This window comes from Photobacterium galatheae (genome assembly GCF_000695255.1).
Classification (GTDB): Bacteria; Pseudomonadota; Gammaproteobacteria; order Enterobacterales; family Vibrionaceae; genus Photobacterium; species Photobacterium galatheae.
This window is the reverse complement of record NZ_JMIB01000018.1, coordinates 1-57,671: the sequence shown is the minus strand read 5'-3', so window position 1 is coordinate 57,671 and position 57,671 is coordinate 1. Positions and strand designations below refer to the sequence as shown.

Below are 57,671 nucleotides of genomic sequence, written 5' to 3'. Positions count from 1 at the left end.
CAGAATCGCCTGACCTGTACCAATCGCTTCACCGGTCGACAACGCACCGGACTCCGCTTGCAGCCAGCCATCTGTGCCCCGGTTCACCTCAATGCTCAATTCAAGGTAATTCCGGTAATCCAGCAACTCTTCACCCAGTGTCTGCGGCGAGCGCTGACCCAGCTCAATATGCGGGTTCAGACGCTGGAACAGCTTGGCAATGGCTTCAGAGAACGTGAGACGATTATTCCCGAACAGATCCTGATGCTGATCCTGTTGCTCAGACAGACCCGCCAGCAAGGCTTCGTGGGTCTCACGAACATTCACATTCAGACGCACGCCTTTCACCTGACCAAAGCTGATATTCTGCAGACCCTGGTTCAGCATTTTGATCCGGTTCTGCTCACGCATGATGGTCTTGCGGATAATGTTCGCCACACTGTCTGAACTGATCGCCAGACGTTTTTCACGGGCGGTCAGCTCTTCCGTCAGACGGGCCAGTTCCACTTCCATCTCTTCGATGGCTTCCACCGGATCATCGGTGCGGATAATATCGTGACGGATCCGCTCACGCAGATGCTGGTACACTGCAATATAGAAGAGGACTTTGCGTTCCGGACGGGAAACATCTTCCGACTGACGCAGTGCATCGCGCAGGGTTTCATTGTCCGAAACCGCCAGACGCAGTGCACCCAGCGCTTTATCCGACAGCGAACGCAGCTCATCTGCGCTCATGTATGCCATTTCACGGCGGTGCAGACGACGTTCAACATCGCTCTCACGCGCCAGACGCAGCACCGCACACCAGCCCGCTTTGGTATTCACCACCAGCTTACGCAGGTCGGCATAGTCTTTCTCGACTTTACGCAGACGTTTCACCAGTCCGCGCATTTCCAGTTCCAGCGAAGTTGTCGCTTTCTCCAGCTCGCTGCGACGGTTGCGTGAACTGTGCAGGCGTTCGTGCAATTCGTCACGGCGCAGACGGGCGCGCTCTTCCGCTTCCACATCCGCACGGACACCCAATTCCTGCAATTCACGTTCAAATTCCTGAACCGTCTCCAGCTTCGCCTGATGCGAACTCTTCAGCGAGGCCAGCAACTGGTTGTACTGGTTATTCTGTGTCTGCGACTGTTTCAGGTTTTCACGCTGGCGGGTCCGCTCACGTTCCGCCGCTTCCAGTTTCGATTTCAGCTGTTCATTCAGCTCAGAACTCTTACTCAGCAGCTCAACCGCATCGGCATAGCCGAAGTGATGACGGCGCTCAGCCAGATCCGACAAGGCAAAAATCTGACTCTTCAGCGTTTGCAGCGCCTGATCCGCATCCTGATATTCACTCTGCATCGCATCGAAACGTTCCGGGTCAGCATCCAGTGCAGACACCAGCCCTTCCAGCTCGTCCAGCGATTTGCCGTGGCGATCCAGGTAACTGCGCGCTTCGTCGATTTGAGACAACTGCTGCTCAACTTCTTCCAACCGTGCTGCCAGGGTGTCATCTTCCAGCATGCCTACAACAGGTTGCATTTTCGCCAGCAGGGACAGACCTTCACGGGCCGCGGTCAGCTGACTGCGTTGCTGCTGTTCAGTCGCTTCGGTATCACTGAGCTGACGCTGAATCTGATTACGCTGCTCGCGGGCCACACGAATGGCTTCTTCCGGATCTGCTTCGAAAGCAACCGACAGATGGCTGGCAACAAAGGCATTAAAGCTCTGATACAAACGTTGCAGTTTCTGCGCATCAAAAGATGCCTTGGCATGATCTTCAACAATCTGATCCCGTTCTTCACGCAGCGTTTCCAGACGTTGTTCACGGGCCGCACGGCCAAACAGCGGGACTTTCGGGAATCGTGAATAACGCAGTTGCTGCTCATTGAGCTGAACACAGACCGCGCCTTCCAGTTCATCCACCACAAAGCTGCTGTCGTCGAATGAGTCAGCATCCCCTTCGATGATATACAGGTCGTCCGGGCAGTCATCCAGTTCAGACAGCTTCTCACGAACGGCCTGAAGATCCTGAACCACAATCGCGTGACGGGCCGGGCCATACATGGCGCTGAAATACGGCGCATCATCAATGGTGATGTCATCATAAATTTCAGACAGCAGGGTGCCGCCCAAAACATCGGCAATCACACGCAGACGTGAGTCATCACTGCCGCCGGGCAGGGCCAGACGTTCAATTTCCTGTTCAACGTCCTGCTTACGGATCGCCAGTTTGTCGCGGGTATGAATCGCTTCACGTTCGGATTCCAGCGTCTGATGCATCGCGGTCATCACCGCCTGACTGTCATACAGATCCTGACCCGACTGTTCGGCCAGTTTCTCCAGTGCATCACTGGCTGCAATCCAGGCGGGTGCCTTGCCTTCCAGCGCTTTCATTTGCTGCGACAGTTGCTGTTCCTGACGGCGCAGTTCACTGCGTTTTTCCACCAGTTCAGCCTGATTCTGTTCCAGGCTTTCCAGCGTTGCTTCGTGTCGGGCCTGTTCTTCAGCCAGTGCAAGTTCACTGTCAATCCCGACCGCAAAGCGCTTCGTATACGTGTCTGCCAGTTCCTGTGCCTGACGCTGGTGGCGCATATTACGTTCCAGATCGCGGTACTGCGCACTCAGTTGTTCGCTGCGCTGGGCAATCATGCGCATCTCACGGCCGGTTGCCAGCAATTCGCGGGCTTTCTGACCGGCTGAAGCCCGATCCACAGCACCGGCAATGGTGATCACCAGTTGCAGACCTTTCTCAAACTGCTGTGCTGCCGCTGCGGACATATCCAGCTTGTGTTTCAGGGCCAGCAACGCCGTGGTTTTGCTGTCTTGCTGCTGCTTCAGATCGCTTAGCAGCTCGTTGGCATTGTCTTTATCCAGCTCAGTATCGCCGGTGATCGCGCGGGCTTTCTCCAGTGCCTGAACCGCCTGCTGATATTGAAGTGCACGAGTTTGCTGGGTGTCCAGCGCCTGCTGGTAGTCGGCCAGCTGAGACTTCAGGCTGTCCACTTCTTCTTCACTCAGCATGGCCTGTTCTTCGGCCATCGCCAGTTGCTCTGCCGCTTCCTCGACAATCATCACCTGCTCTTCCAGGCGTTCTGTCAGCTCGAGCAGATCGTCACGATAACGCTCAATTTTTTCCTGCTGACGAACTGCCGTCTGAACCAGTTGCAGGTGGTCAGAAGCAGCCTGATGATCCTGCTCCAGCGCACTTTCGTTATCTTTCAGCTCGTCCAGTTCCTGCGACATATTGCTGAACACTTGCTGCTGATCAATCAGGGTATTGCGGGAACCCAGCAGTTCGCCACGCAGATTCAGCGTCTGCTCCAGCTTGACACGACGCTCATTGGCATGGCGCATATAATCCGCAGCCACATAGTTGGTCGCTTCAGTGATCAGGTGTTTGAAGAGATCACGGTCATTCTGAGTAACTTTGATCGCTTCCAGCGTCATGCGGTTTTCCCGCAATGCTGCTTCCATATCCTGGAAGGCTTTTTTCACGCCGGAATTATGCGGCAGCAGGTAGTCGCGCAGAGAACGGGTAATCGCACTGGAAATACCACCGTACAGAGAGGCTTCAATCAGACGATAGAATTTCGAACGATCCGTGCTGTTGCGCAGCTTCTTCGGCAGCACACCAAACTCAAACATTTGCGTGTGATAGTCGGTGACTGAGCTGAAGGTTTTGAACTGCACACCTTCGTACTGAGATACCGCATCTTTGACTTCATTCAGCTGGCGAATCCGCGCCTGATTCTCAGAGAGGGTTTCCATCAGCACATCGGTGGGTTTCACCGCTGCTGGCAGTCCCTGAATCAGGAAAGGTTTAATGTCGACTTTTTTGTCACGGCCCGCGACCTGCTGCAGTTTCACGGCAAAAATCACGCGCTGATTTTTCGAGTTCACCACGTCCAGCGCCGAATAACAGGCGCCCGGCTTCAGCTTACCGTGTAACCCTTTGTCGCGAGAGGCAGTTGAGCTGCCCGCTTCTGTGGTATTCCGGAAATGCAGCAAGCTCTGATCCGGGATCAGAGACGTGATAAACGCGGCCATAGTGGTGGATTTACCTGCACCATTACCGCCGGAAAGTGTAGTAACCAGTTGGTCAATATCAAAAGTCCGGGCAAAGAAGCCGTTCCAGTTGACCATGGTCAGAGACTGATACTTACCGCGTTCCATCAGGCTTGCTCCTCCTGCGCCGATTGTTCTTCACTGGCTGAATCACCGGCCTGCATCTCATCAATCAGGCTGGATTGTGTCGGTGGCTGCTGATGCACCACGGCTTCGCCGTCACGGATCAGGCGCAGCTGCGCCTCACGAATGTCGTCGCTGGTCCGGACATCTGCACCAAAGCGGAACACGGCTTCGCTGATCCGGAATTTCCCGGAATCACCCAGCAGGATCACCATGCCCAAACGACGCATCCGACGCAGAGAGGTTTTGACTTTGTCGAACAGCTTTTCGCGATCCAGGTCTGAACCCGTGGCCCGGTTGGTCACCAGCTTCATCAGCTTCTTTTCATCCGCCAGTGACAGGAGTTCATCAAACAGTTCCTGATTGGTGAAAATCCCTTCATGTGCCAGACGTTCCGGGCTCAGATAAAGGAAACACAAAACCTTACCCACCAGCATATCCAACTCAGACATCACAGAACGGCTGATCAGGGACGTCGACCGCGGACGCAGGTAAAAGAAGCCTTCCGGTGCACGCACCAGTTCCGCATGATAGCGTTTGTAAAACAGCATCAGTTCCTGCTCGAATTCCAGCAGAAACGCATGATTATCCAGATCTTCGCTAGATACATGGCGACCAGAGCGCAGCGCATTATCCAATGCCGGAAACAATGGGTTGGCAATGGCCTTTGCCAGATTCTCTGGCATAAATTCTTCAATATTTGTCAATGACATTGGCTTGTACCTTGGCTCCGTAGTCGTTGATCAGTTCCCAGTCAGGCTGAATGGCGGTGAAATCAGACTCTGAATAGCCTAACCTCACGGCCTGATCGACAATAATACGAGCTAAATCAAAATGTTGTGCATGCGGATACTGGTGCAGATATTCCCGGATCACCGACCCGAGATTGATTGCAGTTCCCTGTGATTTATGGGCATCCAGCATGGCGGCAATTTGTTCTGAGAGCTGATCATTCACCTGGCTCAGCTCTTCAAATTCCACCGATTCAGGAACGATCCCGGTCACTTCATCATCACGCAGGACCAGTTCTTCATCTCGCATGTCCAGCAGGCGTTCGGCATCTGCATAAGTCAGCTGCCAGGGCGCATCAAAAAATTCTGCAACAGACTGGCGCAGACGCTGACTGAAGGCCCGGTTTTTATCCATATCAATAGCGGTACGGATGAACTTATGCACGTGGCGGTCATAGCCGATCCATAAGTCAATCGCCTGCTGACCCCAGTTGATAATGCGGTCCAGTTTGGCCTGTTGGGCGTACACCATGCCATCAATATATTCCAACTCCAGCTCAGGTGCAGAAACGACTGCATCCTGAATCGCTAAAAGCTGAGTTTGCAACTGGTCACCCGCGGCTTGCAGGGTATCCTGCAGCTCTCGCAGCGTACTGGAGGTTTCATTCAGCAGACTTTCACAGTTGGTGATCGCGGCACGCCAGTCCTGATTCAGCAGCTCTGCAATGTCTTGCTTCACTTGCTGCTGTTGCTCATCCATCGTGCGCTGGTTGAGATCAATCCGATCAAAAATCTCAGCCACGGAATACTTCAGCACCGCGTAAACGTTCAGTTTCCAGTGCTTATCATCGCCGCCTTCATGGGCCGCGACCGCCGCTTTATTCAATTCATCAGCCACCATCGCGAGCTGAATCGACAGCTTCATCGATGAGAACTCACGATGGCGTGAGTAATAATCGGCAATGCCCAGTGCCAGCGGACTGAGCCGGTAAATATTGGCACCTTCGGTCATTTCGCTGGTAAAACGGGACATCAAACGCTGACGCACCAGCTCATTAATCGCATTGTTGGCTCGAAAAACCAGGGTATCTTTTGACTGATCGAACATATCGCTCACAATTTTGAACGCATCAACCAGTTCACCCTCCCCCAGCTCTTCATCCAGACGCTCGCCGCTCAATACAGCAACCGCCAGTAAAAATGCCAGCCTTTCCGTGGGCAGGTTCAGGGCGAATTCATGCTGTTTCACCCAGGTCACCAGCTCAGGAACGGTCTGGGATTGGTCACTCATCCGTTGTCCTTATTTGTTAGATTTATTGCATGCAACCGACAATCGTGTCGTTTGCTTACTGCAACGGCTTTTGGGCGTAAACGTGAATATAGCGCCCCAATGATAAATACGGTTCCTGACGGCAGATACTCTGCTCCATCGCCAGTAATTGCTCCAGACTGAATTCACCGACCCGGGTAGTCCGCATATAGTCGTGAAATGTCCGCACACCGGTTTTACCTAAAATGTTAAAACCGCCTTCCGTGAGCCAGGCATACACCTCTTCCGGCTTCTGTGCCGATTGTGGCTGAAGCTTAAATCGTTTGCGGTGTGGCATGCCCTGCTCAACATGGGTCAGGTTGCCGCAGACCAGATTCTTAAACAGCAGGCCATTATAGTTGTAAAACATCACTGAAATGATTCCGCCAGGTTTCACCTGACGCATCAGGGTTTCCAGCGCGGCCCGCGGGTCTGTCAGCCACTCCATCACGGCATGAAACAGAATCAGGTCAACGGGTTCATCCAGATACTCATCGACCTGCTGTACCGGACAATGAACCAGTCGATATTGCTCAAGCAAGCCGTTTTTAGCAATTTCCTCGCGGGCGAGTTTCAGCATTTCTCCAGAAAGATCACATAAAGTCACCTGATGACCCAGTTTTGCAATCAGTTGCGATAACTGCCCTAAGCCACCCCCGGCATCCAATACGTGCAATGATGCGCCCTGACTGGCCGAAGCCGCGTCAAGGGTATGTAAAATTTGCTCCAAATCTTGCCAGACGACAGTCTGACGGATCAGTCCTTTGGCTGTACCGTAGATGTTTTCTGAGAACTTTTGGGCTAAATCATCAAAATTTCGGTCTCTGATCACGTCAGTTTTCGTTATGATAGCGTTCTTGTCAGACGCTATTGTGTCACAAGCTTTAGAGGAATAAAGGCTTGGAGCGTGTTTTCAAGCTCAATCGCTGAAATTTCGGACGACCTGATATGTTTGAACTGAAAAAAATCTTGTCGGCTTTTCTGATGCCTCTGCCACTGTTACTGATTATCGGTGTCACCGGTCTAATGGTACTTTGGTTTACACGCCGACAGAAACTGGCCTCCGTGCTGCTGGCCTGCTCGCTGCTGGGTATTTTCCTGGTGGCATTCCAGCCTTTATCAACCCGCCTTCTCAGCCCGCTGGAACGCGAATATAAGGGCTACATTCCATCGGGACAACCCGTCGATTACATCATGGTGCTGGGCAACAGCCATGTGGTCGATAAAGAACTGCCAATGACCTCGGAGCTGTCGCGTGCTTCTCTGATGCGCCTGGCAGAGGCAATTCGCATTCACAACCTGTCCCCGGGTTCTAAAATTATTCTCTCTGGGTATGATGGCGGAACTGAGATCAGTCAGGCGCGGATGATGGCAAAAGTCGCAACCGCACTGGGCGTGAACAAACTGGATGTCCTGCTGCTGGAAACTGCAAAAGACACCTGGGAAGAAGCCTTTCAGGCTGCCTCTGTGGTTGGCAAACGGAATCTGGTACTGGTGACTTCAGCCAGCCACATGCCCCGTGCCATTGCAGAATTTAAACTGGCGGGACTGGATCCGATTCCTGCCCCGACGAACTTTCTGGCCAGCAACAAAATTCACCAACCCTGGCTGAAGTACGCGCCAAAAGCACAGTACCTTGAGCAAACGGAACGCTTCTGGCATGAAACCCTGGGCCAATGGTGGCAAAAACTACGTGACATGGCCGACAGCGCCGCTCCCGTCAACGTAGTTCAACCCGTCACCAAAGATACAACCGCCTAGTCACACTGAGACGATTCTACTCACAGCCAGGTCCTTCCTGGCTGTTTCTGTCTTTACTCCCAGCCATCAACGCGATTTTTTACTCAATGTGAACAGGAATACATCCATATTCCGTTTAGTTTTATCATGTTCCATTTTTGAATAGTCAAAGTGATAAGCAGTCGTTTCTTCTGCGCCACTTAATCCCTATGATGCAGGACAATTTTATACAGTTCTGCGCACTGTCCTGTGCGATATTCCATACAGACTGAACACCTTTTAAGTAGAGAAAAATATGTATCTGGTTATCAATCTGGCGATTTTTGCACTGCTGATCGTCTTGCTGGTTCAACAACAGAAACGTGAGCAAACACTATCCAAACGAGTTTTCACCGGCCTGGGTCTCGGTGTTATGTTTGGTGCTGCACTGCAGTTTTTCTATGGTGAAGGGAATGACACCATCGCCACAACCCTGAAGTATGTCGGTATTGTCGGTTCTGGCTATGTCAGCCTGCTGAAAATGATTGTGATGCCGCTGATCATGGTCTCGATTATTGCAGCCATCGTGAAAGTGAAAAACGCTGGCTCACTGGGAAAAATTGCCGGTCTGAGTATTGGAATCCTGCTGGCAACAACGGCCGCTTCCGCGCTGATTGGTATTCTGGTCAGTAACCTGTTCGGCCTGAGTGCTGAAGGCATTGTTCAGGGAGCCCGTGAAATTGCCCGGGGCGAAGCATTGCAAACCCGCCTGACCTCTGTTGAGAGTCTTTCACTGGCCGACATGATTATTTCTTTCTTCCCGGCCAACCCGTTCGCGGATCTTGCAGGCAGCCGTCCGACATCAACTATCGCTGTGGTGATTTTCTCCGCCTTTATTGGTGTTGCCAGCCTGACCGTAATTCGCACGCAGCCAGAACTGGGCAAGAGCCTGGAAACGTTCGTCAATGTGGCGCAGGAAGTGGTTCGGACGCTGGTTCGTATGGTACTGGCCCTCACCCCTTATGGCGTGCTGGCACTGATGACCAAAGTGGTTGCCGGTTCAAACTACAGCGACATCCTGAACCTGCTGAACTTCGTAGTTGCCTCTTATGTTGGTCTGGGTCTGATTCTGGTGATGCACCTGCTGCTGGTCTCTGGCATCGGTATCAACCCGATCCGTTTCCTGAAGAAGATTCTGCCTGTACTGACTTTCGCGTTCACGTCCCGTTCCAGCGCAGGCACCCTGCCCCTGAACATTGAAACGCAGGTGAAAAAACTGGGGAACGGCGAAGCAGTTTCAAACTTCTCGGCTTCATTTGGTGCCACCATGGGCCAGAATGGCTGTGCCGGTCTTTATCCGGCCATGCTGGCGGTGATGATTGCCCCAACCATTGGTATCAACCCGATGGATCCAGGCTTCATCCTGACACTCATCGCCATCGTCACCATCAGCTCATTCGGCATCGCCGGTGTGGGCGGCGGCGCGACCTTTGCCGCGATTATTGTGCTGTCTGCACTGGATATGCCAGTTGCACTGGCGGGCCTGCTGATTTCAATCGAACCCCTGATTGACATGGGTCGTACCGCAGTCAACGTCAGCGGTTCAATCACCGCCGGAACCATCACCTCCCGGGTACTGGGGCAGGCAGACCACAACGTCTTCAACCAGGATGAAGAAATCAGTGGCGAGCGCGTGAACGCTTAACACTCAGAGAATCATGCTCTGACGCCTTTCCTGAAAACAGACAGCCCGGTCAATTGACCGGGCTGTTTCTTGATCACATCTTTGAGGTCAAAAAACCTGGGAAAGTGGGTAACTGCTTCCCGCTCCCTTCTGTCATCCCCGCGCAGGCGGGGATCCAGTGACTTTAGAGGAATAACTACACGGAAAATGAGGGACAAAATGATTCTGGCAGATTGCTCTCATCTCGTGCACATTGGATTCCCGCCTGTGCGGGAATGACGGTAATTAGTTGATTCTGAATGAGAATATATCGATTTTTTCATCGAGTTATTTGTTTAGGAAAAACAGCTCATTGAACCGGGCTGTGTCTATCTGCCAGCAAGATCTTGTCTCACAAAAATAAACAGGCTGCATCACAACAAACTGAGCAGCAAAAAGGCCGCGATTGCGGCCTTTAATCGGTTAATTCGTCACATCATCTTGATGTTTATGCAATATGGATAGCGAAGGGAAGTACACTGCAAAATAAAGCAATATCATCACAAGTACTTCCATACCAGACATAAGCTCATAGTCTGTCCACAGAGAATCAACAAAGCTGAATACACCAACCGCAGCCGTATTCAAGAACACGAACTTCAAAACCACCCGGCTTTTAAAAACGACTTTGTGATAGGCATACGCGTACAGGCACAAGAACATCAGTACGCCACTCGCCAAACCCCAGGCATCAACGAAGGAGTTTGATTCCTCAAGCAGCAATTGTGTGTTATCAAACATGACCAGATTCATGCCAATACTCAGCACCGTCAGTACCAGTAGAGCCCAGAAAAACACTTTAGCTTTCGTTCGCTGCATCTTTACCACCAATAACCATCCATAATTTTACGCGGGTCATCTGGTAAACGTAGAATTGAGTCACGATCTACCAGATATTTTCTTTTAAAATTAAGGCGTTGAATACCATATGCAGGCAATTCCTCCAATAGTTCTGGTGTCAAATATCTGCCCGTAACCCGGTTGCTGACCGGGCTGTTTATTTCCTACCGTCTCTTTTCCGGCACGTCCTACACCTGAATACCCAGCTTACGTAAACGCCGATACAGGGTATTTCTGCTGATCCCCAGTATTTTAGCGGTACGGGAAATATTGCCCTGATTGGCCTGATAGGTTTCCAGCAGCGTCCCGGAAATGGTCGCTTCAAGTTTCTTTAAATCTTTACTGGGCTGGCCCGCATGGGTTGCCGCCGGTAACTGAGCCGCAAAATGCTGCGGTAAATGTGCCAGCGTCAGTACGGTGTCACCTTCTGCCAGCACTGCGGCCACTTTCAGCATATTGTCCAGTTCGCGAATATTCCCGGGCCAGTGATATCCGGCCAGCCGGTCTGATAACTCAGGGCAAATCTGTAAGGGCGCATCACAGTATTGCAGCAAAATTGCCTCAATCAGTTCGGCTTTGTCCTGCCGCTCCCGCAACGGCGGTAAGCTGAGGATCAGGCCATTGAGCCGGTAGTACAAATCTTCCCTGAACTGACCTTCAGCAACCGCTTTGGTCAGGTCTTTATGCGTCGCGGCGATGATCCGAATGTCTACTTTCACAGGCTGAGTGGCACCCACAGGAATCACTTCTTTATCCTGCAGGACATGCAGCAGGCGGGTTTGCGCGGATAATGGCATATCGGCAATTTCATCCAGAAACAAAATGCCCTGATCTGCCTGCCGGATCCGCCCCGGTTGCCCCTGTCGGCTGGCACCGGTAAACGCCCCCGGTACATAGCCAAACAACTCAGACTCAATCAGATTCTGCGGCAGCGCACCACAGTTGATGGAAACCAATGGTGCATGACGTCTGGCACTGTGCCGGTGAAGCTGCTTGACGAACGCCCCTTTCCCGACGCCGGTTTCTCCCAGCACCAGCAGGCTGATGTCTTTATCCACCAGCTTGCAGGCTTGCTGCCAGGCCAGCTCTACCCGGTCATCACCAAAGTGCAACGGACAGGACGGTGACAACAAAGAATGACCGGCAACCCTGGTTTGACGCCGGGCTGGCTGTAAGACCTGCTTGTGGAAGACCAGAGACGGCGGATTACGCGTACCACGCCGGGATTCTGCCACCAGCTCATCGACTTGACGCCCCGAAACACGCTGGCCCAGCAAACGCTCAGCGATACGATTATGGGCCAGCACCTGCCCCTGTTCATTGGCAACCAGAATGCCCTGCCAGCCGGTTTGCAACAGGCTTTGATCACATGCCAGATCAATCCGCAGACTGGCTTCCGGTAAGTGACACAGCAACGTATTTTCCACTAACTGCACCATATGCTGCACAAAAAGCCGGGTTTGTTCCGAATGAACCTGTTGCTCGCTGGTAATATCCAGTACACCAATCAGCTCACCAGACGAGCTGAAAACCGGTCCTGCCGAACAACTGATGAAGCGGTGCTGGCGAATAAAATGCTGATCACCAACCACCGTAATAAACTGTTTTTCAGTGAGCGCATTCCCGATGGCGTTCGTCCCTTTCAGACCTTCTTGCCAGCACACACCGGACTCAAGCGCAATGCCGGTTAAACGCTGCTCAAATCGTGACTGTCCCCAAGACTGAATGATGATGCCTTCGGTGTCACCCAGCAGTAACCGGCTGTTGGTTCCCGCAAAGACCTGATTAAACAAAGGCAGCGCCATGTGCTCGACTGCGGCAATCAAATCCGCAGCATTCGAACGACGCTCATCCAACTGTGTATTTTCCAATCGAATATTATCAGGCCGCTGGCTTTCTCTCAGCCCGGCCATCTGGCATCGATTCCAGGATTCGCTCAGCCAGTCGGTCTCAATTCGGCTTGCAAGTGTCGGCATGATCAAGTGTTCCATTTTAGGACAGTGTTCCACCGTTCTCTGACAAAGAATGGAACACTGGCAGCGGACAACAGTTCAGTGCCAAAAGCAGCACCGTTTGAATAATATTTGATTCATCATAGCTTTACATTTATTTAACAACAAGCCCGCCACGTTGGCCCGCAACTTGCGATGTTCACCGGGAAAATAAACATCACTCTTCTGCTATCACATTGAAAAGACGGGTGATTCATCAAGGTTTGAAACCACAGGAAAAGGATATTGCTATGATCTACGCTCAACCGGGTTCTGCTGACGCACGCGTCCAATTCAAATCCCATTACGACAATTACATTGGCGGCGCATGGGTCAAACCTGTCTCCGGGCAGTACTTCGACAATGTATCGCCGGTCAATGGCAAGGCCTATTGTCAGGTGGCCCGCTCGGATGCGGCAGACATTGAACTGGCGCTGGATGCAGCCCATGAAGCCCGTGCCAAATGGGCCGGTACCAGTGTGACCGAGCGTTCCAATATCCTGCTGAAAATTGCCGATCGCATCGAAGCCAATCTTGAAATGCTGGCGATTGCGGAATGCTGGGAAAACGGGAAACCGGTCCGTGAAACACTGGCAGCGGATCTGCCGCTGGTCGTGGATCATTTCCGTTACTTCGCCGGTTGTATCCGGGCGCAGGAGGGCACCGCCGCTGAGTTAGATGCCAACACCGCCAGCTACCATTTCCCGGAACCTGTGGGTGTCGTCGGCCAGATCATTCCCTGGAACTTCCCGATGCTGATGGCCGCGTGGAAACTGGCACCAGCCATGGCCGCCGGGTGCTGTGTGGTGCTGAAGCCCGCCGAACAGACCCCAACCTCCATTCTGGTGTTGCTGGAAACCATCGGTGATTTGATCCCGGCCGGTGTGGTGAACATCGTTAACGGTTACGGCAGCGAAGCCGGTCAGGCGCTGGCAACCAGCACACGCATCGCCAAACTGGCCTTTACCGGTTCGACGGATGTAGGTCATCACATTCTGAAATGCGCCGCAGAAAACCTGATCCCCTCCACCGTGGAGCTGGGCGGGAAATCCCCGAATGTTTACTTTGAAGACATTTTCGATCACGAAGATGCCTATCTGGATAAATGTGTCGAAGGTTTGCTGCTGGCCTTCTTCAATCAGGGTGAAGTCTGCACTTGTCCGAGCCGGGTGCTGGTGCAGGAATCGGTCTACGACAAGTTCATCGCCAAAGTCATTGAACGAGCCAGCACCATTAAACAGGGGAACCCGCTGGATACCGACACTCAGGTCGGCGCGCAGGCATCTCAGGAGCAGTTCGACAAAATCCTGAGCTATCTCGAAATCGGCCGTCAGGAAGGTGCTGAAGTCTTACTGGGCGGTGATGTGGCAGTGCAGTCCGGAGAGATTGCATCCGGCTATTACATCGCACCGACCATGCTGAAAGGTCACAATAAAATGCGGGTGTTTCAGGAAGAAATCTTCGGCCCTGTGATTGCAATAACCACTTTCAAAGATGAAGCCGAGGCACTGGCGATTGCCAATGACACCGAATACGGCTTAGGGGCCGGGGTGTGGACCCGGGATGCCAACCGCGCTTACCGGATGGGCCGACAAATTGAAGCCGGTCGTATCTGGGTGAACTGTTATCACGCCTATCCGGCGCATGCAGCCTTTGGTGGCTATAAGAAATCCGGGATTGGCCGTGAAACCCACAAGATGATGCTGGATCACTATCAGAACACCAAAAACCTGCTGGTGAGCTATGATGTGAATCCGCTGGGATTCTTCTGATTCCGCCCGCCTGAAACCCCTACCACGATCCATGCCGTGGTGCACGGGGCATCAAATAACCGGAGGAAAGCCTGAGCCTCCTCCGGTTGTCAGAGCCTGATGTCAATGCAGCAATAAAACACATCAATAAGAAGCATCCAGCCGGGCCAGATACCGCTCACAATAGTGCTGATCAAGGGCTGGAAAATGCACCCCGGCCTCTATCATCAACCGCTCAGTTTTCGCCTGACTGAACGCAAACACAGGCAAATTTTCAGATGGTTGCTGCCCGCTGTCGCTTGCTTCAGCCGCACGTTGCATTGCAAGCCAGTAAGGCGAAAATGGCAGCGGATGATCACTCTGGCTGTGTTGCCCGACAATCGCCAGCCACTCAGGGAACGGCACCCGTTTCAGTGACCATGGGCTGTATTGTAAAATCTGATTCCAGCCGAGCTGATCGCGCCCAATCAAATGAAAATCCTGCGGCTGACGGGCCTGTCTCAGACTCAGAGCCACCATCGCTTTCACAGCCGTATCCACCGGGATCATTTTTTCCGTCTTTTCATCTTCGGGATACTGGCCTAACTGCCGGCATGTTTGCAGGTAACGCGCCAGAATATCCTGGGCAGCACATTGTCCGGTCTGACTGTGCGCAGCAACCCGCCCTAATCGAAAGATATGACATGGGATCCCCTGCTGACGGGCCTGAAGCACCATCCCTTCGGCAACCCACTTACTCGCCGCATAACCACTCTCTGCAAGATGCCGCTGTTCATGAAGCGGTGTCTCTTCAGAAAGCCATACCTGCTCCGTCAGGCGCCGTGCTTCACCCTGCGGATTGAGTGTGCCAATCGCAGACACAAAACTGAACAGCTTCAGGCGCTGCTCACCGGCCAGACGCAGCAACGCGGTTGTGCCATCCACATTGGCGGGTTTCAGCGCGCTGTAAGGCAGCAAGTGATTCACATGTGCCCCGTTATGAATGATCCACTGGACGGTTGCGGCCAGACTCTCCCATGCCTGCTGAGTCATGCCTGCATTCGGCTGACTGAGATCCGCCGGAATGACCTGCAACCGGGCAGTATAATCCGGATGCCATAAACCGTATCGGGTCAGATTCGCCATGATACGCTGCTGACCGGTTTGTTCATTGTCGGCACGGACAAGACAACAGACTCGCGCGGAAGGCAGGGTCTCCAGCACTTCATGCAACAGAAATGCACCGATGAACCCTGTACTGCCGGTCAGCAGCACCTGGTGGATTTCGGTGGCATCAACCGCAAGGGAAACGCGGGCTTCAGCCGGAATACCACTGATTTTCACATCCCCCTGCGCAGCCATTTCGACGGCCAGATCAATCCATTCCGGTTGTGTCTGCTGGTTGTTGTCAATACTGGCGGCCAGTTCCCGGATCGTTGAGCGCTCAAACAAATCCCGGATGCTGAGTTCAACGGCCATCTGATCTTTAATCCGGGCAATAAGCTTCACCCCGAACAACGAGTGCCCGCCCAGTTCGAAGAAACCGGCATCCATACTGATGCGTTCCCGTTGAAACAAGTCACACCAAATCACATGCAAGGTGGCTTCCGTTGGTGTCGTTGCCGCCAGATGTCCTTGATCCGTTTCCTCGTCAAACTCAGGGACCGGGAGCCCGTTTCGATCCAGCTTGCCATGAACCGTCAGCGGAATCCGGTCAATGGCGATCAACCTTGCCGGGCGCATGTATTCCGGTAACTCTGCCCGTATCAGCCGCCACAGGTCATCATCAGACCGGATAGCCTGCGTGTTCCCATCCTGACAGACCACATAGGCCAGCAGCAGTTTTCCGCGTAACGGATCGTCATGAACAATCACTCTGGTCTGATGTACAGAAGCATGCTGGCTGATGACACTTTCAATCTCGGCCAGTTCAATGCGGTATCCCCGCAACTTAATCTGATCATCCTGTCGGCCAAGATATTCAATTTCTCCGTCCGGACGAAGACGCACCCGGTCACCGGTGCAATAACAACGCTTGTTCAGCCCGGGCAGAATCGCCTGTTCAATGAAAGCCTTTTCCGTCTCAGCCGGATCCAGGTATCCCTGAGCCACAGACGGACCGGCAATACAGAGTTCTCCCGTCACACCATCCGGCACCACCCGCCCTGATTCGTCCAGCACATAACACCGGTGACTGGCGAGCGGACGTCCAATCGGGACGGTGTGGCCTTCATCCCAGTGAGCGGTGTCAAAAATCGTCGCCACAATCGTCGTTTCCGTCGGACCATAAGTATTGAGCAACTGAATACTTTCGCCCACGGCCGTTTTCCAGCGGCGCAGCTGGTGTGCAAGCAGTGCTTCACCGCCCAGAATCATCAATCGCAATGACGATGCCGGCCTCACGGCTTCCAGATCCGCATCGGCGCACAACTCATTCCAGACGGCAGTCGGCAGCCCGGCCACCGTCACCTGATGCCGACGGATAAAATCATTGAAATGTGTCCAGCCCGCCAGCATCAGATCATCCCGGTAGACGACTGTTGCACCGTGGATGAGCGCCATAAAATGCTCTTCCACGCAGGCATCGAAACTGAAAGATGAGGTTTGCAGCACTTTATCTGCCGGGGTGATCCGGTAATGCTGCTGTGCCGCCCGGCAATAGTGCGCAAGGTTGCCATGGCTGATCCGAACCCCTTTCGGATTCCCGGTTGTGCCCGAGGTATAGTTCACATATGCCGTTGCCTGAGTTGCAATGGTTCGGACCGGCCAGGCCAGACCCACAGGTGACGACAGCAATTCCGCTTCCGCACCTTCAACTGCCGCTTCATCAACATGCAGGCACGTGATCCCTGCCCCCGCTGAGTCGTCATGGCAGATCAGCAGATCAGCGCCACTGTCTTCCAGTAAACGCTGTTTCCGGGCAGAAGGCATCGCCGGATCAATCGGTAAATAAGCGGCGCCGCAGCCTAAGACAGCCAGCATTGCAATGCTCATCGCCCGTGACCGGGGCAGGCTGATCGCCACCAGATTCCCCTCGCCAATGTGATGCGCCAGCAACCGACTTCCCAGCTGACCGGCCTGACGGATCAGTGCCTGATAGCTCAGGTGCTGTTCACCCGCTTCAACCGCAATTGCTGCGGGTGTCCGTTCGGCTTGTGCCATGATCTGAGAGACGACATCAACCGCAGTTGCAGTATTCAAGTCGGTATCCGGGGCTGTCTCGGGCTCTGTGAGCCTTGCCTGTTGTGCAGGCGGGATCAGATTCAGCTCATCCACCGGACGATGACTGTGCTCCAGAATCTCTTCCAGCAGCTGACGGAAACTGTCCGCGAGCCGGACCACGGTTTCCCGGGTAAAAATATCAGTCGCATAAGTCCAGCTGAAAGAATACTGTCCTTCATGTTCAAACCCGCCCAGTGTCAGATCAAACTGACTGGTCCCGGCTTCAAACGGAAAAAAACTGCTCTCAATGCCCTGAAAAAACACATCATCCGGCGTATCGTTATTTTGCAGGACAAACAACACCTGAAAGAGCGCGTTGTGGCTCAGACTCCGGGTTGTTTTCAGTTCCTCCAGCAGCATTTCGTAAGGAATGCTCTGATATTCAAATGCATCCAGAATAACCTTCCGGTTCTCTGACAACAGCGTTTCAAACCGTGTTGCCGGTTGCCACTGTGTCCGAAGCAGCAGCGTATTAACAAAGAAGCCCATCAGGCCCTGAAAGTCAGACTGATCACGGTTTGCAATCGGTGAACCAATCACCACATCTCTTTGATGGCTGTAGCGGCCAATCAGAACGGCAAATGCAGTTTGCAGCAACATGAACAGGGTCACTTCATACCGGTGCGCCAACTGTTTCAGCTGATCACACAATGACACAGGTAAAAATTGCAGGTAGTAGTCGCCCCCGTGTGTCGGCTTCTCCGGGCGCTTGTTGTCCAGCGGTAACGCATGAACCGAAGGCACATCTTTTAACTGACGCTTCCAGAACTTCAGGTGCCGGTCGAGATTTTCACCGCTTAACCAGCTTTTTTGCCAGCGGGCGAAGTCGCTGTACTGAAAGTTCAGCGCCGGCAACGGGTTGGGAGCGCCTTCTGCAAAAGCGTTATACAGGCCCGTCAGCTCATGGAAAAAGATATTGTTTGACCAGCCATCCGTCGCAATATGGTGCATGTTGATCAGCGCCACCTGCTGCCCCGGAGACCGATGGAACAGGTGGAATCGCAGCATAAATTCATGGCTTAAATCAAACGGCCGGCTTGCTTCCGCAGCAACCCGCGCTGCCACATCCAGCTCATCATGCAGACCGGACAAATCGACATCGGTGATCTGAAAGTCTTCAACCGGCAGCAACACCGGAACGGGTTCGCCATCCTTCAGGCGATACACAGTCCGAAGCACCTGATGGCGTTCCAGCATCACCGCCAGCGCCTGTTCTAATGCCTGCCGGTTGACCTGACCTTCCCAGCGCAGCGCCAGCGGCAAATTGAACTGGCTGGAAGCGCCCAGTTCCTCAATAAACCACAACCGGCGCTGATTGTAGGACATCTCCGGGGCATCACCCGCCTGCCCAGAGCGCAACAACGGCTGTGGCGCCGATAAATGTGCAATCATCGCTTCTTTTTGCGCTTTCAGCTCAGCGATAAGCTCAGGCGTCAGAATCCCTTCAGGCGCCTTCACTTTCAGTTTCCCTTCTGACAGAAACAGGCTGATATCGTGCTCACTGCAATACCGGAGCAATTCAGCTAAATTCATCATTGACCTCATGAACATCCTTCTTGACAGGCCCGAGAGATCACCGGATCAACACGGGCCAAACGGTTTCAAACATGCATCAGGCATGTTTCATCCGCTATAACTCCATTTCATGGTATTTGGTGGTTTTCGGCCGGCTTTTCTGCTCGTTCAGTGACTCATTCAAAGCCTGATTTCTGTTTTTCTGTAAGTTTGCAATGCCCTCGACCGTCTTCTGCTCGAAGATGTCCCGGATCTGAATGCCAAGCCCCAGCTTCTGGTTGATCGCCGTCACCAGCTTCACCGCATGAATTGAATTTCCGCCAATCCGGTAATAGTTATCGAACACACCGACGCGCTGGACCTCAAGCGTCTGCTCCCAGATCTGGCACAATTGCCTTTCCAGCTCATTGCGGGGCGCCACATAGTATTCCGCTTTGACCCACTGAGGCTCAGGCAGCGCCTTCCGGTCTGTCTTGCCATTCGGCATGAAAGGCATCTGTTCAATCAGGTTGATGGCAGAAGGCACCATGTAGTCCGGCAACTGCTGCAACAGACGATGATGAAATTGCTCGGTATCCAGACCAGCTGCGTGATCTGCCACGATGAAAGCCGCCAGATGTGACTGCCCTGCATGCTCCCGCACCGTCACGGCCGCAGCCTCGATGCCGGGGAACCGGCACAGCGCATTTTCCACCTCGCCTAACTCAATCCGGTGACCGCGAATCTTGACCTGATCGTCATTCCGGCCCAGCGTAAACAACAGTCCGTCTGACTGTCGGCGGACCAGATCGCCGGTTTTGAAAAAGGTGCTGCTGAGACCAGACAGACGCACAAATCGCTCTTGGGTCAGCGGTTCTGAGGTATAACCGACAGCAAGTCCGGCACCGCTCACATACAGCTCGCCGACAAAGCCATCCGGTAATTGCTGCCCGTTTCGGTTCACCACAGTGAGCGTGGTCTGAGTGATCGGATGACCAATCGGCACAAATCTGACATCTGAAGGGAGTTCACGCGTGTCATACCAGGTAATATCTGCTGCGACTTCAGAGGAACCATAAAGGTTCAGCAGACAGCTGTCTGCAAAGACACGATAGAACTGACGGACCAGATTCACAGACAGCGTTTCACCGCTGGAAGTCCAGTAACGAATCGCAGACAACGGCAGCAATGCCTCATCCGGCAGAGCAAGTAATCCTTGCAGTAACGAGGGCACCAGAACCAAACGGGTGACCTGATGGTCAGCCAGCACCCGGGCTAAACGTAAGGGATCATCAACGGTCTCCTGATCAGCCAGCACAGACGGCACGCCATGTAGCAACGCACCAAACAGCTCCCAGACATGATCGACAAAGTTCAGCGAGGTTTTCTGGCAGCAGACTTCGTCTGCTTCAAACGGGAACTGTGCCCACATCCACTGTAAGCGATTGAGTACCCCGCGCTGTGTTCCCAAGACTCCTTTCGGCACACCGGTTGATCCCGATGTATAGGTGATATAAGTCATCGCATCACCCGCTGTCTTTTCACTTTTCAGATCAGATGCTGAGACCGCCGGTTGATTCATCGCATCAGACAAATCAACTTCAACCACAGGAACCTGAGCCATCAGTTCTGTCTGCTGCCCCGGCGTGATCGCAATCACTGTCACACGGGCATCCTGTACCATATAGACCAGCCGTTCTTCAGGATAATTCGGATCAAGCGGCACATAGGTTGCCCCCAGCTTCAGGGCAGCAAGAATTGCCACAATCATTTCCGGGCCACGCAAGGTATGAATCCCCACCCGGCTGCCCTGCTGTATGCCGCACTGTCTGAGCGTCTGTGCAAACATTGTTGAGCAGGTGTCCAGCGCGGCATAAGACCAGCTCTTTTGTCTGAAGATCAGTGCAGTCGCATCAGGCTGCTGCTGAACCTGTTTTTCAAAGAGCGATATGAGATCAGTCTGCTCATCATCCCCCTCTGTCACCTGTCCTGCAGGAAGAAGAACCTCAGGCGTTACAGCCGCAGGCGAAAGCAGCGACAACTGCCGGAATGGCACCGCCGGCGATGCTGTCACTTCATGCAGTAAATGTTCAAACAAGTCTGCCAGGGAAGCCATCGTATCAGCCATAAACAGATCGGTGTTGTACTCCCAGCTCAGAATAAGCTCACCCTCTTCTTCACTCGCATAGAGCGTCAGGTCATATTTCGCCGAGATCGCCGGGTTCGGTTCTGCCTTCACAGCCACACCGGGAAAGTCCAGCTCCGGTGCAACGTTGTTTTGTAAAACCAGCATGATCTGAAACAACGGGCTATGATTCTGCGGCCGGGCAATATTGAGCCGCTCCAGCAATAAGTCGAAAGGCAGCTGCTGATGTTCAAATGCATTCAGCAGAATCGAACGGCACTGCGACAGTAAATCAATGAATGAATCCTGTTCATTCAGCTGGCAGCGCAGCGGTAAGGTATTAATAAACAGACCAATAATGTCATTGAGTCGCGTATCTTCCCGGTTGGCAACCGGTGTGCCGATCACAATGTCATCATCCTGCCCCAAAGCCGAAATCATCATCGCCAGGACGGCATGCAGTCCCATAAACAGCGTGGCATTGTGCTTCTGACACAAAGACTTCAATGCGTTTAACGGCGCAGCAGCGAATGTTGTTTTATGAATGGCACCATGGAACGTTTGCTCCGGCGGCCTTGGAAAATCAAGCGGCAGCGTGTGCGACACCGGGGCACCCAGCAAATGATCGCTCCAGAAAGATTCCAGCGGCGCTAAAACTTTCCCTTGCAGATAACGCTGCTGCCAGAATGCATAATCGGCATAGTCCAGCGATAACGGCGGTAACGGCGTTTGATCACCCTGCACATATTTTTGATACAGTTCACTCAACTGCTGAGTGAGGACACTCAGAGACCAGCCATCCGCTGCAATATGATGCAAGGTATGCAGTAAGACATAATCATCCGCGCCCACCTGAAGTAACCGGTTTCGGATCAGGTCGTCCTGTTCCAGATCAAAGGCCTTGTACAGCTCTTTCTGTGCTTCCTTCTCCACAGCATCCACCCGGGCCGCTTCAGCGAGTCCGGTCAGGTCCACCACTTCCAGAGGTTCGAATGCAAACGGACGAATACGCTGCCGGGGCTGTCCGGATACAACCGTTGTCCCGGTCCGGAGAGCTGGCTGAAGACGAACCAGTTCATTGAGACTCCACTCCAGCGCCGCAATATTCAGCTCGCCTTTCAGCCGGACCCGCATGGGCATGTTGTATTGCAGACTCTCATCACTGACCTGCTCCACCAGCCACATCGCCTGTTGCGGATAACTCAGCGGAATAATCGCGTTCTCCGGACGCAGACCCAGCGGCTGATTCTCTCCGGTATTCCCGTGCTCTGACAGCCATTCCAGCAACATGGCTTTGTGCTCTGCAATTGTCGCTCTCAGCGACGGACTGATCGCCACTTTGAGTTTCCCTTGGTCCACAGAAAGTTCGATGCCTCGATCTTTCAGAGAATCAATCAATAATTCTGCATTCACTGTTAAATCTCCTCGTCCATAACTATGAGATCATCGACCCCGTCTAAATCCGAATCCGGCATCACCACGATGTCTCCCCCCAGTTCAGCCAGTAAGGTATCAATCACGGATCCGAGGCGTGCAATGGTCTGGTGCTCAAAAATGGTCTGAACAGACAACGGCAGTCCGGGACAGCGTTGTTTAATCTGGTTGATCAGTCTGAGCGCCAGTAACGAATTCCCGCCCGCTTCAAAAAAGTTCTGGTCCGTACTGCAATTCAGCGAAAGCAGGCTTTCCCATTGTGCCGACAGCCAGGCTTCCGTGTCCGTCTGCGCCGGACGGAATGCGGTTTGCTCCTGAACCACAGGTTTCGGAAGTGCTTTCCTGTCCAGCTTGCCGTTCGGCGTCAGCGGCATGTGCTCAATCACAGTGATATACGCCGGAACCAGATGCTCCGGCAGGCGGGCACGCAGAAAAGTTCTGACCGCATCAGCCATCAGTTCCTCGCCATGGCTCGGCACCAGATAGGCCACCAGCGCCGGACTGCTCAGCGACTCATCCAGCAACACCACAGACTCCCGGATACTGGCCATCTGACCGAGCGCAGATTCGATTTCACCCAGTTCAATCCGGATACCCCGCAGCTTAATCTGATGATCCAGGCGTCCCAGATATTCCAGCGAGCCATCCGGCAGCCAGCGCACTTTGTCACCGGTTTGATAAAGCCTGTCAGTCGGGCTGCGATCAGTCGGGCTGCGGTCAGTCATGTTGAAAGGATTGGCGATAAAGGCAGCGTCGGTCAGTTCCGGCTTGTTCAGATATCCGCGGGCAAGACCCACGCCACCCAGATACAGCTCACCCGGAACATTGACAGGCACCGGATTGCGCTGCGCATCCAGCACCACGGTCTGCATATTGGCGATCGGTCTGCCAATCGGTACCCGCGTCTGAGTCCCCGTGCGCTGACACGCCCACCATGTCACATCGACAGCCGCTTCCGTCGGGCCGTAAAGATTGTGTAACTCAGCGGTCTGATGTCTGGCATAAAAACGCTGCTGCAACTCAAATGGCAGGGCTTCGCCGCTGCAGAACACATAGCGGAGTGACTGACAACGTGTCAGTGCCGGTTCTTCGACAAAAAGCTGCAACATTGAAGGCACAAAATGCACAACCGAGATATCTTCACGAATCATCAGTTCAGCCAGATAAGCGCTGTCCTGATGTCCGCCCGGCTTGGCCACCACGAGTCTGGCGCCAACCATCAGCGGCCAGAAGAACTCCCAGACTGACACATCAAAACTGAATGGTGTTTTTTGCAGAATGCTGTCCTGTGCTGACAACGTATAGGCATCCTGCATCCACAGCAGCCGGTTCAGGATTGCCCCGTGTTCCACCATGACCCCTTTGGGGTTGCCGGTTGAGCCTGAGGTATAAATCACGTATGCCAGATCGTCTGCATGCACGTCGACGGCAGGATTGCTTTGTGGAAGCTGACTGAGTGCATCAGTGACGGCTTCAGAATCCAGCAGAACCGCACGGTCAGAAGCATTCTCCAAAATACCGGCCTGTGTCAGAACCAGCGGCACCTGCGCGTCATCCAGCATGTAGCGGATTCTGGCTTGCGGGTATCCCGGATCAACCGGCACATAGGCCATGCCTGCTTTCAGAATTGCCAGTAAACTGATCACCATATCGAGACTGCGATGCAGACACACACCCACCAGCGTATCCGGTCCGGCATCGGGAACCTGCGACAGCAGATAATGGGCCAGCTGGTTCGCCCGCTGATTCAGGGCTTCATAAGTCAGGTGCTGATCCCCGAAAACCAGTGCAACCGTGTGTGGCTGGCGGGCCGCCTGCATCTCAAACCATTGATGGATCAGCATCGAGGTATCGTAGTTTTTCCCGGTCTGATTCCACTGCGTGAGCATGGCTTGTTTCTGGCTGTCACTCAGTAAAGCCAATGTGGAAACCGGCGCATCAACCGACGTCACCACATGCCACAGCAGGGTTTCATACTGCTCTGCCATCCCGGCAATCGTGGCTTCCGAAAACAGTGCGGTGGCATACTCGAAGAATGCACCGATTTCACCATTTTCTTCCTGACAGTACAGGCTGAGGTCAAACCGGGCTGTACCTTCTTCCGGCATGGACATCTGAGACTGAACCCCGTTCAGCGACAGAGTGTCTGCACGCATCGACTGCAACGCAAACAGCACCTGGAACAACGGCGTATGTGACGTACTCCGTTCCGGACGCAGCATATCCACCAGCCATTCAAACGGCACATCCTGATAGGCCATTGAAGCCGTGATGTTCTCCCGGGCATCCTTCAGTAACTGCGCCATCGTCGGGTCATCCGACAAATCGGTCCGGACCACCAGTGTATTGACGAACAGACCAATCTGATGCTCCAGTTCAGCGTAATCCCTGCCCGCCACCGGCGTTCCCATCACAATGTCCTTCTCGCCGCTGTAGCGGCTGAGCAACACACTGAACGCGGTTTGCAGCAACATAAACAGCGTGACGTTCTGCGCCTCACAGACCGCACTGAGCTTCTCAGTCAGCGCAGCCGAAAGCCTGAAGTGGTGATATCTGCCATGAAAATCCTGTACCACCGGCCGCGGATAATCGGTCGGCAAAGAATGTAACGCCGGAATGCCCGTCAGATACTCTGCCCAGAATGCCTGAAGTTCATCTTGTTCGCGGGCCAGCCATGTCCGCTGCACCGCAGCAAAGTCAGCCATGTCATAAGGCAGTTCCGGCAAAGGCTGAACCTGCCCGGATGTCTGGTTATACGCCTGACTGAGCTCATCGAGGAATATCCCCCAGGACCAGCCGTCCGAGGCTGCGTGGTGCATGGTCAGCAGCAACTGATATTGTTCATCGCCCAGTCTCAGCAGCCGTGCACGCAGCATGTAGTCCTGAGACAAATCAAACGGCCGGGCAGCCATATCCTGCTGATGCTGCCGGCATGCCGCCGCCTGTTCCGGTGCCGTCAGGTGTGACAAGTCTTCCGTCTGCAACGTGAAGTCACCGGCAGGCAGAACCGCCATCACAGGTTCGTCATCCCCGGACACAAACACTGAACGGAGTGCGCTAAACCGTTCAACCAGAGCCGTCATTGCCTGTTCAAGGCGTTCAGCATCCAGATCACCGGACAGATGAAATTGTGCAGGCATGTTATACACACCCTTCCCGTTCGGGAGCTGTTCGATGAACCACATTCGTTGCTGCGCATAACTCGGCAGGCGCGGCAACGAAGCATCCGCCTTCACCAGTGCCGGTCTCACACTCAGGCCGCTGCGCTGGATTTCAGCGGCAATCGCCTTCAGTATCCGATGCTGGAAGACGGCCGTCAGCGGCAGTTCAACGCCGAATTTCGCCCGGACTTTCACCACCATCCGCATCACCAACAGCGAGTGTCCGCCCAGTTGAAAGAAATCGCTTTCCGGGGCAGGCGAGGCGCTGAGTCCGAGGACGTCCTGCCAGATCATTGCCAGCTGACGCGCCACTTCCGTTTCATAAGACACAGCCGCTGTCGGCTGGCCGGATGGCGCTGGCCGGGGCAGCTTTTTCCGGTCGACTTTGCCGTTTGGTGTCAGCGGCATTTGCGTCAGCCGGTGAATCACCGCAGGCAACATATAATCCGGGAGCTGCGCTTTCAGAAATGCGCTCAGTTGCTCTGTATACGCAGCTGCATCTGTGTCGGTATCTGTTTCACTATCGTTCGCAACAATATATGCCAGCAACTGCTGATGAGCGTCGACACCATCGGCAATCACAGTACTGGCCTGAATGCCCGGATAGCGATTGATGACCGACTCGATTTCACCCAGTTCAATACGGTGACCACGAATTTTGACCTGATGATCCAAACGGCTCAGGTAAGTCAGCTTGCCGGTGTGCTCCAGCCGTACCCGGTCGCCGGTTTTATACCATCTCCGGTCCGGACAGCCCGGCAGGCTGAATTCAGTAAAAACGGCCTCCGTGAGTGACGGACGCTTGTGATAGCCTCTGGCAAGGCACGGGCCAGACAGATAAAGCTCACCCGCAACTCCCACCGGAACGACCTCGCCCAAAGCATTCAGCACAACCGCAGCACAATTCGCCAGCCAGCCGGAAATCGGCACATAGCCATTCTCACTGCCAAGATCTTCCTGAGTGACCTCGGCAGCCGTGACCCACACCGTAGCTTCAGTCGGACCATACTGGTTCCATAGACGCCCGCCGGTCGACAGCAGTTTCTCTGCCAGTGATACCGGCAGGGCTTCACCACCGCATAATAAGTTCAGGCCGGGCTGACCGGACCACCGCCCGCTGTCCAGTAAGAACTGGTAGCCGGTCGGGGTTGCCTGCATCAGACGAATCTCATGCTGTTCGATCAGTGCCTGAACCGCTCTGCCCTGCAATCGTTCTTCACGGGTCGCCAGCACACAGGTTGCCCCGCTGATGAGCGGTAAAAACAGCTCAAGAATTGCGATATCAAATGAAATCGTCGTCAGTGCCAGCGTATGATCCGTGTCCTGAACGTCATACCGGGCTTTGACGGCTGAAATGAAGTTGCTCAGCGCGCCGTGTTCAATCACAACCCCTTTCGGCTTCCCGGTCGAACCCGAGGTGTAAATCACATACGCGGCACTGTCTCCGGCAATGGCAATATCCGGGTTCATGTCATGACCGGCAATGACAGGTTGCTGCCAGAGTCCGTCCAGCAGGCAGACCCGAGTCTCAATGCCGTTCAGGAGCGGCTGAAGCGTCCGGCTGACCGCCTGACAGGTGATCACCAAGGCACACGCAGCATCTTCCAGCACACCGGACAGACGTTCTTCCGGGAAAGCCGGATCTAACGGCACATAGGCGGCACCGGCTTTCATCACACCCAGCAGCGCGACCAGTGTATCCACGGAGCGATCCAGCAAAATCCCCACCCGATCGCCATGGCCCACGCCCAAAGCGCGCAAATGATGTGCAAGCCTGTTCGCCCGCTGATTCAGCGCCTGATAAGTCAGGTGTTGCTGACCGGAAACCACGGCAACCTGCGTCGCAGAACGAAGGACCTGCTGCTCAATCATCTGAGGCAGTGCCAACAACCCCTGTTGCAGACCGTTTTCATCTGCGCCGCCACAGAGCAGTTGCTGTTGCTGGCGGCATCCTTCCGCATCGTACACCGAGGGATGACCGGCCTGCGGATGCGCGGTCATCTGGCTGAACACACGCTCATAACAGGCTGTGAGTGCCCGGGCGTACTGGTGATTGCGCTCATGCGCACCAAATTGCAATTCCAGAACCAGCGCATCGCCTCCCAGCAGCATAAACTGCGACACCCAGGCAAACGCTGACGCTTCATATTTCGCCAGATAAGACAAACGGATATCACTGTGTGCTGCCAGCTCGTCATAACTGTGGAACTGAATGAAATTAAAGAGCACCTGATCCAGTTGCAGCCCCGAACATTGCTGGATATCCGCAATCGGATATAAACGATGGGCTGCACAGTGATTTGCCATCGTACTGACGTCCCGGATCAGCGACTGCCAGTTGCCGTGCGTGATCTGGTGACGCAACGGGAGCGTATTCAGGAACAGTCCCAGACTTTTCTCACTGCCTGACATGGCAGGGCGGCTATGACTCACCACGCAACTCAGCACATCGGTTTCACCCGTCATCAGAGACAGCACTTTGAAGTGCCCTGCCAGCAACACATGCTGCAACGGCACCTGCATCTGATTCGCGAGTTGTTGCAGTGATGGCAGAAACGCCGTGAGCGCATGGCTGATATGGCTTGCTTTCCCTTCCGCCTCACTCGCCGCAGGCAGTTGCGTCACAGACGCCTCAGCCAGCGTATCCTGCCAGAACTGCCGGGCATTGCTGTCCTGACGGCAATCAAGCTCCTGCTGAATAAACAGGCGATAAGGTAAAGGCTGTTCCTGCCACGTCCAGGGCTGCTGATGGAGACGGGCGTGATAGATCTGACAGAGTTCTGTGTTCAGTCTGGACACACTCCAGCCATCGAGCACGGCATGCGAAACCGTCAGTGTAAAAGCGAACGTCTCGTCATGGAGCAGGTACACCCCGACCCGGATCATCGTCTTGCCAGTGTAATCAAGCGGCTCGCTCCGTTCCCGGAGAATAACCTGATCAATCGCAGGCTGAATGTCTTCCTGCGCCAGATGCCGCCAGTCCGTGACCTGAACGGCAGGCTCCGCGTGACCATAAACAAACTGAATGAACTGACCATCATCCGGATCCAGCCAGAATCCGGTTCTCAGCAATTCATGGCGTTCAACCATCGCCTGCAACGCATCGCGGAAGGCTTCCGACTGCCAGGCTAAAGACAGCCGGAAAGCAAACACATCGTGATACAGATCGGATTGCGTCTCCATCAGACGCTGATAGAGCATCCCTTCCTGCATGGCCGAAGCCGGATAGGCATCCGTCACATCGGTTCGTGCCGTCAGGACATCGGGTTTCCGGCCCGGTTTCAGCAACGAGAACGGGCGATAGGCTGGCGTACTTACCTGCTGTGCCGAGGCTTGCATGGACTGAGCAATCGCCGCGAAATGATTGGCCTGGAAGAGTTCGCTCACCGTAATTCGGTAACCGTTTTCCGCCAGTCGTCCAATCAGCTGAAGTGCGATAATCGAATCACCGCCGACCGCAAAGAAACTGTCCGTCATACTGACGTCATTCAGGCCGAGTACCTGCTGAGCAACCTCAGCGAACACATGCTCCTGCGGGGTCTGAGGCGGCGTCACAACACGCTGGATCTGCTCGGTGTCCAGCGACCGTAATGCCTGCTGATCCACCTTCCCATTACGGGTCAGCGGAATCGCTTCAACCGGATGGATCACCGATGGCACCATATAATCCGGCATTTGTTCAGACAAAGACTGACGCAGAGCGTCAGAGTCAAAGGCAGATGCCCATGCGGACTCGACTTCGACAAAGGCGACTAAGCGTTGATGGCCTTGACCCGTGCTGACCGCCAGAACCGCGGCTTGCCGGACCTGATCACTCTGACGTAAGACAGATTCGATTTCGCCCAGTTCTATCCGGAATCCCCGGATCTTCACCTGCTGATCGATCCGGCCCAGATATTCCAGATTTCCGTCAGCCAGACGCCGGACCAGATCGCCGCTGCGATACATGCGGCCCCCGCGAGCCAGAGAAGGATGATCGATAAAACGGGTGTCGGTCAGTTCCGGACGGTGTAAATACCCGCGGGTCACCCCTTCTCCGCCGACGATCAGTTCGCCCGGCACACCATCCGGTAAAAGATTCAGATGCGCATCGCAAACATACGCAGAGAGATCCGGTAAAGGTTTCCCGATCACACTGCTTGGCTGATCACAATGCTCACGGCGGATGGCCTGATACGTCACATGCACCGTGGTTTCAGTAATGCCATACATGTTGACCAGTAACGGCTGGGTGTCACCGTAACAGTCAAACCATGCTTTCAGAGCGCTGATATCCAGCGCTTCACCGCCAAAAATCACATAACGTAAAGCTGTTTTCCGCCCTTGAGACACCGCGGCTTTGCTCAGATGATAAAACGCAGATGGCGTCTGGTTCAGCACTGTCACGCCCTGCCGGCAAATCAGATCCAGGAACATGGCCGGGGAGCGGCTCTGCTCGTAACTGACTATGACCAACCGGCCACCGTATGCCAGCGCCCCCCACAGTTCCCAGACCGAGAAGTCGAATGCGTATGAGTGGAACAGTGTCCAGACATCCTGCTGACCGAACGAGAAATGCTGGTCTGCTGCCGTAAACAGCCGCACCACATGACGATGCTCCACCATCACCCCTTTCGGCTGACCGGTCGAGCCGGAGGTGTAAATCACATAGGCCAAATTTGAAGATCCCAGTGATGCAACCACAGGGTTCAGGTCATCGTCTGCATCCGCCTCATCCTGAGCGATCGGAATCACTTGTGCCTGCATACCCGTCTCAGGGGCAATCACAAGCTCACGGTCAGAGACAATCCAGGCTAACTGCGCATCCTGCGCAATCAACTGGCGCCGCTGTTCAGGATAATTCGGATCCAGCGGCACGTAAGCGCCACCGGCTTTCAGAATGCCGAGAATCCCGACCACCAGATCAAACGAACGCGACGCATGGAGCCCCACGAGCTGATCCGGTGTCACACCCGCCTGAATCAGCGTCCGGGCCAGCCGGTTGGCCCGCCGGTTCAGAGCCTGATAACTGAGTGTCTCCCCTTCATGAACCAGCGCAATCCGATCCGGTTGCTCCGCAGCCATGTGTTCGAACTGTTGGTGAATACACCCGTGAACCCCGGCAGAGGTTTCTGGCGTTATCTCATAGCGGACCGCAAGATCCGCGTCATCTTCGCTGAGCAGCGACAACACCGACACCGGTTGCTCGCCATCCCGGATCATATTCCGGATTAAAGACACAAACTGATGCAATAATGCTTCAGCCTGATGCACCGGCAAATAGTCAGCATCGACATCCAGATGAATTGCCAGCGTTTCACCCGGCAAAATAATGAGACTGATCGGATAGTTATTCTGTTCCAGCGCCTGAATGTCAGCCATGATCAGCGCGTCCGGATCGGTACTGTACTGTTCCGTCTGACCGAAAGAAAAGTTTTCAAATACCAGCAGACTGTCAAACCGTGCAATATCCACGATGCTGCACGACTGAATCTCCCGCAAGCCGATAGCACTGTGTTCTTCATCCTGCCGCAGGTGCTGTTGCGTTTCTTTCAGCCAGTCAGACAGGGATTGTTCTGTTGCCGGAAGTGTCAGACGTGTGGGCACAGTCGTCAGACACGGGCCGACGATCGTTTCGATCCCTTCAACGTCAGCCGTTCTCCCGGAGACCGTCTGACCAAAAAGAATGTCGTCGCTGTGGCTGTATTTACTGACCACGATGCCCCATGCAGCCTGCAAAACCACATTCTGAGTCAGCGCATGGTGCGCCGCAAAATCTTTCAGGGCCTGCGTGAATTGTGTGTCGGTCTGAACCGATAAGTTCACGATGTTTCCGGATCCTGATGGCGGGCTCACCCGGGTATTTTTTGCAAACAGACGTCCCGGTTCAGTCATCCCAGCCAGGCGGGTCCGCCAGTAATCCTTCGCAGCCGTCTGATCCTGTCCGTTTTGCCAGGCCACATACTGACGGAACGGGACCGGCTCAGGCTCAGGCTCAGGCTCAGGCTCAGAAAGCGCCTGATGTTGATACAGCGCTCTGAGTTCATCCAGTAACAGCCGGATACTCCAGCCGTCAAACAAGCTGTGATGAAGTTTCCAGACAAATTGCCATTCATCTTCTGAAATTCGGATCAGGGTAAAACGAAGAACCGGTGTCGTATCCAGCGCAAAAGGCAATGCTCTGATCTGTTCGATCCACGACTGTAACTGAGGCTGCGGCTCATCCCGCCAGTCCAGCACCTGCCACTCGATGGCACCCTCACAGTGAACAACCTGATGCGCCGCCTCACTGTCTAACCCCACAAAGGTTGTCCGTAAAATATCATGGCGTTTTACCAGCGTATGCCAGCATGCTTTCAGCCGGTTCTCGTCAAGCTGTCTGAACCGGAACACCAGCACATTGTGATAGACAGGCGCGTCAGGATTCGCGATGGAATGGAACAGCATCCCGTGCTGAGTGGGTGTTAATGGATAGCGGTCCGGCTGAATGTCAGCGTGTTGTACCGCTTTTTCAGACGCATGGTCATCCTGAGCATTGTCTTCAATTTTTCCGACAGAGCCGGCCTGCTCTTCAATGGTCTGATGCTCGAAAATAAACTTCGAACTCAGATTCAGTCCGGCCTTACGGGCCTTCCCGACGAGCTGAATGGCACGGATGGAGTCGCCGCCCACTTTAAAGAAATTACTGTGAATGCCGATGTGCTGCTCAGGTAATACCGAGCACCAAAGCTCAAGTAACTGCTGTTCTAACAGAAAACGCGGCCCGATCAGTGCATGTTCAGCTTCCGCCTGAATATGGCGCTGCATGGCTTTTAATGCCTGGCGATCCACTTTACCGCTGCTGGTTCTCGGCATCGATTCAAGCACATGAATCTGTGCAGGAATCATATAATCCGGTAGCTGCTTCGACAGCGCCGTCCGGATTTGTACTAAAGCATCCGCTTCATCCATCGACTCCGCCAGCAGAATATAAGCAATGAGCCCCCCGCCATGCTGCTCATCGACAAAAACGGCCTGATTGCGGATTAAATCGATCCCGGCCATCGCGGCTTCAATCTCTCCCAGTTCAATCCGGAAGCCTCTGACTTTCACCTGATTGTCACGACGCCCGTGAAAAACCAGTTCCCCGTTTTTCCAGCACACCAGATCGCCGGTTTTATATAAACGTTCATAACCGGGTGCTGCATACGGGTTCTCCAGGAAATGCGCTTCCGTCAGATCAGGTCGGTTCAGGTACCCCCGGCTGACTCCCCGTCCTGAGAGGTAAAGTTCACCCACAGCCCCTTCAGGCACAAAAGATAACTGTGCGTCGAGTACGTAAGCCCGCGTATCATTGACAGGCCGCCCAATCACCGGCTCCACATCCAACTCACCTTCAATGAGTGAATAAGTAGAGTAAATCGTGTCCTCCGTCGGACCGTACAGGTTATAAATACGACGGATCTGAGAGGTCTGAAAGATATTGTTCACACGTTTTTTAGACAGCGGCTCACCGCCCACAATCAGTGTCTGTACCGAATCCGGTATCGCCTGCGCCGTAATCAGTGCTTCCAGCGCGCTCGGAACGGTATTGATTAAGGACGGGAAAAGATCATCCCGTTCAACCAAATCCAGAATACCGTCGGCCAGCACGATCGTGCCTTGATTGAGTAACGGTGCCCAAATTTCAAAAACGGAAGGGTCAAACCCAAGCGATGTACTGAACAGAACCTGACTGAGTTCATCCGCCGAAAATGCCTGTGCCATCCAGTCTAAGAAGGCAGCAACATTCCGGTGCTCAGCCATGACGCCTTTCGGCTGGCCTGTAGAACCCGAGGTATAAATCAGATGTGATAATTGGGATGGATCACAGGCAACATCCAGATTTTCTTCAGAAAATTCTGCACTATCCAATTGCCAGTCGTCGGTCGTCAGCAATGCACAACCAGTCGACGTAAAATTCGCTGCATCATCAGCTTCTGTCAGAACCATCTGACATCCTGAATCTTCCAGAATAAACTGCTGACGCTCTACAGGATAACGCGGGTCAATCGCAACATAGTAGCCACCGGTTTTCAGCGTTGCCATAATCGCGATAACCACGGATGGTGAGCGGTCCAGACAAATGCCGACCGGAATTTCAGGTCCGGCGCCCTTCGCCACGAGCTGACGGGCAAGCTTGTTTGCCAAACCATTCAGCGCCCGGTAAGTCAGGGTCTGATCTTTATCTTTGATGGCCGTTTTATCCGGTGTGTGTGCAACCAGACGTTCAAACTTCTGATGCACACACCAGGGCAGGTTCGGCTCAGACGCCGATTGCGCACCACGGATCAGCTTAGCCTGTGCCTCCGGACTAAACAGGTTCATCTTCGAGAGAGGCTGAAAAGCATTCCTGCTGACGGAATCAAAAGCATGCGCCAGATGTTCTGCAAGCTGAGCAACCGTTTCCTGCCTGAACAATGCCGTGTTGTATTCAAAGTTGAGCGTGAGTCCTTGTTCATCCTCGAAACAAATCAGCGACAGATCGTATTTCGTATGCGAATAACAAGGCTGCTGAATCGCCTGTTGGGTCATCCTGTTCAGATGCAGCGTCGGCGTGTCCATATTTAACAGGACCAGCATGATCTGAAAGACAGGGGCATAAGCATTACTGCGATCGACCTGAAGGGCATCCACTAACACATCAAACGGCAAGTTCTGATGCTGATCCGCGGCTTTAATGATTTGATTCGCCGACTGGAGCCACGCCGCAAATGTCGGGTCACCTTCCCATCGCATTCTCAGGGCCAGCGTATTCACAAAGAAACCGACCATGGCTTCAAACTCAACGTGATTCCGGCCGGAGAACGGCGAACCGACGACGATGTCTTTTTCACCGCTGTAACGGGACAGCACCACCGCGAGTACGGCATGGAGCACCGTGAATAAGGTGACATCATGGTCACGCGCCAGTTTGTGCAGTGCCTGAGTCTGTGCCGGTGAAAGGGTCAGCGAATGGGTCTCGCAGCGGTATGACATCGTCGGGGCACGCGGAAAATCCAGTGACAGCCGGTGTAACTCCGGCGCACCGGCCAATTGCTGCTGCCAGTATGCCAGCGACGGGGCAATCTCCTGCTCAAACTGCACTTTTTGGCGCCAGGCGACATAATCACTGTACTGAAATGCCACAGGTGGTAACGCCAGCGGATGATTCTGAGCAAATGCATTGTATGCCGTTTCCAGTTCACGCGTCAGGACTCGCCACGACCAGCCATCCATCGCAATATGATGCATGACCATCATCAGCAGATATTCATCATCACTGAAACGGACCAGTCTCACCCGGAGCATCAGATCCCGGGCCAAATCAAAAGGCTGACGTGATTCTGCATCCAGAATCACCTGTTCTTGTGCTTGTTGCTGTTCGGGCGTCTGTCCCCGCAGGTCATCGACCTGAATCTTCAGCCCGGCAGCCGGTTCAATCCGCTGCCAAAGCTGATTATCCTGAAAGTGATAAGTCGTCCGGATGATTTCATGACGTTCGACCAATGCAGAAAATGCCTTCTCTAACGCGGGAAGATTCAATTCCCCGGTCAGGTAATAGCGGTAGCCGGGTTCAACATACGCCGCCTCAGCACCATCCTGCTGACTGATAAACCACAAGCCGCGTTGACCGTTATGCACCTCAAACAAGGTCTGATCCGCACGGGCACCGGCGGTCAGGACGGGTTGACGTCCGCCCCCCAGCAAAGCAAGCAATTCGGGCTTATGGGCAACAACGTCATCACGGAGTTCAGCCGGTAATTTTCCTCTGACCCGTAACTGGCTACCCTCTGCTTCTAATTTACATCCCGCCGCTTTTAATGCACTCAATAACTCAATTAGGCTCATATCCGCTTCCTGCAACTTATCACCATGGATTCAACGACCGCTGATTGTTCAGACACCTGACTGTCACACTGCTTTCAGCGATGCGCACAACTGATCCAGCAAATAGGCTCTTTGCCTGAAATCTACAAAGAAATTATTAATCAACAACACCACGCCATTGCCGCTCTCCGGGTCAATCATGACGCGTGAAATAATGCCCGGCCCGCCACCATCATGACCCCAGAATGTCCCGTATCTGGGGGATTTGAACTGAAACCATCCCAGCCCAAGCGTACTGCCCGTACTCGGATCATGGCGCTGAACCTGCCACATGCGTGCAAGGGTCTCTCTCTTGAGCAAAGCGGGTGCGGTTTTATCCTGAGGCAGAAAAGAACGCATCAGCGTGACAAATGCAGTGGTAGAAGATCCTAATAACGCTGCGGCATTAAACGGTGAAAAGTAATTGCAATCATCAAAGGCAAAATAGGTTTTATGGTCATCCGCCGAAACAGCGGTCCGGCTCAAATACCCTCTGTCTTTCATTTGGTGGGTAAATACCGCCATGATTGGCGCACGCGGGCTGTTTTTGGCCTCGTAAGGCGTCATGATTTTTTGCTGATCCAGTTCAGCCTTTTGCCAGCCGATATCCTTCAGACCTAAGGGCGCAAAAATAAATTGCCGGGCATAGTCTTCAAACGAAAGACGGCTCACCTGTTCAATCAAATAGGCTGCGACCATGGTATTCAAGCTCGAATAACCTGAAATCACGCCAATGGGGTCCGGTGTTACGTGTGAAAAATCTCCCGGCCGGTAAGGATCAAATGCCAGATCCGGATTGTATTGGGCCCCCTGTGGCGATAAATTCGTCGTGACCCAGGTTTGCAGATCAGCCGAATCCTGCTTGCAGAAGAAATCAGCCATGCTGTCTGGTGCCGACGTCATTCTTCGGGTCGACAGCGACGAGCTGTGGGTCAGCAAGTGATAAGGCGTAATTAGTGTGTCCGGAAAGTGCGGATTGCGTAATGTGAACCCCAAGTGCTCACTGGCATCATCGTCCAGTCGAACCTTCCCCTGTTCCACCAATTGCATCAGTGCTGTCCAGGTCACCAGCTTAGAGACAGAGCCCAGCGTCGGCCAGATGCTGTCCATGGTCGCCGGCACCCGGCTTTCCAGATCCTGATAGCCAAAACCTTTGCCCCACACAAGTTCGCCATTTTTGATCAGAGCTGCGCTGAGACTAGCTGCCGGTAAATCAGTGAGCGCATTTTCCAGCAAATCTTCCAGCGCGTTCACGGAGGGTTGTTGACCGGAGAGAAGCCAGGCACCGGTTCCTCCGGCCAGCCCTGCCAGTGCAGCGCCTTTGAAAAAGGTTCGTCTTGAAATATTGCTCATTTACCCACCCTGAAATCAAAGGAATTCACATGATCAAAACGACGTGCGACAGAGACCGCTATCTGCTTCTGGTCTTCCAGCATGACGTCAATATCCGATTCGGTGGCCAGCGGATTGCACAGCACGGCTCTGAAAACCACACAGTCCCCGGTCACCTCTCGTAAGGTGGTTGCGGAAACAAAGGTATCTCCCTTCTGAAACTGCTGTTGCTGAATCGCAGCATTCATCTGGTTGAGTTGTTGTCGCTGCAGATCGGTGAAAGGTATGCCCTGCTCAGCCAAACTGCGCAGATGGGGTGGCATATAGCGGTAAACCACAATATTCAGATCAGGCTGGTAATAAAGATAAAACTCGTCACTCTGCGCCAGTCGCGACACCAGGTAATCCGTTAATACCAGCCCGCGGTCAAAGACTTTCGCCATGCCGACCTCTCCCCATAAATTGAGCAAGGCATGCAACAGCAAAACAGATGCGGGCCGTGATCCTTCAATGGTGTAACGTCCCAGGTCATAGCTGCCTTTTTTACACTGATAGCTGGTGTTATTTTCTGAATCACGGGCAAAATCAGCTGATTTGAACAGACAGCAACTGATCCCCATCGGTGCGTAAAGCTGTTTATGGGCGCAGATGGCAACGGTGTCGGCCAGTTCAATCCCCTGAACCAGTGCCCGGTGTTTTTCAGAAAGCGCGTACGCCCCCCCCCAGGCCGCATCAATGTGATAATGCACCCCGTACTCACGCGCCAGCTCCCCCAGCTCGGCCAGCGGATCAACATGGCCGGTCTCTGTGGTCCCTGCAATCCCGATAACAGCCAGCACGAAAGTTTGATTCTGACGGCATGCGTCCAGTTTGCGTCTCAATGCCACCGGATCCACATGCCCGGAGGCCGTTGCCGGTATCCGCACCACACTGCGCTCGCCCAGTCCCATCAGCTTTGCGGCTTTATCGATTGAATAATGCATCCGCTGTGAGCCGAGAATGACAACATCCTGATAGCCGTAATGACGCATCGCCGCAAACAGCCCGGCTTTTGTGATGCCGTCAAACCCCGCTGACGGACCAAACGCTTTATTCAGCGCATAGCTCAGGCTGGTGATGTTTGCCATGGTGCCGCCACTGGTGATCACCCCAAGACTTTGTTCAGGGTTTTGCAGGCTCTGACGGTAAAACCGTTCCGGAGCCCCGAATACCTTATGGTGCAGCTCGCCGATCACCTGCCTTTCAATCAGGGTCAGCACATTAGATGTTTCCACTTTCACCTGATTCTGATTCAGCCGCGTGATGGCCGTCGTCATATCGGCCATAAACCCGGGTAAAGGCGCCGTCATATGGCCCAGAAACTTCGGAGAAAGAAGATTGACCGAATGTCCGATGACTTCCTTTTCAAAAAATGCCCGGTACGACTCGGCAGACAGGGGCGACTGACTCATCCGGATATTGGTGAAATCCGCCTCATGCTCACTCAGCGGACGACAGGCATTCACTTTGTCCTGTTGTGATAACTCATGAAACGCCTGCTGAAAAACATCTCCCAGAGACAATGCATATAAGTCCTGAATCGTTTTGTATTGCCTGTCTGACGTGCTCAGTACAGTAGGTTCTGCCAGAAAATCTTCGACAAGACTCATAACAACTCTCCTAAATCCAGCATGACGTCCTCTTCGTCATCGTCCAATTGGCTCTTGAGCAAGCCAATCAGCGTGGCTTGTTCAACAACTGTCTTCGCATCCATCATGCCCTGTACGGTCAGTGACACAGAGAACAGCGGATTGAGCTTATTCACCAGTCTCAGCATCACTAAAGAATCTCCGCCCAGCGCAAAGAACTCATCATCCAGTCCGATGCTTGCAATCCCGAGTTCTTCTTCCCAGAGGGCTGCGATCTGCCGTTCTTCCTCAGACTGCGGTGCCCGGTAAGCGGTTTCCAGCTTCGGACGCGGCCGTTTGCCATTCAGCGACGAACCCACGACGGAAGACAGCGTATGAAAGTCGCGGTAACTCGTCTGGCCGGTCATCACCCAGTCAAACTGCTGTGCATCAAAAGGATAAAGTGGCAACGCAATACGCTGTCCCTGATTCTGGAACGGGAGGGCGTGCCAGTTGATCTCACATCCCTGTTCAAACAGCCGGGCGATTGCATTCAGCAGAATTTCCGGTTCAGCCGCTGTTTCTTTGGCATGGCGTGTCAGATGGACGACTGAATGTGACTCACCCAGCGCCGGATGACGGCGGATCAGTGCACCCAGTGTTTTGCCGGGGCCCATATCAATGAACAAGGTATCCGGCTCCGCCATCGCACGTTCAATCCCGTGGTGAAACTGTACGCTCTGGCGCAGATGGCGCACCCAGTAATCCGGCTGAACGACCTCATCGCCAATCCAGTCCCCGGTGCAGGTGGAGAGATAAGGTATCTGTGGTGGCTGCATAGGAATCTGAGCCACGGCCTGTCTGAACTCATCCAGAATCGGCGCCATCAGGTGGGAGTGATTGGCTTGCCCGACCGGCAATGCCTGACAGGCAATCCCTTCTGTCGCCAGCCGCTGTTCGAGCTGTGTGATGGCTTCAACCTCACCAGACAGCACGCATTGTGCCGGACCGTTCACCGCGGCCAGACTCACCGTCTGGCTGAGGTACGCAGTCGCGGCTTCCTGAGATAAAGACACCCCCAGCATCCGGCCCGGTGCCGTCTGTGCCATCAGTTCGGCACGGCGCACCACCAGTTGCAGTGCATCCTGAGCAGACATCACGCCCGCCAGCGCAGCTACGGCATATTCGCCAATACTGTGGCCGATCATGCCGCGCGGGGTGATCCCCCACGACAGCAGCAAACGGCCGAGTGCATACTGACAGATAAACAGCGCGGGCTGGACCAGCCGGGTATCCTGAAATACCGTCTCAGACGGCTGACACATCAAAGCCGTTAATGCCTGACGAAGCGTATCGGGCAGCCAGGAGAAACACTGGTCTGCAATGTCCCGGTATGACGGCAACGTCTGATACAGTTCAGCAAGCATGCCCGGATACTGTGCACCCTGCCCCGGGAACATGAAAAAGACCGACTTCGCCTGAGAGATACCCTGCGGATTGACCGCCCTGAATTGCGCAACGGCTTCACTTCCCTGACGACAGACGGCCGCCTGACGAAAAGCAAAATGTTCACGGCCGTACGTCAGCGTGAAAGCAATGTCTGCAAGGGCCTCATCCGGCGTGTCATTCAGAGAGTCAGCCAGTTGTTTGCACTGCGCGGCCAGGGCTGCCGTCGATTTGGCTGAAACCGGCAGGATACGCCATGTTTCATCGGCGGCAGTCGTTGTCTGTCGTCCCGGTGCCTGTTCAAGGATCAGATGGGCATTGGTTCCCCCGATCCCAAACGCACTGACACCGGCACGTAGCGGTTCCATCGCGCCCTGCCAGTCCCAGCCCCGGTCATTCACTGTCAGCGGGAGGGCATCAAAATCAATGTGCGGATTCGCCTGCCGGTAATGCAGCGTCGGCGGTACAAACCGGTGTTTCAGCGATAGAACCGTCTTGAACAGCCCCGCCATACCCGCGGCTGCTTCGGCATGCCCCAGGTTACTTTTCACCGCCCCGAGCCGGCAGTCAGCCACGGTACGATGTCCCAGGACCCGGGCGAGCGCTTTCACCTCAATCGGGTCGCCAATTTGTGTCCCTGTGCCATGTGCTTCCACATAGCTGACTGAATCCGGTGCGACACCGGCATCCTGATAAGCCTGTTCAATCACCGCAACCTGACCCGGCACGCCCGGTGCCAGATAACCAACCTTCTGATGACCATCGTTATTGATGGCACTGCCTTGAATGACGGCCAGAATATTGTCTTTATCTGCCAGCGCCTGCGCGGCAGACTTCAGCGCAACGACGCCCACACCTTCCGTAAAAATCGTCCCGTCGGCATCTGCATCAAAAGGACGGCAGACGCCACTTTCAGAAAGCATCATGCCGGATTGACGAAGATATCCCTGCTGAATTGCACCCACCGCAGCCGCGCCTGCCAGCGCCATGTCACAATCGCCGTTTCTGATGGCCTGAACCGCGGTGTGAACCGCCACTAAGCCCGTTGAACAGGCCGTCTGAACCGTCACGGCCGGGCCATTCAGATGCATGGCATACGCAATGCGTGTGGCAATAAAATCCCGGTCGGCAAGGGTTTCAAACGACATCGTGTCGGATAACTGCGGCAAATCCACCCGCTGTTCTGCCCGCCGCATCCAGTCCCGGTTATGACGGCTGCTGACACCCAGATACACACCGATTTTCCCGGTATCCCGGGCTGAAACGTAACCGGCCTGTTCAAGGGCATGCCAGCACTGCTGATGAAGCAGACGAGACTGCGGATCCATCAGTTCTGCATCCTGAAGTGCGTACTCAAAAAATGCAGCGTCAAACGCATGCGTCCCCAGTACCTTTCCGCCGCGTCGGACATAATCCTGTTGCCGGGACAACGGTGCATCATGAAGCGCCAGCTCTTCAGCGGTAAAAGTCGACATCATGTCTTCCCCGGCCACCAGCTTTTGCCAGAAGGTTTCCAGATCCGGCGCATTCGGGAACTGACCCGCCATCCCGATGATGGCCACACCTGAACACTGCCCGTCTTCCGCCGGGGTCTCGGTGCCTGTTTTTTCGGTGCCTGTTTTTTCTGTGACGGCCTTTTCTGTGACTGCCTTTTCTGGGGTGGCTTTTTCTGAGGTCATCAATGCCGCCATCGCTTGAATATTCGGCGCTTCAAACAGCACGACAGGCGTCAGACTCAGGCCGAATACCTGATTTATCCTGGCAATCAGACGAGCCGCCAGCACAGAACTTCCCCCCATTTCAAAGAAGTTGGTCTGCGGGCTGCACCGGTCCACTTCGAGCACTTCGCACCATAGCGCCGTCAACGCTGCCTGATGGGGCTCTGCTGTCTCCGCCGTCAAGCGGTTTTCAGCGAGCGTCAGCCCGGCAAGGCGCGTGTCGAAGGCCCCCTGCATCAGCGCATCCTGCAGCTCAGTCCGGCGGATTTTCCCGATACTTGTTTTGGGCAGGGTCTGCTGGGTTAACGGCACAATGGCCGATGCACGAATCCCGGCATGCTTCGCCAGTTGCGCGCGAATCGCCCGGATCACCGGTAAATATCGGTCATCTTCATGGTTCACCCATGCTTGATGTTCAGGCACAAAGAAAACGGCCACACTTTCCTGTTCAGCACGCCGATCCGCCACAGCAGCAACCCATCCGGGTAACACCCCTTCGACCGAGCCCACCAGATGCTCAAGCTGGTGGCAATAGAAGTTTGCGCCATTGATAATGATCACATCCTTCAGCCGGCCACTGACAAAGAGCCTCCCCTGATCCAGCAATCCTAAATCGCCGGTCCGGAACCATCCGGATCCCTCATGGCACAACTTGCGCCCCAGCAACTGTATTTCACCGATCTCACCCTGATTCACCAGCTGTTGCTGTGCATCGACAATGCGAATGGTCATCCCCGGCAAAGGTTTCCCCAATGAAGAAATCCCCTCCGTATTTCCGGCATGCATCACGCTCGAATCCGGGTCCCAGTGCTGCTCGAAACTCACACCGGCGGCAGCTTCAGCCATACCATATGACGGCTGAATCACATGCTGACCCAGCCCGGCCGGCGCAAATTGCGCAATAAACTGAGCCACCACAGACGGGGAAACGGCTTCGCCTCCGCTGACAATTTGTCTGACCCGGGATAAATCGGGCAGTGTCTGCGGTCTTTCTTTCGCGATCTGTTCAAGCACGAGCTTGAAAATAAAATTCGGGGCAAAACAATGAGTCGCCTGATACTGCGCCATCTTTTGCAGCCACAGCAGCGGATTCGCCATCACCAGCGACGTCGGCAGATGCACCTGCTGACGTCCCAGATAAACATCGTGCAAATGCACGGCCAGCAATCCAATCACATGATCAAACGGCAGCCAGTTCAGCGAAACATCTTCGGCCTGATAACCGCAGTGCTGATTCACGGCGTGAATCTGCGCTGTCACAGCCTGCTCAGTGACCGGAATCACCTTCGCCTGCCCTGTGCTCCCGGAAGTCAGCTGATAAAACAGCGGACTGACCTCGTGCACAGCGATTTGTTCTGTCGCGGATGAAGCCCCCGTTTCTGCCAGACGGCTGACCGTCAGCAAACGTTCGGCTGCGGGCGGAAAATGCTGTAACCGGCTTGCTCCCTGTTCACAGCACAAAACCCATTTGGCATCCAGCACCGCCAGCGCCTGCGTCAGTTTTTCCGTATGCTGATCGGCCAGTGTGTAATCTGCGGCCAGCATCACCGTCAGTGAAGGCTTACCTGCCAGCACACAACCCCAGAAGGCTGTCAGATATTCGGCAATATCACCCGAGACGATCACAACCGGTTCCGGTTCATGTCCTGTTGTTGCCTGCAGCCCGGAAGCAACCTGCCGGGCTTTCTGCCAGAGCGCCCGATAATCCAGAGCGACCTGACAGCCGTCTGCACCATAACAAACGATCCGGGTCTCCGGAGATTGACTGACCGTGCGCTGAAATGCAGACGCCAATGACACCGCTGCAGTCTCCGGGATGTGAAGTGCATCGCCGGGACACAGCGCAGCCGTACCACCAACCACCTGAAGGTCGATCAATGCCCGCACCGCAGTCAACTGTGCGTTCAGTTGCGCGCTCACTTGCATTTGAGCGCTGGATAATTCCCGGGCATCCGTGATGTCCAGCTGAATCAGCAGCGCCATTTTTCCGGCTTCATGCGTCACACTCACCGCGGCAATGGAAGCAATATCAGATAAGTCACGGGAGACCCGGCGGGAAATACGCACAGCCATATCATCCGAGGGTTTCAGACAATACGACGTGATTAACGTCACCAGTGTTTCTTCACGCGAAGACACCATGACCTCCTCCTTTCATCATTTAAAATACCCGTTGAATGACGCGATATGTTTGCTACGGCAGCCATTCACATGAAATCAGAGCCTGACCGGAATAAACACGATCGTTCAGGGCTGGATAATAAAACGCAATCTTTTGAAATCCGGCATCAGATAATGCGTGGCTCCACCCCGTTTCATTTAAAAGCGGGGAATGCTCAATTCTCATGGCGTCCTGAAACAGCCACCAGCCCGGCGTTAATCCAAACGTCATCGTGGTAAATGCAGAAAATCGTACAAGCTCATTAATGATTAACTTTCCGCCAGGTTTGAATTGAGACACCAAGTTTTTTAATACCATATGAATATCACTGGTGGCATGAAGTACATTCGACGCATAAATCAGGTCAAACGGTTCCTGACAGAGCGGTTCCTGACTTGGCTGTGTGAAATGAGGCTGTTCAATATCCAACACACCATAATGTGTAAACGGATAGACCGCTGAATATTGTTGTCTGGCGGCATTGACCAGGCTGGGCGATATATCGCTGATCCACAGTTCCGGCGGCTGTTCAAGCAGGCTCAGTTTCTGTAAGACCGCTGTCGTGGCAGCACAGGTACCTGCCCCCACTTCCAGTATCTTCTTGCTTTCATTCGCATCCCGGAGTGAATGGCAAACCGCCTCAGCCAGACTATTGTGCAGATAATCCTGTAATACATTGCCCTGATAAGCCCTGCTCACCAGTGTCGCTTCTCCGCCGGGGAACAACACTTCCAGTCCGCTGCACCTGCCAATCAGCACCGCCGGGAGATGTTCTGCACAATGCAGCAGCAGCTTGATATGCGCATCAATACTGGGTGACAGCGCCAGACATTCCTGTTTCAGAGCCGCAAGTTCGTTGAGCGGTTTCACCCGCGAGACATTGACGGCGAACGAAGACGCCCCCGGTTCTGCAGACAATAACCCGGCATGCTGCAAAGCAAACTGACAAGCCCGATATAACTTTTCGATCGCCGGATTTGATGTCGCAATTTTTTTATTTTTTACTTTTTCTATACCGTAGGCCATTAAATGGACAGCTAACATTTCCAGCTTTTCATGTGCATGGATATAATTTTCCAGTGCCTCTGAATATCCAGTGTTATCCATTATTCAACTCACCTGTTTATTAACGTTCACTGAAAGCCGAATCTTTCATTTCAATGAGTGGCGATAAAAAATAATCAATCATTTTTCTTTTCCCGGTTTTCATTTCTGCCATCACAGCCATTCCGGGGGACAACGTTAATTCACGTCCCTGATAAGGGATTGCCTGTTGATCCAGCGTGATTTTCACTTCATAAAAAAATCCAGCCTGATTCAGTTCAATGGTGTCTGGAGAAATATTTTTCACCACACCACTGAGGGTGCCGTACTGCGTATAAGGGTAACTTTCAACTTTGACGATGGCTTTCACGCCTTCCTGAATAAACCCGATATCTTTATTCGGCACATAAACCACAACTTCAAGCGGCGTTTGATCCGGAATAATCTGCATGACTGGCTGAGCTTCTACCAGAACCTCACCTGCCCGGTAAGCCTGCAACTGATGCACAACGCCAGAAACAGGGGCATGCAGCAGGCTGTGCGCAATCCGAGTGTTCATACGCTTCAGTTCTTCACGGGCTGTACTCAACGCTTCCAATGCTGATAACCGTTCAGCAGCCAGCTGACTTTCTTTTCGTGCCTGAAAACTCTTTTTTTCCTGCTGAATCTGCTGAATGGACGCATTCATCCTGCCGACCCGCTGCCGCAGGACCACAAGTTCCTGTTCATCAGCAATCAGGTTCCGGCGCTCTTCAAGCCAATCCAGACGGGAAAACAATTTCTGCTCGCTCAGGACTCTTTTGGCCTGCTCCTGCTCCGTTGAAATGGTCAGTAATTGTTCAAGCTTGCTGATTAAAGCGTTGAGTTCGGCCAGCTCAGCCTGTTTCTCTGTCACCTGACTGTCGTACTGCGCCAAATCAGCAAAATAGCTGAGAATATCAGAAGCCATTTTCAGTTGCTGATGCTCAATAAACTCAGGCTCCAGTGACGGCACCGGTGACAAGGGCTGCGAGACCCAATGCCCGTCCCGAAACGCACGATCCGTCATCGCCAGCCGTTCAATAATAATTTGCTGATAAGCCAGTTTCCGCTCAAGGTGTTGCTTATCGACATCAAATTCAGTGGTATCCAGTTCCAGCAGCAACTGACCTGCGTCTACATGCTCCCCTTCTTCGACCAGCAGACGCCGGATTTTTCCAACCGCCACAGGCTGAATACGGGTCATGTGGGTGACGGTTTCAACTTTTCCGTATCCTGTGACCAGAATGTTGACGGTACCCAGCGTTGCCCACAAGCCGACAGCCAGCGCAAGCGCGCACACCACACCAATCAGACACTGTGCTGCAATCGCAGGCGGACGCTGCTGAAGCCGGACCATTGCCGGTGAAAACTCAGGTTCCATCGTGACTTTTGCCACACGTTTTAACCACCGGTTAAACATAAACGACTCCCGGTTTGCTGCTGATGTAACTGTGCGTAGATACCATTCAGAAGACACAGTTCTTCATGTGTTCCCTGTTCAGCAATCCGTCCCTGTTCGAAAGTCACAATACGGTCAGCTTCTCTGATCGTTGAAAGGCGATGCGCAATCATGATGACCGTACGCCCCTTACAGATGTCCTTCATACGGTCCTGAATGATGCGCTCTGACTGCGAATCCAGTGCACTCGTTGCTTCATCGAAAATCAGAATTCTGGGGTTGGTTGCCAGTGCCCGGGCAATCGCAATCCGTTGCCGCTGACCGCCGGACAGATTGCCGCCCCGTTCATCCAGCACCGTGTCGTAGCCCTGCGGGAGCTGCATAATAAACTCATGCGCCCCGACCATTTTTGCGGCTTCAATCACCTGAGGCAGGGAGAGTGACGGGTCTGCCATCGCGATATTATTTTTGACTGTGGTCGCAAACAGCACGTTGTCCTGAAGCACGATACCAATCTGTTGTCTCAGCCAGGCGGTATCCAGCAGATTCAGCTCATGTCCGTCGTACAGGATCTGGCCGCTGTCCGGCTGATACAGCTTATGCAGCAGACGGACAAGTGTGCTTTTGCCGGAGCCTGAGCGGCCGACAATGCCTACAACCTCTCCGGGCGCGATGGTCAGCGAGATATTGTCCAGCGTCCGGGGACCGTCAGGCAGGTAAGAAAAGCCAATATTTTTCAGCTCAATACGCCCATCCAGTGCTTCGGGTCTGAATGCGACGGCAGATGCATCGGTCTCATCCGGGCTGTTCAGGATTTCGGCCAGCCGCATCACGGCAACTCTGGCTTTTTGTAAACCCTGCCATAAATGAGCCAGCCGGATGACCGGCATCATGATGTTGTTGGTCAGCATGCTGAAAGCAATGAGCTGACCAATCGTTAAGCTGCCGCCGATAACGAGGTTGGCGCCAAAATAAAGGACAAAGATCGTCGTCAGCTTACTGATGAGTTCCACCCCCTGAACGCCGCGGGCCTGGATCATTTTTCCCCGGAAAACGGTCTGAATAAACTCAGCGAAAAAATTGTCCCAGTATTGGGAAACATTTTTTTCCACACCCAAACTTTTCAGGGTTTCAATGCCGGAAATGTTTTCCACCATGAACGAGTTATTTCGCGCCCCCAGACCAAACTGGCGATCCAGATTTTTGAAAAAAGCTGGTACATTCAGAGAAAGTAGCAAGACATAAAGCGCAATCGAAAGCAGCACAATCAAGGTTAGAACCGGACTATACAGGTACATCACGGCGATCAGGACTAATGTAAAAGCCAGATCGATGATCATCGTGACCGTTGAGTCATTCAGAAACTCACTGATGTTTTCCAGCTCTCTCACCCGGGAAAGCGTTTGTCCGACTGAACTGTGGGCAAAATACGAAAACGGCAGTGACATCAGCTTTCGAAATACTTTCGAACCCAGGCTGGCATCAATCCGCGTGATCGTGTGATAGAAAATATAATTTCGGAGTAAAGCTAAAATGACATCAAAACAGGCAATCACGACCATACCACCGGTCAGAATAATGAGCGTGTCAATGTTTTGATGCACCAGAATTTTATCGACGATGACCTGAAAAAAGAAAGGCGTAACCAGTGCAAAACACTGCAAAATGAGGGTTGCGATAAAGAGCTGGGTAATCACAGCCCGGTGACGCAAAAAAGCAGAAAATAACCAGCGAAAGCCAAAACCGGATTCTTGCACAGGCTGAATGCGAATGACATTCCCGGTCCAGCACTGTGAAAGTGTGTCAAAGTCCATCTGCTCCGGCACACCGTGTTCATTCAGAACCATGACCTGCTCAGCCAGTACCTGAACCACCACAAGCCACTGCTCCCCTTTCATCTCAAGCATTGCCGGACAGGTCATTTGCGGCATGTCCAGTAAGTTACAATGCTCTGAAATCACACGGTAACCCATTTTTCGGATGGCTTTGCAAAGCGATTCTGTTGATGCTGAGGTCAGAGCGGATTTCGGTATGTCAGTTTCATTGAACTGAATCCCATGCTGACTGAACAATAAATACAGCGACCGTACCGTAGACATAGCAAACAACAACCTCACAGGAAATGATAACAAGAAGCATGCTGGAGAATAATTTTCTGCAATATCGCTTTTCAAAACTTTATTCGCAATCATTTTTATCGATAAAAAATAAAACCATCCATTATAACTTGATCACAGGCACACAAATTAAACAATCATTAAACTATCAATTACTAATAATGTTGATCAAAAACTCGATTTTATAGAAAACACTCAAAATAAATAAATAAATTCGACTCAGATCAATAAAACAAAACTGACAAAGAAATATGAACAATTCAATAAGTATCAACATTTAATGTAATTAATATTTATATAGATTTCATCAATTCGGTATCAAAATGATATGCTTGAAAGTTTAAACTCTCAAGTAGTGAATCAAGCAAATAGAAAACTACGTGTTAAATCACATTAAAAATATTTAAAATTCATACAAATCACAATAAAACATGATTTAAATCAAATTAAATTGATGAGTGAGTCATAAATACTTATTTCCCACTTAAAAATATTTTTATTTTCCCATACCCTGCTTGAGCAGAATGAATTCAGCCATTTAAGCATTGTGCCAATACGTAAGCGTGGTAACACATTCAGAGTTTTAAACATATTCATGGTTTGAAATGAACAAGTTATTTCAAGTTCACAGGTTCTTTCCGTTCGCTGTCATCGGGCAGTTGAACAAATGTGAAACTTTATTTTTTCACGCTTGGCTCATCATGAGCACAACAACGAGAGGACAGCTCAATCTCTGAAATCGCTACATTCTGAACACAGATAAGAAAAAATTTTTACAAAAAATGCCTTCTGTATGGAAAATTCACATTTTTATCAGAGTATCGGAGCCTGACCGCATCAGAACAAGCAGAAACACATAAAGCGGAGTTCACATTCAACATCAAAACCAACCGATCCCTTCATCAGGTTTTCCATCGGTATGGTGTTGAAAGATGAATTCGCCAGAGAATTACGTTGAACCGTTGGAAGAGAAATCATGAACACCTATTCAAATCACGCCATTGTATTTGGCAACGAGCGCTTATCCATTGAAGATGTTGTTGATATTGCAAACGGAGCTTCTGCCGCACTGAACCCTGAACCACAGTTTCAAGAGAAAATTCAGCGAGGCAGCCTGTTCCTCGACAGGCTGCTTCAGGAAGAAGGGGTGATTTATGGTGTGACGACAGGCTATGGGGATTCCTGCACCGTCGCCATTCCCCAGGAACTTGTCAACGATCTGCCGCTGCACTTAACCCGTTTTCACGGCTGTGGTCTTGGTGACGACCTGACACACCAGCAAAGCCGCGCAGTGCTTGCAACACGATTGTGCTCGCTCACGCAAGGTGTTTCCGGTGTCAGTATGGCCCTGCTGGAACAACTGACGACCCTCATCAATCAGGACATTGCGCCACGGATTCCGCAAGAAGGCTCCGTGGGCGCCAGCGGTGACTTAACCCCACTGTCTTATGTTGCCTCCGCCCTCATCGGCGAACGGGAAGTGTTCTACAAAGGTGAACGCCGACGCACAGCGGAAGTCTTTCAGGAACTGGGGATCTCGCCGATTCAGCTGCGTCCGAAAGAAGGTCTGGCATTAATGAACGGAACGTCTGTGATGACCGCACTGGCTTGCCTGGCATTCAAACGCGCTGAGTATCTGGCTCAGCTGGCAAGCCGGATTACAGCCATGGTGTCTGTTGCCATGCAGGGGAACAGTTTCCACTTTGATGAAGCACTGTTTGCCGTGAAGCCGCATCCGGGTCAGCAGCTTGTTGCCCGCTGGATCCGAGACGATCTTCAGGCATCCGTGCCGCCAAGAAACAGCGACAGACTTCAGGATCGGTACTCTCTGCGCTGTGCGCCGCATGTCATTGGCGCCCTGCAAGACAGCCTGCCCTGGCTGCGTCAGATGATAGAAAATGAGCTGAACAGTGCCAACGATAACCCGATCATCGATGGTGACAACGAACGTGTCCTCCATGGCGGCCATTTCTACGGCGGCCATATTGCGATGGCTATGGATACCCTCAAAACAGCCATCGCCAATATTGCTGATCTGCTCGATCGCCAGATGGCACAACTGATGGACACGAAATATAACAATGGCCTGCCCAGAAACCTGTCCGGTTCAACCGATCATCAGGCACCAATCAATCATGGTTTCAAAGCCGTTCAAATCGGCATTTCAGCCTGGACAGCAGAAGCCCTGAAACACACAATGCCTGCCAGTGTGTTCTCCCGCTCCACGGAGTGCCATAACCAGGATAAAGTCAGTATGGGGACCATCGCTGCGCGGGACTGTTTGCGGGTCCTTCAGCTCACAGAACAAGTCACGGCGGCGTCGTTAATCGCGTCAAAACAAGCGATTGAAATTCGTCTGAAACAGAACGAAATTGAGGAAGGCCAGCTCAGCCATGCCCTGCTGCTCATGGTACGTTCTCTTCAGGAATCTTTTGAATTTGTTTCGGAGGACCGGCCGCTGGAAGACGAACTTCGCCAGTGTGTCACTGACATACAGGCCGAAAAATGGACGCTGTATCTGTAAACGCAAATACAGGTGCTTTCAAGAAAAACAGAACTTCAGTCCTTCCGGAAATGTGCTTCTAAAACAACATCAGCCAGTCTTTCGACGGGCTGATGTTTATCGTTTACCGAATCATCTGACGTACTTTTTCCAGATCTTCCGGCGTGTCTACACCGGCTGGCGGTGGATCAATCGCGACATCAACATGGATTTTCTCACCATGCCACAGCACACGAAGCTGCTCCAGCGACTCGATTTTTTCAAGCGCGCTCGGCTCCCAGTGAATGTAGGTCTTAATGAAACCTGCCCGGTAAGCATAGATCCCGATATGCCGTAGCAGGTTCTGATGAATTTCCTGCGGACGCTTGGCAAAATTATCTCTGTCCCACGGAATAGAAGCACGACTGAAATAAAGCGCGTAACCATTTTTATCCGTGACAACTTTCACTGCATTCGGGTTAAACACCTCATCGGCATGATCAATTTCCACAGCCAGTGTCGCCATCGGCGCGATACTGTGTGCAAGATTGTCCGCTACCTGACGAATAATGCTTGGCGGGATCAAAGGCTCATCACCCTGTACATTGACCACAATTTCATTGGCCGCGAGCTGATATTTTTCGACCACTTCGGCCAGACGCTCAGTCCCTGAATCATGATCAGCCCGTGTCATACAAACCTCACCACCAAAGCCTTTCACCGCATCAGCAATGCGTTGATCATCCGTGGCAACAATGACCTGTGTTGCCCCGGCTTTTCTGGCCTGCTCGTAGACCCATTGGATCATCGGTTTTCCAGCAATGTCAGCCAAGGGTTTGCCCGGCAGTCGTGACGACTGATAACGAGCCGGAATAATGACAGTGAATGCCATTACATCACCTCTTCCGCACTCAGGGTCCGCGCTTCAGGCTCCAGAAGAACCGGAATGCCGTCTTTGATCGGATAAGCCAGACGATCAAATTTGCAGATCAGCTCATGATTGTCTTTATCAAAGTGCAGTTTGCCTTTACATACCGGGCAAGCAATGATTTCAAGCAGACGATGATCCATATTCTTCCTTCACTTTTTTAATTTTATTCAACAATTCTGTCGACTCCGGCTCAGATAATCTGGCTCCGACAGGCAGATACCACCAGTTTGGCTGAGCGAATTCCTGACATTTGACGGCATCTTTTTCCGTCATCACCAGATGCTGGCCCAACGACGCAAGTTCAGTCAATGTTTCAGCCGTATATGGCTGATGATCCGGAAAAGACTGGCAATGAACAGGGGTCAGCCCTAATGCGTTCAGTGTCGCGAAAAATCGAGGCGGATGGCCGATACCCGCCATTGCGACAACGTCCTGCAAGCACGCTGCAGGTCGGTGCTCCCCTGTCACCAGATTAACCATCAACCCGGGCTCCAGCTGCATACTGATTTCACCCGCTTGCGCATCTTCCCCATTACAGATCAGGAAATCAACTTCCTGCAATCTGGCACAAGATTCTCGAAGCGGTCCCATGGGGATAAGCATTGCATTACCAAAGCGGCGCTTGCCGTCAATCACGACAATTTCAATGTCCCGGTCAAGCGCATAATGCTGGAGACCGTCATCTGTGACAATGACATCGACCTCGTTTTCCAGCATTTTCACAGCTTCCGCTCTTTTTGGCGCAACCACGACCGGAGCCCCTGTACGACGCGCGATGAGCACAGGCTCATCACCGGCTTCCGCCGTCGTCGTTTGCCCGGTCAGCCGAAGTGGATAATGCGCAGACTTGCCACCGTAGCCACGGGAAACCACCCCGACCTTCACCCCCTGCGCCTGAAGCTGCTCGACCAGCCAAATCACAACCGGTGTCTTGCCATTGCCTCCGGCAGTAATGTTCCCCACCACCACCACAGGCACACTGGCCCGATAGGCTTGCTTTTTTCCATTCTGATAAGCACGGCGACGTGACTGACTCAGCCAGCCAAAGACCTTGCTCAAAGGCCAGAATACCGGGGCAAGCGCCCACCCGGCCGGGTGGCGCTCAAACCAGATTTTTTCGATCAGGTTTGCCATACGACTCACTCAATCGCCAAACTGGATACGGTGCAGCTGGGCGTAAGCACCATCTTTTTCCAGTAGCGTCGCATGGACACCGCGTTCAATGATTTCGCCCTCATCGACAACCAGAATCTCGTCTGCATTTTCGATTGTCGATAGTCGGTGCGCAATCACCAGCACCGTTTTGTCTTTCTGAAGCTCATCCAGTGCCGCCTGAATCGCACGCTCTGATTCGGTATCCAGCGCCGAGGTTGCCTCATCCAGAATCAGAATTGGCGCATCACGCAACAGTGCGCGAGCAATTGCAATTCGCTGACGCTGACCACCGGACAAACTCACACCGTTTTCACCGATGACCGTATCCAGACCATGTTCCATGCCCTGAATGAAGTCCATGGCATAAGCCAGCTCAGCCGCTTTTTCAATGTCTGCCCGGCTGTATCGATCACCACTGGCATACGCAATATTGTTGGCAATCGTGTCATTAAACAGGTGGACATTCTGGGAGACAATCGCGACCTGATCACGCAGATTCGCGAGCTGATACTCGTGAATATCGCGACCATCAATGGTAATCAGTCCCGAATCAATGTCATAGAAACGCGTCAGCAGGTTTGCAATGGTACTTTTCCCTGAACCGGAGCGGCCAACCAGGGCCAGTGTTTTCCCTGCTGGCAAATCAAAACTGACTTTGCGAAGTGCCGGCGTGTCTTTCGTTGGGTAGGTAAAGGTCACGTCTTTAAACGCCACATCCCCTTTCACACGATCAGCAACGTATGTGCCGTGATCTTTTTCAGTTTCCATTTCCATCAGACCAAACAGCGTCTGACAGGCGGCCATCCCACGCTGGAACTGAGACGTCACATTGGTCAGTGCTTTGAGCGGGCGCATCATGCCAAACATGGCACCAAAGACCAGTGCAAAGGTTCCCGGGGTCAATTCGTTGCGCAGACTTTCAGTATTGGCCAGAAGCAGCACAGCAACCAGTGCCATCGAAGCAATGATTTGGATGACCGGGTTTGCGATTGCCTGTGCAGAGACCAGCTTCATGGTCTGCTGACGCATGCTGTTGCTGACTTTCTCAAAACGCGTTTGTTCAACATGCTGCCCCCCATAACTCAGAACGACTTTGTGCCCTTTCAGCATCTGTTCGGCAGATGAAGTCACCGAACCCATCGTGTCCTGCATATTTTTGGAAATGCGACGAAAACGCTTGGAGACGATCCGAATACTGATCGCAACCACAGGCGCAATCACCAGCAAAATGGCAGACAGTTGCCAGCTGTTCCAGAACATCATGGTCATTAAGGCAATAATGGTTGCCCCTTCACGAACCAGACTGACCAAAGCACCGCTGGTTGCAGAAGCGACTTGCTCACTGTCATAAGTAATGCGAGAAAGCAGTGCACCGGACGATTCTTTATCAAAAAAGCTGACCGGCATCTTCATGAAATGGTTAAACACCTGGCGACGCATATTCATCACCACGTTACCCGACACCCAGGACAGACAATAAGTCGATACAAAGCCGCTTAATCCCCGAACCAGCATTAATCCCAGAAGATAAAATGGCATCATTGCCAGGAAGTTAGATTCCACACTGTTCAGACCGCCAAAACTTTCGTCCATCAGCGGTTTGATCATCGACAGCATCAGTGCGTCACTGGCAGCATTGACAACCAGCGCGATGACGGCGGCCATCAGCCCCGCTTTGTATAAACTGATGGAAGGCCAGAGTCGTTTGAACGTATCCCAAGTGGATTGGTCGTTAACTTGTGTCATGTAAAACCGATTGTTATCTGTGAGTGGCGGCTATTCTACTCGTTAACTTGAAATGCACCAAGTCAGTTGCCACGGCCAGCCAGCGCCTCACGCCTGTTTTTACAGCGAATTGAAGATCATTCCAGCAAGATCACAGTCAGTCAGAACAACGTCTGGTACCAGTTCGGTCTGAAGTCTTGCCGATACCGTGTCACAGCAATCTGTCCCTGGTGAATCCGGAAACTGATTTGACCACTTTCTGCCGTATCCAGCCATAATATCCCATTCTTGAGATACCGCTCCCGTATCCGCGTCGCAGGCAACGGCCAGGGGCTGTATTTACCTGTCGAAACCAGCGCATAACGGGCCTGAAGTGACTGCAGCCAGGTCTGTGTAGACGAGGTATGACTGCCATGGTGTGGCACCAGTAAAATGTCGGCTTTCAGGTCCGGTTCCAGTCTGGCCAGCAAGAGTTCAGAAATGGCATCAATGTCACCGGTTAATAACAGGGTGGTTGGTGATTCAGGGTTCAGGCGGGCATCGCTGATCTGTATCACACAGGAATGCGGATTCGCAGCTCTCCCGACCCGTTTAGGCGGCCACAGCACCTGAAATTTCAGATCCAGCCAATACCAGGCATGCCCCCGGACACAGGGAGCAAAACCTTCGCGCCTGTCGCTGCTTCGTTGCCAGTCGGGATCCAGTCTTGCCAGAACATCTGCCGCGCCCCCTGCATGATCAGCATCTGCATGGCTGAGAATCAAACCATCCAGCCCGCGAATTCCCCACCGATGCAAAACCGGCTCCACGACGGAACGCACCATACTGCCACCGGGCCAATGGATTCCTGTGTCATAAAGGACAGCCCGTTCTTGTCGCTGAATGATAACAGCAAGGCCATGCCCGACATCCAGCATGTCAATTTGCCAGTCCCGCGGGGGCACACGATGAGCCTTGTATCCCACAAAGCTTCCCCAGAGCACAATCACCACACTCAAATGAAAGCCAGCAAACTGACGCCAGGGTAAAAACCTTCGCAATACAACAGCAATGACCAGAACCACCAAACCCCAAAACCACGCATCAGAAAGCGGCCACCAGCTCCCGAGGGACAGTTTTGCGAGAGAGATGACCGGGTGCAGCGACCAGTCCGCCATCTGCCAGAACACCCCCGACATTGCCGGAATTGTCATCGTCACCACCGCCAACAAGACCAATGGGACAGTGATCAGGCTGACCCAGGGCACGGCAAGCAGGTTAACGAGTGGCGCAACCGGCGATATTCCGCCGAACCATACCCATTGTAATGGCAGCATCAAGCCAAGTAAGACCCATTGCAGCAACAGGTATACCCGGCAGGTGTCGCGCCAGATTACGACGTTTGAATCAGATGTCCTTTTCCTGCGCCGGACACCCCCGACATTGGCCAGATAGAGTACCAGCACGGCACCAAAGGACAGCCACAGTCCGGCAGAATAGGTTGCGAGAGGATCGACTACAAGACAAACCGTGAGCACCAGCAGCCACACCTGCAGACCACGCCACACCACTTCCATTCGAATGAGAAATAAGCAGACAGCAGACATCAGCAGCGCTCTTTGCGTTGGGATACTGAAGCCTGCCAGCCAGGCATAACCCAAAGCGAGGATCAGAGCCAACCATAAAGGCAGCCAGTATCCTGCCGGATGTTCAGGCAAAGCCCCACGCAATCGGCTGCCAGCCCACCAGCCCCAGGCAACCACCAATCCAATATGCAGCCCGGATATTGCCATCAGATGTGCCAATCCACTGTCACGGAGAATCGTCCAGTCCTGTTGATCCAGACCTTCCCGCTCCCCGAAACTCAGTGCCAGTAAATAAGCCTGATAAGGCAAGGTCTCTGTCTGCTGAATCGCCTGTTCAAACCAGGTCTGTCGAAGACTGCCCTCTGACCTCTCGGACAACCGCTAACCAGACAGCACCGTACCGACACCGTGAATGCCAGTGCCTACGGCGTACCGTTCAGCATTGAATCCCGCCACATTCACGCGTGCGTTCGGACGGCGAACACGAATATTGAACTTCCAGCGCTGCCCTTGTCTGAATACAGGAGCATTGGGCCATTCAAGCTGCAACTGTATCGTTTCTTTGCGCTGCAGATCGCGTTCAGATACGGTTTCCGTTAAGAAAATAAACTTCTTATCAAGAATATTATGATTTATTAGGCTACGTACTTCGCCGGTTATGGTAATATTCCCACGCTCCAGAGGAAGACGGTTCACGGTCTGACTATAATCAGCAGCAATCAACCAAGCCCAGAGCCCACCCATTAAGAACGTCAAAACAATGACGGTTCGAAAACACAGGTATATCGCTCCACCGAGAATCATGGCTGTAATAATGCAGATGTAATCTGGCAGAGATGACCAGAAGTGAAGTGACAAAATCCCGAGAGATAAACCGGCAGTCATCTGGTACATCATGATAGCCCGATGAACGCAGCCAAAAGAAAAAACGACATACGATGCCAAGACAACTCATAAAACGCTTCATGCCCAGCCCGGAAATGATTAAAAGCCATAAAGCTTTGAAAGTGTTTGGTACTGTGCTGCATAACCCTAACCTGTGGTGTCTGAACCGCCGCTCTGCCTCAGGCGCTTTCGCGGTTGGTCTGTTCATGGCTTATGTGCCTTTGCCGAGCCAAATGATCATGGCAGCCGGTCTGGCGATACTATTTGGTGTCAACCTGCCCCTTTCCGTCTCTCTCGTGTGGATCACCAACCCCATCACCATGCCCGTGATGTTTTATGCCGCGTATAAACTTGGGGCGTGGCTGATGAATGTCCCTTACCAACCGTTTCACTTTGAATTGTCCTGGGCATTTCTCCAGGAGCAGATGAGTCAGATTGGCCCGCCATTTCTGCTGGGTTGTTTCGTGTGTGCCACCCTCTTTTCCTTCATCGGCTATTTTGGTATTCGCGGATTCTGGCGCTATTCTGTCGTCCGTAGCTGGAACAAACGACGTTTCCGTTAATCGCATGCCGTCCATCGCATGACGCACAGATATAAAAAAACCTCGC

26 protein-coding genes (1 of these 26 running past the window's edge) are annotated in these 57,671 nt (G+C 53.1%); 5 read left to right on the top strand and 21 right to left on the bottom strand.

Translation table 11 applies throughout. The features are described from left to right. The 4 genes in view from mukB to cmoM are tightly spaced (at most 55 nt apart) and all read right to left on the bottom strand, a layout consistent with a single transcriptional unit that may run on beyond the window. Positions 1-4,134: the 5' portion of a chromosome partition protein MukB gene (gene mukB, locus EA58_RS09255; RefSeq protein WP_036751678.1), read on the bottom strand. It extends 330 nt beyond the left edge of the window; only the first 4,134 of its 4,464 coding nucleotides appear in the window; it begins with the start codon at positions 4,132-4,134; its stop codon lies off the left edge, out of view. Continuing rightward, positions 4,134-4,862 (bottom strand): chromosome partition protein MukE, encoded by a 729-nt coding sequence (mukE, locus tag EA58_RS09250; RefSeq protein ID WP_036751676.1) that lies wholly within the window; start codon positions 4,860-4,862, stop codon positions 4,134-4,136. Before mukE ends, mukB begins: the two co-directional genes overlap by 1 nt. Then, complete coding sequence (gene mukF / locus EA58_RS09245) at positions 4,843-6,171, bottom strand: chromosome partition protein MukF (RefSeq protein ID WP_036751674.1); 1,329 nt, start codon at positions 6,169-6,171, stop codon at positions 4,843-4,845. The genes mukE and mukF overlap by 20 nt, the downstream gene beginning before the upstream one ends. A 55-nt stretch (positions 6,172-6,226) precedes the next feature. Further along, positions 6,227-7,021: a tRNA uridine 5-oxyacetic acid(34) methyltransferase CmoM gene (gene cmoM / locus EA58_RS09240; protein ID WP_036751672.1), complete on the bottom strand. Its 795-nt coding sequence runs from the start codon at positions 7,019-7,021 to the stop codon at positions 6,227-6,229. Positions 7,022-7,137: 116 nt separating this feature from the next. Between cmoM and elyC the strand changes: the two genes are divergently transcribed. Both elyC and EA58_RS09230 read left to right on the top strand, forming a co-directional pair. Further along, a complete protein-coding gene (elyC, locus tag EA58_RS09235; protein WP_036751670.1) occupies positions 7,138-7,950 on the top strand; it encodes an envelope biogenesis factor ElyC in 813 nt (270 codons plus the stop codon). A 274-nt stretch (positions 7,951-8,224) separates the two neighbouring features. Beyond that, positions 8,225-9,613 carry an L-cystine transporter gene (locus tag EA58_RS09230; RefSeq protein ID WP_036751668.1) on the top strand — a complete coding sequence of 463 codons (1,389 nt, stop codon included), beginning with the start codon at positions 8,225-8,227 and terminating at the stop codon, positions 9,611-9,613. A 441-nt stretch (positions 9,614-10,054) separates the two neighbouring features. On the opposite strand, the gene EA58_RS09225 is transcribed toward EA58_RS09230, so the two are convergent. After that, positions 10,055-10,450 (bottom strand): hypothetical protein, encoded by a 396-nt coding sequence (locus EA58_RS09225; protein ID WP_036751666.1) that lies wholly within the window; start codon positions 10,448-10,450, stop codon positions 10,055-10,057. Positions 10,451-10,659: 209 nt separating this feature from the next. Continuing rightward, positions 10,660-12,447, bottom strand: coding sequence for a sigma-54-dependent Fis family transcriptional regulator (locus tag EA58_RS09220; protein WP_036751664.1), 1,788 nt, complete (start codon positions 12,445-12,447; stop codon positions 10,660-10,662). A gap of 266 nt (positions 12,448-12,713) precedes the next feature. Between EA58_RS09220 and exaC the strand changes: the two genes are divergently transcribed. Further along, on the top strand, positions 12,714-14,234 hold the full coding sequence (exaC, locus tag EA58_RS09215) for an acetaldehyde dehydrogenase ExaC (RefSeq protein WP_036751758.1): 1,521 nt from the start codon (positions 12,714-12,716) through the stop codon (positions 14,232-14,234). 123 nt (positions 14,235-14,357) lie between these two features. On the opposite strand, the gene EA58_RS09210 is transcribed toward exaC, so the two are convergent. From EA58_RS09210 to EA58_RS09170, 9 genes are all read right to left on the bottom strand, one after another. Then, entirely contained in the window at positions 14,358-18,950 is a 4,593-nt protein-coding gene (locus EA58_RS09210; protein ID WP_036751662.1) for a non-ribosomal peptide synthetase, read from the bottom strand. Positions 18,951-19,044: 94 nt separating this feature from the next. Beyond that, positions 19,045-22,446: a non-ribosomal peptide synthetase gene (locus EA58_RS09205; RefSeq protein ID WP_036751660.1), complete on the bottom strand. Its 3,402-nt coding sequence runs from the start codon at positions 22,444-22,446 to the stop codon at positions 19,045-19,047. Between the two features lie 2 nt (positions 22,447-22,448). Then, entirely contained in the window at positions 22,449-35,456 is a 13,008-nt protein-coding gene (locus EA58_RS09200) for a non-ribosomal peptide synthetase (protein WP_036751658.1), read from the bottom strand. 63 nt (positions 35,457-35,519) lie between these two features. Beyond that, on the bottom strand, positions 35,520-36,827 hold the full coding sequence (locus EA58_RS09195; protein WP_036751657.1) for a serine hydrolase domain-containing protein: 1,308 nt from the start codon (positions 36,825-36,827) through the stop codon (positions 35,520-35,522). Further along, positions 36,824-38,455: an aminotransferase class V-fold PLP-dependent enzyme gene (locus tag EA58_RS09190; RefSeq protein ID WP_051641983.1), complete on the bottom strand. Its 1,632-nt coding sequence runs from the start codon at positions 38,453-38,455 to the stop codon at positions 36,824-36,826. Before EA58_RS09190 ends, EA58_RS09195 begins: the two co-directional genes overlap by 4 nt. Next, positions 38,452-43,719 carry a type I polyketide synthase gene (locus tag EA58_RS20870; protein WP_051641982.1) on the bottom strand — a complete coding sequence of 1,756 codons (5,268 nt, stop codon included), beginning with the start codon at positions 43,717-43,719 and terminating at the stop codon, positions 38,452-38,454. Before EA58_RS20870 ends, EA58_RS09190 begins: the two co-directional genes overlap by 4 nt. 52 nt (positions 43,720-43,771) lie before the next feature. Then, on the bottom strand, positions 43,772-44,845 hold the full coding sequence (locus tag EA58_RS09180) for a class I SAM-dependent methyltransferase (RefSeq protein ID WP_036751656.1): 1,074 nt from the start codon (positions 44,843-44,845) through the stop codon (positions 43,772-43,774). 19 nt (positions 44,846-44,864) lie between these two features. Further along, positions 44,865-46,223: an HlyD family type I secretion periplasmic adaptor subunit gene (locus EA58_RS09175; RefSeq protein WP_036751655.1), complete on the bottom strand. Its 1,359-nt coding sequence runs from the start codon at positions 46,221-46,223 to the stop codon at positions 44,865-44,867. Next, complete coding sequence (locus tag EA58_RS09170; protein ID WP_161781025.1) at positions 46,205-48,301, bottom strand: peptidase domain-containing ABC transporter; 2,097 nt, start codon at positions 48,299-48,301, stop codon at positions 46,205-46,207. The genes EA58_RS09175 and EA58_RS09170 overlap by 19 nt, the downstream gene beginning before the upstream one ends. A gap of 994 nt (positions 48,302-49,295) precedes the next feature. Between EA58_RS09170 and EA58_RS09165 the strand changes: the two genes are divergently transcribed. Continuing rightward, complete coding sequence (locus EA58_RS09165) at positions 49,296-50,843, top strand: HAL/PAL/TAL family ammonia-lyase (RefSeq protein ID WP_036751654.1); 1,548 nt, start codon at positions 49,296-49,298, stop codon at positions 50,841-50,843. A gap of 103 nt (positions 50,844-50,946) precedes the next feature. Here EA58_RS09165 and kdsB read toward each other — a convergent pair whose 3' ends face one another. From kdsB to EA58_RS21975, 6 genes are all read right to left on the bottom strand, one after another. Then, on the bottom strand, positions 50,947-51,693 hold the full coding sequence (gene kdsB / locus EA58_RS09160; protein WP_036751653.1) for a 3-deoxy-manno-octulosonate cytidylyltransferase: 747 nt from the start codon (positions 51,691-51,693) through the stop codon (positions 50,947-50,949). Then, entirely contained in the window at positions 51,693-51,872 is a 180-nt protein-coding gene (locus EA58_RS09155; protein ID WP_036751652.1) for a Trm112 family protein, read from the bottom strand. Before EA58_RS09155 ends, kdsB begins: the two co-directional genes overlap by 1 nt. Continuing rightward, a complete protein-coding gene (gene lpxK, locus EA58_RS09150) occupies positions 51,853-52,866 on the bottom strand; it encodes a tetraacyldisaccharide 4'-kinase (RefSeq protein ID WP_036751651.1) in 1,014 nt (337 codons plus the stop codon). The genes EA58_RS09155 and lpxK overlap by 20 nt, the downstream gene beginning before the upstream one ends. 9 nt (positions 52,867-52,875) lie before the next feature. Then, on the bottom strand, positions 52,876-54,633 hold the full coding sequence (gene msbA / locus EA58_RS09145) for a lipid A ABC transporter ATP-binding protein/permease MsbA (protein WP_036751649.1): 1,758 nt from the start codon (positions 54,631-54,633) through the stop codon (positions 52,876-52,878). Positions 54,634-54,773: 140 nt separating this feature from the next. Beyond that, the gene (locus EA58_RS09140; RefSeq protein WP_235199586.1) at positions 54,774-56,555 is read right to left on the bottom strand and encodes a DNA internalization-related competence protein ComEC/Rec2; all 1,782 of its coding nucleotides are present in this window, start codon (positions 56,553-56,555) and stop codon (positions 54,774-54,776) included. A gap of 3 nt (positions 56,556-56,558) precedes the next feature. After that, positions 56,559-57,062, bottom strand: a complete 504-nt coding sequence (locus EA58_RS21975) for a DUF4131 domain-containing protein (RefSeq protein WP_051641979.1) — start codon at positions 57,060-57,062, stop codon at positions 56,559-56,561. 53 nt (positions 57,063-57,115) lie between these two features. On the opposite strand from EA58_RS21975, the gene EA58_RS09135 reads away from it, so the two are divergent. After that, positions 57,116-57,625 (top strand): DUF2062 domain-containing protein, encoded by a 510-nt coding sequence (locus EA58_RS09135; protein WP_036751648.1) that lies wholly within the window; start codon positions 57,116-57,118, stop codon positions 57,623-57,625. Positions 57,626-57,671 lie beyond the last annotated feature (46 nt).

What these genes read in the sequence shown, in the direction of transcription:
- EA58_RS09220 (WP_036751664.1), bottom strand. Translation starts at nt 12,447, where the DNA reads ATGCCGACACTTGCAAGCCGAATTGAGACCGACTGGCTGAGCGAATCC.
- mukE (WP_036751676.1), bottom strand. Translation starts at nt 4,862, where the DNA reads ATGTCATTGACAAATATTGAAGAATTTATGCCAGAGAATCTGGCAAAG.
- EA58_RS21975 (WP_051641979.1), bottom strand. Translation starts at nt 57,062, where the DNA reads ATGACTGCCGGTTTATCTCTCGGGATTTTGTCACTTCACTTCTGGTCA.
- kdsB (WP_036751653.1), bottom strand. Translation starts at nt 51,693, where the DNA reads ATGGCATTCACTGTCATTATTCCGGCTCGTTATCAGTCGTCACGACTG.
- elyC (WP_036751670.1), top strand. Translation starts at nt 7,138, where the DNA reads ATGTTTGAACTGAAAAAAATCTTGTCGGCTTTTCTGATGCCTCTGCCA.
- EA58_RS09165 (WP_036751654.1), top strand. Translation starts at nt 49,296, where the DNA reads ATGAACACCTATTCAAATCACGCCATTGTATTTGGCAACGAGCGCTTA.
- EA58_RS09180 (WP_036751656.1), bottom strand. Translation starts at nt 44,845, where the DNA reads ATGGATAACACTGGATATTCAGAGGCACTGGAAAATTATATCCATGCA.
- EA58_RS09230 (WP_036751668.1), top strand. Translation starts at nt 8,225, where the DNA reads ATGTATCTGGTTATCAATCTGGCGATTTTTGCACTGCTGATCGTCTTG.
- msbA (WP_036751649.1), bottom strand. Translation starts at nt 54,633, where the DNA reads ATGACACAAGTTAACGACCAATCCACTTGGGATACGTTCAAACGACTC.
- EA58_RS09210 (WP_036751662.1), bottom strand. Translation starts at nt 18,950, where the DNA reads ATGATGAATTTAGCTGAATTGCTCCGGTATTGCAGTGAGCACGATATC.
- EA58_RS09170 (WP_161781025.1), bottom strand. Translation starts at nt 48,301, where the DNA reads ATGTCTACGGTACGGTCGCTGTATTTATTGTTCAGTCAGCATGGGATT.
- EA58_RS20870 (WP_051641982.1), bottom strand. Translation starts at nt 43,719, where the DNA reads ATGGTGTCTTCGCGTGAAGAAACACTGGTGACGTTAATCACGTCGTAT.
- EA58_RS09195 (WP_036751657.1), bottom strand. Translation starts at nt 36,827, where the DNA reads ATGAGCAATATTTCAAGACGAACCTTTTTCAAAGGCGCTGCACTGGCA.
- EA58_RS09200 (WP_036751658.1), bottom strand. Translation starts at nt 35,456, where the DNA reads ATGAGCCTAATTGAGTTATTGAGTGCATTAAAAGCGGCGGGATGTAAA.
- EA58_RS09190 (WP_051641983.1), bottom strand. Translation starts at nt 38,455, where the DNA reads ATGAGTCTTGTCGAAGATTTTCTGGCAGAACCTACTGTACTGAGCACG.
- exaC (WP_036751758.1), top strand. Translation starts at nt 12,714, where the DNA reads ATGATCTACGCTCAACCGGGTTCTGCTGACGCACGCGTCCAATTCAAA.
- mukF (WP_036751674.1), bottom strand. Translation starts at nt 6,171, where the DNA reads ATGAGTGACCAATCCCAGACCGTTCCTGAGCTGGTGACCTGGGTGAAA.
- EA58_RS09155 (WP_036751652.1), bottom strand. Translation starts at nt 51,872, where the DNA reads ATGGATCATCGTCTGCTTGAAATCATTGCTTGCCCGGTATGTAAAGGC.
- EA58_RS09175 (WP_036751655.1), bottom strand. Translation starts at nt 46,223, where the DNA reads ATGTTTAACCGGTGGTTAAAACGTGTGGCAAAAGTCACGATGGAACCT.
- lpxK (WP_036751651.1), bottom strand. Translation starts at nt 52,866, where the DNA reads ATGGCAAACCTGATCGAAAAAATCTGGTTTGAGCGCCACCCGGCCGGG.
- EA58_RS09225 (WP_036751666.1), bottom strand. Translation starts at nt 10,450, where the DNA reads ATGCAGCGAACGAAAGCTAAAGTGTTTTTCTGGGCTCTACTGGTACTG.
- EA58_RS09135 (WP_036751648.1), top strand. Translation starts at nt 57,116, where the DNA reads ATGCCAAGACAACTCATAAAACGCTTCATGCCCAGCCCGGAAATGATT.